This window comes from Burkholderia sp. Ac-20365, from assembly GCF_017104715.1.
In the GTDB taxonomy this organism is placed as follows: Bacteria; Pseudomonadota; Gammaproteobacteria; order Burkholderiales; family Burkholderiaceae; genus Paraburkholderia.
Genome location: NZ_JAAGPI010000053.1, coordinates 1 through 51,621, shown reverse-complemented (window position 1 = coordinate 51,621; position 51,621 = coordinate 1). Strand labels below are relative to the sequence as shown.

Genomic DNA, 51,621 nt, shown 5'->3' with positions numbered 1-51,621 from the left:
GGAAGATCCGTACCGTCTGTTCCGTTGCCATACGATCATGAACTGCGTCGACGTGTGCCCGAAGGGGCTCAACCCGACGAAGGCGATCGGCAAGATCAAGGAATTGATGGTGCGCCGGACGGTCTGAGATGGATGCATCTCACCAGTCCGACCCGTTGCGCCGCGCGCGTCTCCGCTGGCGTGCCCGGCGCGGTCTGCTGGAAAACGATCTGATTTTCGAGCGTTTTTTCAGCCGATATGAGCATGATCTCAGTGATGCGGACGTAGGCGCGCTCACGCGCCTGCTCGAACTGAGCGATAACGACCTGATGGACTTGCTGCTCGCACGCAAGGAACCGGAAGGCGACCTCGCCGACGCCGATGTCGTGCGGGTGCTGGAGATGCTGCGTAACGTGTAATTGCGGTGTAAGCCCCGCCGTTACGCAGGTGAGTTTGATCCAGGCGTGCAATTATCGAAACCCTGTTTCCATACTTCGATTGAGGATGTGCTATGACCCCGTCAGATGTTAAAGCCACGCTATCGTTCAGCGACAACTCGCCGAGCGTTGAAATGCCGATTTACAAGGGCACGATGGGCCCGGATGTGATCGACATCCGTAAGCTGTACGGTCAGACTGGCAAGTTCACGTATGACCCGGGCTTCATGTCGACGGCGTCGTGCAACTCGGCAATCACGTACATCGACGGTGACAAGGGCGAGCTGCTGTACCGCGGCTACCCGATCGACAATCTCGCGCAAAACGCGGACTTCCTCGAAACGTGCTACCTGCTGCTGAAAGGCGAACTGCCGAACGAGGCGCAGAAGGACGAGTTCGTGAAGACGGTCACGAACCACACGATGGTTCACGAGCAGATGCAGTTCTTCTTCCGTGGCTTCCGCCGCGACGCGCACCCGATGGCGATTCTGGTCGCTGCAGTCGGCGCGCTGTCGGCGTTCTACCACGACTCGCTCGACATCAATAACCCGCGTCACCGCGAAGTTTCGGCAATCCGCATGATCGCCAAGCTGCCGACGCTGGTCGCGATGGCGTACAAGTACTCGATCGGCCAGCCGTTCGTGTATCCGCAGAACAATCTGTCGTACAGCGCAAACTTCATGCGCATGATGTTCTCGAACCCGTGCGAAGAGTACCAGGTCAACGAAGTGCTGGTCCGCGCACTGGACCGCATCCTGATCCTGCACGCAGACCACGAGCAGAACGCATCGACGTCGACGGTTCGTCTGGCTGGTTCGTCGGGCGCAAATCCGTTCGCGTGTATCGCTGCGGGTATCGCATGTCTGTGGGGCCCGGCGCACGGCGGCGCGAACGAAGCTGCGCTGAACATGCTGGAAGAAATCGGCTCGGTCGACAATATTCCTGAGTTCATCAAGCAGGTGAAGGACAAGAACTCGGGCGTGAAGCTGATGGGCTTCGGTCACCGCGTCTACAAGAACTACGATCCGCGCGCGAAGCTGATGCGCGAAACGTGCTACGAAGTGCTGAACGAATTGGGCCTGCACGACGACCCGCTGTTCAAGCTCGCGATGGCGCTGGAAAAGATCGCGCTGGAAGACGAATACTTCGTGTCGCGCAAGCTGTACCCGAACGTCGACTTCTATTCGGGCATCGTGCAGCGCGCGCTGGGCATCCCGACGTCGATGTTCACGTGTATCTTCGCGATGGCACGTACGGTCGGCTGGATCGCACAGTGGAACGAAATGATCGGCGATCCCGAACAGAAGATCGGCCGTCCGCGCCAGCTGTTCATCGGCGAAACGCCGCGCGAAGCATCGCCGATCGGCAAGCGTTAAGCGCAGGGCGCGTCAGCGCTTTTCGCCTGCGTTAATCGCATCGAATGGAACACCTCAACGGTTCGCCGTTGAGGTGTTTTTTTATGCGGTTTCCAACCGATACGTGATCAGCCGCTGCCTTGCATCGAAGCGCGCTTTACGGTATTTCCTGCCCTTCCGGAACGCATTGGGCTCACCATAGGTAGTGCCGATACAGGTATCGGCACTACCACCCAACTCCATGTTTTTTATCGGTTTTCTCGATATCCAGTACTCCTGGAAAGCCAGCTGCGTGGCATAATCGACCGGACAGGAACTGCCCGTTGTCATTACTACCCCCGCATACCATGGCACAGACTCTCTACGACAAATTGTGGAACACCCACGTGGTCCACACGGAAGAAGACGGCACGACGATTCTCTATATCGACCGTCAACTGCTGCATGAAGTGACCAGCCCGCAGGCGTTCGAAGGACTGAAGATGGCGGAGCGCCCGGTGTGGCGCATCAGCGCGAACCTGGCGGTGTCGGATCACAACGTACCGACCACGGATCGCAGCCACGGCATCGCCGATCCCGTCTCGAAGCTGCAGGTCGATACGCTCGACGCGAACTGCGACGCGTTCGGTATCACGCAGTTCAAGATGAACGACATGCGTCAGGGCATTGTGCACATCATCGGGCCGGAGCAGGGCGCAACGCTGCCGGGCATGACCATCGTCTGCGGCGACTCGCACACGTCGACGCACGGCGCGTTCGGCGCGCTGGCGCACGGCATCGGCACGTCGGAAGTCGAGCACGTGCTGGCCACGCAAACGCTCTTGCAGAAGAAGAGCAAGAACATGCTGGTCAAGGTGGAAGGCCAGTTGCCGCGCGGCTGCACGGCCAAAGACATCGTGCTCGCCATCATCGGCAAGATCGGCACGGCGGGCGGCACGGGCTACGCAATCGAATTCGGCGGCTCGACCATTCGCGCACTGTCGATGGAAGGCCGCATGACCGTCTGCAACATGGCGATCGAAGCGGGCGCGCGCGCCGGCATGGTCGCCGTCGACGATACGACGGTCGAATACCTGAAAGGCCGTCCGTTCTCGCCGCAAGGCGTGGAGTGGGATCAGGCCGTCGAATACTGGAAGCAGTTCAAGTCCGACGAAGGCGCGCATTTCGATCGCGTGGTCGAACTGAATGCGGCCGAGATCGTCCCGCAAGTGACGTGGGGCACGTCGCCGGAAATGGTCACGTCCATCGACGGACGCGTGCCGGATCCGGAGAAGGAAAAGGACCCGGTCAAGCGCGACGCGATGGAACGCGCGTTGCAATACATGGCGCTCGAACCGAACGCGCCCATCGAATCGATCAAGCCGGACAAGATCTTCATCGGTTCATGCACGAACGCGCGTATCGAAGACATCCGCGCGGCCGCGTGGGTGGTGAAGAAGCTGGGCCGCCGCGTCGCGTCGAACATCCGTCTCGCGATGGTCGTGCCGGGCTCGGGTCTCGTGAAGGCGCAAGCCGAACGCGAAGGCCTCGACAAGGTCTTCACGGAAGCGGGTTTCGAATGGCGCGAGCCGGGCTGCTCGATGTGTCTCGCGATGAACGCCGACCGCCTCGAGCCGGGCGAGCGTTGCGCGTCCACGTCGAACCGCAATTTCGAAGGCCGTCAGGGCGCGGGCGGACGCACGCACCTCGTCAGCCCCGCCATGGCAGCGGCTGCCGCCATCGAAGGGCATTTCGTCGACATTCGCAAGCTGGGATAAACGTCTTATGAACATCGATCGCATCGCATTTCTGCGCCGATTCGCACTCGCGACGCTAGCCGGGTTGCTGCTCGGCCTCGCCGGTTGCAACACGGTGCATGGCTTCGGCGAAGATCTGCAGCATCTGGGCGGATCGATCAGCAACAAGGCGTCGCAGTAAGTGGATTTTGTCTCGCCGGACGGCGTGAACGACGTGAAAGCGCGTCGTCGTCCGGCTTCGAACAGGCTAAAGCGTCATGGATAAATTCATCGTACATACCGGCGTCGTGGCGCCGCTCGATCGCGAAAACGTCGACACCGACGCGATCATTCCGAAGCAGTTCCTGAAGTCGATCAAGCGTACGGGTTTCGGTCCGAACGCATTCGACGAATGGCGTTATCTCGACCACGGCGAGCCGGGTCAGGACAACTCGAAGCGTCCGCTGAACCCGGATTTCGTGCTGAACCAGCCGCGTTATCAGGGCGCGTCGGTGCTGCTCGCGCGCCAGAACTTCGGCTGCGGCAGCTCGCGCGAGCACGCGCCGTGGGCGCTGCAACAGTACGGCTTCCGCGCGATCATCGCGCCGAGCTTCGCGGATATCTTCTACAACAACTGCTTCAAGAATGGCCTGTTGCCGATCGTGCTGACGGATTCACAGGTCGACCATCTGTTCAGCGAAACATTTGCGTTCAACGGCTTCCAGCTGACGGTCGACCTCGAAAAGCAGGTCGTGCGCACGGCGGACGGCAGCGCCGAATATCCGTTTGAAGTCGCGGCGTTCCGCAAGTACTGCCTGCTGAACGGTTTCGACGATATCGGCCTCACGCTGCGTCACGCGGACAAGATTCGCCAGTACGAAGCCGAGCGCATCGCGAAGCAGCCTTGGCTCAATAACCGCCTCGTACGCTAAGACGTGCGTCCGATCCAGGCCATAGAAACCAACAAGGAATACGCATGAAGATCGCAGTGTTGCCGGGCGACGGCATTGGCAAGGAAATCGTCAAGGAAGCTGTCAAGGTTCTGAACGTGCTCGGCGAGAAGTTCGAGCTCGAAGAAGCACCGGTTGGCGGCGCGGGCTACGAAGCAGCCGGTCATCCGCTGCCGGAAGCCACGCTCAAGCTCGCGAAGGAAGCGGACGCTATCCTGTTCGGCGCGGTCGGCGACTGGAAATACGATTCGCTCGAACGTGCGCTGCGCCCGGAACAGGCCATTCTCGGCCTGCGCAAGCATCTGCAACTGTTCGCGAACTTCCGTCCGGCCATCTGCTATCCGCAACTGACGGGCGCGTCGTCGCTGAAGCCGGAAATCGTCTCGGGCCTCGACATCCTGATCGTGCGCGAACTGAACGGCGACATCTACTTCGGCTCGCCGCGCGGCGTGCGGGCAGCGCCGGACGGTCCGTTCGAAGGCGCGAAAGAAGGCTTCGACACGATGCGTTATTCGGAGCCCGAAGTGCGCCGCATCGCGCATGTCGCGTTCCAGGCAGCGCAAAAGCGCGACAAGAAGCTGACTTCCGTCGACAAGGCGAACGTGCTCGAGACGTCGCAGCTGTGGAAGGACGTGATGATCGATGTCTCGAAGGAATACGCGGACGTCGAGCTGTCGCACATGTACGTCGACAACGCGGCGATGCAACTCGTGAAGGCGCCGAAGTCGTTCGACGTGATCGTCACGGGCAACATGTTCGGCGACATTCTGTCGGATGAAGCGGCCATGCTGACAGGCTCGATCGGCATGCTGCCGTCGGCTTCGCTCGACAAGAACAACAAGGGTCTGTACGAGCCGTCGCACGGTTCGGCGCCGGACATCGCGGGCAAGGGCATTGCGAATCCGCTGGCTACGATTCTCTCCGCAGCGATGATGCTGCGCTATTCGCTGAGCAAGGCCGAGCAGGCCGACCGCATCGAAAGCGCTGTGAAAAAGGTGCTGGAACAAGGCTATCGCACCGGCGACATCCTCACGCCGGGCTGCAAGCAGGTCGGCACGGAAGCCATGGGCGACGCTGTTATCGCCGCGCTGTAATTGTTGAGCAAACACGCGTGAATCGGCTATTTCCGGGCTGATTCACGCAAATCGCGGCGCCCGCGCCGCACAAAACGGGTTTTCGTGTAGACTCATGTGATGGCGACGATTCCTCAAATCTCCTCGATTTCGACACTGCGCGGCAAAACGGCCCGCGTGGTTGCGCTCGCCATTACCATCAAAACGATTACCCCGAAAACGATCACGAAGCGCTGATCGTCCGTCGTGCCCGCCCATCTTCCCCGCGCGGTCACTGCGGGCAAAGATGCGGGGAAGTGTCCATTCGAAGGGTATGAAGTCATGAACGTAGGTCTCGTAGGTTGGCGCGGCATGGTCGGCAGCGTCCTCATGCAACGCATGCAGGAAGAACGCGATTTCGATCTGATCGAACCGGTGTTTTTCAGCACCAGCAACGCGGGCGGCAATGCGCCGTCGTTCGCCAAAAACGAGACCAAGCTCAAAGATGCTTCCAGCATCGACGACCTGAAGAAGTGCGACGCCATCATCTCCTGCCAGGGCGGCGACTACACGAACGAAGTGTTCCCGAAGCTGCGCGCAGCGGGCTGGAACGGTTACTGGATCGACGCAGCTTCGTCGCTGCGCATGAAGGATGACGCCGTCATCATTCTCGATCCCGTCAACCTCGACGTGATCAAGGACGCGCTGGTCAAGGGCCAGAAGAATTTCATCGGCGGTAACTGCACGGTCAGCCTGATGCTGATGGCGCTGGGCGGCCTGTTCCGCGAAAACCTCGTCGACTGGATGACGGCCATGACGTATCAGGCTGCATCGGGCGCGGGCGCGCAAAACATGCGCGAACTGCTGAGCCAGATGGGCACGCTCAATGGCGCAGTAAAGGACGAACTGGCCAATCCTTCGTCGGCCATTCTCGATATCGACCGCCGCGTGCTGGCCGCAATGAACAGCGACAGCATGCCGACCGACCATTTCGGCGTGCCGCTCGCCGGCTCGCTGATTCCGTGGATCGACAAGGATCTCGGCAACGGCATGTCGAAGGAAGAGTGGAAAGGCGGCGCGGAAACCAACAAGATTCTCGGCAAGCCGGCCATGGGCCAGCCGGGCTCGATTCCCGTCGACGGTCTGTGCGTGCGTATCGGCGCAATGCGCTGCCACTCGCAGGCGCTGACCATCAAGCTGAAGAAGGACGTGCCGCTCGACGAAGTGAACGGCATCCTGGCTTCGGCGAACGACTGGGTGAAGGTCGTACCGAACGAGCGCGAAGCGTCGATGCGCGATCTGTCGCCCGCCGTGGTGACGGGCACGCTGACGGTCCCCGTCGGCCGCGTGCGCAAGCTCGCGATGGGCGGCGAATATCTGTCGGCATTTACGGTCGGCGACCAACTGTTGTGGGGTGCTGCAGAGCCGCTGCGTCGTATGCTTCGCATTCTGCTCGACAAGTAAAGTAAACTAGCGCGTTAGCTGATCGACGCGTAGAAAACTTCCAAAAAGCGTCGCGTTTTTCGCGGCGCTTTTTTATTGTGCATTTCAGAATCTTGTCGCCAACACTTCTAAGCATGCGCCGCACGACCGCGCACGAAAGGTCCCGATGACGGCCCGATTCCCTCATCTTCAAGCCGCCACACGCAGCGGCTCGCAACGGATTGCGGCAGCCGTCGCGATCGTCTTTGCCAGTGCAGTTTCGATTCCGGGCGCAGCCTACGCGCAAACGGCGACGACAGGCGCCGCAAGCGCTGCTGCAGCCGCGAGCGCACCCGCGGCCGCCGCTGCAGGTGGCGCGCAATTCACGGTCCAGCCCGGGCAATCGCTGAACGACGCCGCGATCGCGATGACGCAGTCGCACGACCGCACCGTGCTCGCGCGCGCGGCGAAAGCGATCTTCGACGCAAATCCGAACGCCTTCATGGGGCACGATCAAAACCGTCTGCGGCTGGGCGCTGTGCTGAACCTGCCGGCCGTCGATGCGACGGGTGCAGCGGTTGCGTCGACAGCATCGAGTGAGGCTGCTGCCTCGGCCAGTTCCGCCTCCGCGCCCGCTGCACCGGTGGCTGGCGCGAGCGCGGCGGGTGTATCGTCGGTTGCAGCGACAGCGACGGCAGCATCTGCGCCTTCGACGCAAGGCGCCAGCGCGCCCGCCACGGCCGAAGCGACGTCTTCTCCCGCGGTCAGCGCGTTGCCCACGAGCGGCGCAGCCGCGGCATCCGGTGCGAGTGGCACGCAGTCGTACACAGGTTCCATCCAGAGCAGCGAGCCCGCCGCGACGCCGGGCACGCCTGCAACTGGCGGTGCGCAAGCCGCTTCGCAGGCGCGTCCGTCGAGCTTGCAGCAACTGCTTGCGCTGAAAAACCGCGTGCTGATGGAATTGCAGAAGCACGGCATCGGCAAGCAGCCCGCCGCGAACGATACGGGCACGACTGCGCCCGGCGCGACGCAGCCTTCGAGCGCGACGGCGGCTGGGCCTGCCCATGTCACGCCTTCGGCCACGCAGCCTGCTAACCAGCCGGCCGGCATTCCGCAGGAATATCTCGCCGGTGCCGGCATCGTCGGCGCGGCGCTGGTCGCGTTGCTGGCCGGTCTGACGATGCGTCGGCGTCGCAAGGCGGCACGCGCGCAGGAGGCTGCGAGCGAAGAAGTCACACGCGACGATGAAACGCCGCCCGTCGCACCGCTCGCCGTCGCACGACACGATGAAGCGCCTTCCGCGGTGCAAGAGCCGTTGGAAGCCAAACCGCACGACGTCGCTGAGCCTTCGTCAGCATTCGAGCACGAGCATGAGCATGAGCCTAGGCACGTGCCCGAAACGTTCGAATCCGCTTCCACCGAAGCCTCGCTCGACGCTGCCGCAGCGCTCGGCGCCGACGCGTTGCCGCACGAATCGCTCGATCCGGCACGCGAAGAAGCGCGCGCCGCCGAAGCCGCCGAGCTTGAGCAGACAGCGCGCGAACACGAACTGACACCAGACGAGCCGGCTACAGCAGGACCAGTTGCTGAAAAAGTGCACGATGAGCCGCCTGTTCACGAACCCGTCGAAGCGCATTTCGCGCAGCCGGCCGAGCCGCCAGTCGATGAGTCCGTCGCAGAGCACAAGCCCGTCGTGCTCGACCTCGACGCAACGCCTGCAATCGAGCAACAAGAGCCCACGTTCGAGCAGCCCACGGCGTCGGTTGCGCCGCCCATTCAGCTGGATCACGTGGAACCGGCCGCACAGCACGAACAGCTGATCGAGCCGCTGCCCGAACTCGTCGACAGAGTGCATGACGCCGACGACGAACCGGAGCAAGGCGCGGCAGCGTCGCTTCCGCTCGGCGCGCCGCCGCCGCTGGAACCGGCTGTGCCGGATGCCTTCCCGCGCGACGCGATGCGCGCGCTCGACAGCATCGACGACTTCGCGCTGCCGCCGCGTGGCGAGCAGTCGGCAGCGAGCGCGCCCGCTGTTATGCAGCCGGTCGTCGCGCCTGAGATCACGGCGCAGCAGGCTGTGCCGCTGCACGGGTCGGATACACCCGCTGTCGCGGATCAGATCATTGCGGGCACGGCAGGCGCTGCGGCCGTCGCCGGTCTGGGCGCGGCGCGCTTCGGCGCGTTGAAGCTCGATTTCGACCTGGAACTGCCGCCGTCTCCGTCGCAGGTCGTGCCCGCGTTCACGCCGGCAGAGATCGCGCGTATCTCCCGTAACAAACTCGATCTGGCCGTCGAGTACATCGATCTCGGCGATCTCGTCGGAGCACGCACGCTGATCAACGAAGTCATCGAGTCAAACGATGCCGACTCGCGCGCCGACGCCCGCGCATTGCTGTCGACGCTCGCGCCGCTTTCGTGATGACCCGGATCGCGCTTGGCATCCAGTACGACGGCGCTGCGTTTTGCGGCTGGCAGTCGCAGCCGCACGGTAAAACCGTGCAGGACGAGCTCGAGCGGGCGCTGCACGAATTCGCGCTGACGCCGCTGCCGACGGTCGTGGCAGGGCGCACGGATACGGGCGTCCACGGTCTCGGGCAGGTTGTGCATTTCGATACCGAACTCGACCGCGCCGAGTTTTCGTGGGTGCGCGGCACGAACGCCTTCTTGCCGTCGACGGTTGCCGTGCAATGGGCCAAGCCGATGCCGGATGACTTCCACGCGCGCTTCTCGGCTTTCGAGCGCACGTATTACTACGCGCTCTACGTGCATCCCGTGCGCTCGCCGATGCTCGCGAGCCGGGCCGGCTGGATTCACACCCCGCTCGACATCGATGCAATGCGCGAAGCGGCCGCCTGTCTGATCGGCCAGCATGATTTTTCGTCGTTCCGTTCGTCGGAATGTCAGGCCAAGACGCCCGTCAAGCACCTGTATCAGATCGATATCCGGCCGCAGGGCGACTTCATCCACTTCCGCTTTCGCGCGAACGCATTCCTGCATCACATGGTGCGCAACCTGATGGGCTGCCTCGTCGCCGTGGGCCGCGGGCGCTATCCGTCGACGTGGCTCGCCGAAGTGCTGGAAGCCCGCGATCGCAAGCTCGCGGCACCGACTTTCATGCCCGACGGGCTGTATCTCGCTCAAGTGGGCTATCCTGAACCGTTCGCCGTGCCTGCGCCGCAAGCGGGCAGCGTTCCGTGGAGCACCGTTTGGACCGACTCATGACTTCCGCCGATACCCAAGCTGCAACCGATTCATCCGCCACCGACACCGTGCCGCACCGCACCCGCATCAAGCTGTGCGGGCTCGGCAATGCCGCCGACGTCGCCCACGCTGTCGCACTTGGCGCTGACGCGATCGGCCTCGTGTTCTATCCGCCCAGCCCGCGCTCGCTGAGTATCGCGCAGGCGGTCGAAATGACACGCGTGGTGCCGCCGTTTGTTTCGGTGGTCGGTCTGTTCGTGAATCCGACGGCGGACTGGTTCAGCGAAGTCACCTGCAACGTGCCGCTGTCGATGCTGCAGTTCCACGGCGACGAAACGCCCGAGCAATGCGAAAAGCTCGCTGGCGTTGCGGGTTTGCCTTGGTTGCGCGCATTGCGGGTTTCGCCCGATACTCAACCGGCCGATTTGGTAAAATCGGCGCTTAACTATTCGGCCGCCAGTGGTCTCCTGTTCGACACGCATGTCGACGGCTACGGCGGCGGCGGGAAGGTCTTCGATTGGTCACTTATTCCAGCAGAGCTCGCGCGTCGGGCCGTTTTGAGTGGTGGGTTGAGCACGCAAAACGTTCGTGATGCGATTCATCGTGTGCGCCCGTACGCGGTCGATGTCTCGAGCGGCATCGAAGTGCCGGGCGCAAAGGGCGTGAAGGATCACGCCCGCATGGCGGCGTTCGTACGCGCAGTGCGCGAAGCGGACGCCCGGTGATTCCCAGGCCGCGCCTCGCAGCGTGCGGGTGCTGCGGCGAACTGAGAAGAGTGACGGAATATGTACAACTTACCTGATGAACGTGGCCATTTCGGCCAATATGGCGGCGTGTTCGTCGCCGAAACGCTGATGCACGCGCTCGACGAGCTGCGTGTCGCGTACGAAAAATACTCTGTTGATCCCGACTTCATCGCCGAATACGAGCGCGAACTGAAGTACTTCGTGGGTCGTCCTTCCCCTGTCTATCACGCGCAACGCTGGAGCGAACTGCTCGGCGGCGCGCAGGTTTATCTGAAGCGCGAAGACCTGAACCACACGGGCGCGCACAAGGTGAACAACGTGATCGGCCAGGCGCTGCTCGCCAAACGCATGGGCAAACCGCGCGTGATCGCCGAGACGGGCGCGGGCCAGCACGGCGTCGCCACGGCGACCATCGCGGCGCGCTTCGGCATGGAGTGCATCGTGTACATGGGCGCGGAAGACGTGCGCCGCCAGGCTGCGAACGTCTACCGGATGAAGCTGCTGGGCGCGACCGTCGTGCCCGTCGAGTCCGGTTCGCGCACGCTGAAGGACGCGCTGAACGAAGCGATGCGCGACTGGGTTACGAACGTCGAAAACACGTTCTACATCATCGGCACGGTGGCCGGTCCGCACCCGTATCCGATGATGGTGCGCGACTTCCAGCGCGTGATCGGCGACGAATGCAAGGTGCAGATGCCCGAACTGACGGGGCGTCAGCCGGACGCCGTAATTGCGTGCGTTGGCGGTGGATCGAACGCGATGGGGATCTTTTACCCGTATATCGACGATAAATCGGTGAAATTGATCGGCGTCGAAGCAGCGGGTGACGGTATCGATACAGGTCGTCATGCGGCGTCGCTGACTGGTGGCACGCCCGGCGTGCTGCACGGCAACCGCACGTATCTGCTGCAGGACGAGAACGGCCAGATCATCGAGACGCATTCGGTGTCGGCAGGTCTCGACTATCCGGGCGTCGGTCCCGAGCACGCTTGGCTGAAGGACAGCGGCCGCGCCGAATATGTCGGCATCACCGACGAAGAGGCGCTCAAGGCGTTCCACGACTGCTGCCGCATCGAAGGCATCATTCCCGCGCTCGAATCGAGCCACGCGCTCGCGTACGCGGCGAAGCTGGCGCCGACCTTGCCGAAGGACAAAATCCTTCTGGTGAACCTGTCGGGCCGGGGCGACAAGGACATGCACACGGTCGCTGAGCGATCGGGCATCCAGTTCTGAGCGCCCACGCGATGCGCGACGAGTTCGAGCAGCCGCAGCCGCCCGCACCGAGCGGCGACGCAGAAGCACGCGTCGTCGAGGCGTTGCGCGCGGGCGCTGCGCCGCTGTTGCCGGTGCCTGCCGGCATCGAACTGCTGAACCGCGATTTTCTGACCGATGCTGCGAACCTGCCGGATGGCTCGATCGATCTGATCTTGGCCGATCCGCCGTACGGTCTGGGCAAGGATTATGGCAACGATTCCGATATGCGCTCGGGCGAAGACTTTCTCGCCTGGACGCGTACCTGGCTCGATCTCGCCATTCCTAAGCTCAAGCCGTCGGGTTCGCTGTATATCTTCTGCACGTGGCAGTACGCGCCGGAAATCTTCGTGTTTCTGAAGAGCCGCCTGATGATGGTCAACGAGATCATCTGGGACCGGCGCGTGCCGAGCATGGGCGGCACGACGCGCCGTTTTACGTCAGTGCACGACAACATCGGTTATTTCGCGGTATCGAAAGACTATTATTTCGATCTCGATCCCGTCCGCATCCCGTACGATGCCGCCACGAAGAAGGCGCGTTCGCGTAAGTTGTTCGAAGGTAGCAAGTGGCTCGAGATGGGCTACAACCCGAAGGACGTCTGGTCGGTTTCGCGTCTGCACCGGCAGCACGCGGAACGCGTCGACCATCCGACCCAGAAACCGCTCGAAATCGTCGAGCGGATGGTGTTGGCGAGTTGTCCTCCGGGCGGCCGCGTGCTCGATCCCTTTATGGGAAGCGGTACGACGGCCGTCGCTTGCACCCGGCAGAAGCGCGAATTCGTCGGCTATGAGATCAATGAAAGTTACTGTGCGATAGCGCGAGAACGCGTCGGTTTAGCGGCGAATCCGCCCGAACCCGTGTCGCGCCGCAAGGCAGCTGCCGTCAACACAACGACGACGGCCTGACTGGCAACCACGCGCAGTTATCGACTTCGAGAAAATTCCATGTCCCGTATTCAATCGACGTTCGCGGCACTGGCCGCGCAGGGCAAGAAAGGTCTGATTCCGTTCATCACCGCGGGTGATCCCGATCCGGCGCGCACCGTCGAGTTCATGCACGCGCTCGCCAAGGGCGGCGCCGATGTGATCGAACTCGGCGTGCCGTTTTCGGACCCGATGGCCGACGGCCCGGTGATCCAGCAATCGTCGGAGCGCGCGCTGGCAAAAGGCGTGTCGCTCAAACACGTGCTCGCCGACGTCAAGCGGTTCCGCGAAACCAACGACACCACGCCCGTCGTCCTGATGGGCTACGCGAACCCGATCGAGCGTATGGGCGCCGACGCTTTCGCGAAGGCTGCAAAGGAAGCAGGCGTCGACGGCATCCTGGTTGTCGACTATCCGCCTGAAGAGTCGGCTAATTTCGCCGAAACGATGAAGGCGGCCGGTATCGATCCGATTTTCCTGCTCGCGCCCACGTCGACGGACGAGCGCATCGCGGAGGTTGGTAAAATCGCGTCCGGTTACGTCTACTATGTATCGCTCAAGGGTGTCACGGGCTCTGCAAATCTGGACGTTTTGAGCATCGCGGGTAAAATCCCGGCCATCAAGTCGCGCGTACCGCTGCCGGTGGGCGTCGGTTTCGGCATTCGCGACGCGCAATCCGCGCGCGCTGTGGCCGAAGTTTCCGATGCCGTCGTGATCGGCAGCCGTATCGTGCAATTGCTCGAAGAAGCAGCACCCGAGTCCGCTGCGGGCAAACTGACCGATTTCATTGCTGAAATTCGTCAGTCGCTCGACAGCATCGGCGCGACTGCCCGATAAACAACATTTTTTGTCGCGGTTAGCATGGCGGCGCGGTTTCTGCTGCGCCGCCTTTCGTATCGCGAATCCTGGAAGGAACCAACATGAGCTGGCTCGACAAACTGTTGCCGCCGAAAATCAAGCAAACCGACCCGAAAAGCCGCAAGGGCATTCCGGAAGGGCTGTGGATCAAGTGCCCGTCGTGCGAAGCGGTGCTGTACCGCAACGACGTCGAGGCGAATCTGCACGTCTGCCCGAAGTGCGACCACCATATGCGGATCGGCGCGCGTGAACGGCTCGACGGCTTGCTCGATCCGGAAGGCCGCTATGAAATCGGCCAGGAAATCCTGCCGGTCGACGCGCTGAAGTTCAAGGACAGCCGCAAGTATCCTGACCGCCTGAAAGAGGCGATGGAAGACACCGACGAAACCGACGCGATGGTCGTGATGGGCGGCGCAATCCACACGCTGCCCGTTGTGGTCGCAAACTTCGAGTTCGCGTTCATGGGCGGCTCGATGGGTTCCGTGGTCGGCGAGCGCTTCGCGCGCGGCGCGCAGAACGCGATCGAGCAGCACGTTCCGTTTATCTGCTTCACCGCTTCGGGCGGCGCGCGTATGCAGGAAAGCCTGCTGTCGCTGATGCAGATGGCCAAGACCACGGCCATGCTGACCAAGCTCGCCGAAGCCAAGCTGCCGTTCATTTCCGTGCTGACCGACCCGACCATGGGCGGCGTATCGGCGAGCTTCGCGTTCCTCGGCGACGTCGTGATCGCGGAACCGAAGGCGCTGATCGGCTTTGCGGGCCCGCGCGTGATCGAACAGACTGTGCGCGAAAAGCTGCCGGAAGGCTTCCAGCGCGCCGAATTCCTGCTGCAAAAGGGCGCGATCGACATGATCGTCGACCGTCGCAAGCTGCGCGAAGAACTCGCGCAACTGATGGCGTTGCTGACGCGCCAGCCGGCCGACGCCGTCGCCTGATGCCGTATCGGGCCGTGACCTTGAGCCACGGCCAGCAGAAAAAACCAACGCGCCGCGAGAAGTCTTCAAGCGGCGCGTTGTCATTTCTAGGATAATTCCGGTCCGCACTGCCAGTTTTTCAGATGACCACATTCCCCACTCTCGACGCGTGGCTCACGCACCTGGAATCCGCCCATCCCGTCGGTATCGACATGGGACTCGCGCGCATCAGCAAGGTACGTGACGCGTTGGACCTGAAGTTCGCGTGCCCGGTGATCACCGTCGGCGGCACGAACGGCAAGGGTTCGACCTGCGCGATCCTCGAATCGATTCTGCTGCGCGCCGGCTACACGGTGGGTTGTCACACATCGCCGCACTTGCTGACGTTCAACGAGCGCGCGCGGATCAACGGCCAGATGGCGACGGATGCCGACCTGTTGCCGCATTTCGAGGCCGTCGAGAAGGCGCGCCAGTCGCTGCCTGAGCCTGTTTCGCTGACGTATTTCGAGTTCACGACGCTGGCGATCATGCATCTGTTCGCCGAGCGCGGCCTCGATGTGGTGATTTTCGAAGTGGGGCTGGGCGGACGGCTCGACGCCGTCAACATCCTCGATACCGATTGCGCGATTATCACGAGCATCGACATCGATCACACCGACTTCCTCGGCGATACGCGCGAGAAAATCGCGTTCGAGAAGGCTGGCATTTTCCGCGCGGGCAAGCCGGCAATCTGCGCCGATCCTGTGCCGCCCCAAACGCTGATCGACCACGCGGAGAAAATTGGCGCCGAATTGTGGCTTTTTGGGCGCGATTTCCGCTACGAAGCGCAACCGGGCAACGAACGCCAGCAATGGAGCTACATCGGCCCGACGATGCGTCGTTCGGCGCTGGCTTACCCGGCGCTGCGTGGCGCCAATCAGTTGATCAATACGACAGCCGCGCTGGCGGGCCTCGAAGCGCTGCGCGACCGTTTGCCCGTGTCGGCGCAGGATATTCGCCTCGGTCTCGCCAATGTCGAACTGCCGGGACGCTTCCAGGTGCTGCCGGGCAAGCCGTCGATCGTGCTCGATGTCGGCCACAATCCGCACGCGGCCGCCGTGTTGGGTCAGAATCTCGGCAACATGGGCTATTTTCCGTACACGTACGCGGTATTTGGCTCGATGCGGGACAAGGACATTGCGGGCGTACTCGAACATCTGAAGGGCGAAATCGATCACTGGAACGTGACCGATCTGCCTACGCCGCGCGCAGCCAGCGCGGAGGAACTGGAGACGGCACTGCACGAAGCTGGTGTTATCGAAGGGCCGGATCGCAGCGTGACGCGTTTCGCGACGCCCGCAGAAGCTTTCCAGGATGCGATAAAACGAGCCTCCGACAATGATAGAATCGTGGTTTTCGGCAGTTTCTATACGGTTGCCGGCGTGATGGCGTACCGTAAATCGCAGCAACACTGAACGCGCGGGCCTCGACCAAGCCATTCATGGGTATTTTTTCGTTCGGCAAGAAAGACGACGCACCTACGCGGCGCGGCGCAAATTCCAGTTCCACTCGCGGTAGTCGTGCCGAGCGCGCTGAACGCGCGGAGCGGGTCGAACGGCGCAGCCGACGCACGGACCGTTCCGGCGATGCCGACGCGATGCTGCTGGACCCCACGCTTCCCGAAAAGCAGCGCGCACGCCGCCGCCTCGTTGGCGCGATCGCGCTGGTGATTGCAGCAGTCGTCATCCTGCCGATGGTGCTGGATTCCCACCCGAAGCCTGTCACCGACGACATTTCCATCGATATCCCGAACCGTCCTGCGCCGAAGCCGCGCGCAGCGGAAGACTCCGATACGCAAGCCGCCGTCGCGCCTGACAATCCCGCTGCGCCGGAGGCCGCAATGGCCGCCTCGGGCCTTGCGCCCGCAGCCTCAGGCTCGGCCACCACAGGCGCCGTCGCTTCGCAGCGCGACAAATCCAGCGACAGCAGCAAGAACGCACCCATCGCGATGACGCCGGCGAAGCCGCAAACGGCGCCCGCTATCGTCGCGAACAATGCGCCGGCGAAGCCGGCAGCGAAACCGCAGGCCGACACGAAGCCCGCAGCAAAACCGGAACAGAAACCCGTAGTGACAGAATCGGCGCAGACCCCCGCGTCGGGCACCGAAACCGGCACGCCCGCGGCGCCTCCTGGCAGCCGCTTTGCTGTCCAGCTCGGCTCGTTCCAGGACGACGCCAGCGCGCATGCGTGGCTGACCAAGTTGAAAGCGGCCGGAGTGCCCGTATATACGGAGCGTCGCAAGCAGGCTGACGGCACTTCCCGTACCCTGTTGCGTGCTGGTCCGTTTGCGGACCGGGCGGCGGCGTCGGCGGCAATCGCGAAGGTGCGCGAAGCTGGCTTGACGTCGGGTGCGAACAACGGCGCTGCGCAGTAATCCGGCGATGTTCACCGCGTTCGACTACGCTGTAATGGCGGTGATCGCCCTGTCGGCCATGCGCGGCACCTGGCGCGGCTTTTTGTCCGAGGTATTCGGGCTGATCGGCTGGGTGGTCGCGTTTCTGGTGGCGGCGCGTTTCGTGGGGCTGTTAGTGCCCTATGTGCCGGCGAACTGGCCGGGCGGCGCGCTGACGCAGTGGCTGATCGCGTTCGCGGCGATCGTGATCGGCGTGATGCTGGTGGCCAGCGTGGCGAATGCGCTGCTGCACCGGCTGGTGCAGGTGTCCGGCCTGGGCGGTATCGACCGCTCGCTTGGACTGATGTTCGGCCTCGTACGCGGGGTCATACTGGTGCTGGTTCTGGTCGCCCTCGGTGGCTTGACCGACCTGCCCAAACAGGAATTCTGGCGCAACGCGCTGCTGCGGCCCTACGCCGAGCAGGGCGTGCGAGAGTTGAAGCCTCTGCTTCCCGATACCCTCGCCGCCTACGTCCACGTGTAACGCGATCGTTGCACGCAAGCGGGACGAAGGCGGATGACAAGGCGGGCCGTTGGTGAAGCATGCGACCACGGCGCGCGCGGCTGCCTCCCAGGCGGACCGCACAGATCGAATTTCGTACCCTTTGAAGGACATGCCATGTGCGGCATCGTAGGCGTAGTTTCCCAGTCTCCCGTCAACCAGCTTCTGTATGACAGCCTGCTGTTGCTGCAGCACCGCGGTCAGGACGCAGCCGGTATCGCCACGGCGAACGGCAACAATTTCCACATGCACAAGGCCAACGGCATGGTGCGCGACGTGTTCCGCACGCGCAACATGCGCAGCCTGCCCGGCAATAGCGGCATTGGCCAGGTGCGTTACCCGACGGCGGGTTCTGCGTCGAGCGAAGAAGAAGCCCAGCCGTTCTACGTGAACGCGCCGTTCGGCCTCATCCTTGCGCACAACGGCAATCTGACGAACTGGCAGCAACTCAAAGACGAGATGTTCCGCGTCGATCGTCGCCACATCAACACGAATTCCGACACGGAAGTCATGCTCAACGTGTTCGCGCACGAATTGCAGCTGGCCAGTTCGGGTCTGCAACTCGATCCCGCCGCGCTGTTCAAGGCTGTGTCGGGCGTGCATCGCAGGGTGCGCGGCTCGTACGCAATCGTGTCGCTGATTTCGGGCTACGGCCTGCTCGGCTTCCGCGACCCGTTCGGTATTCGTCCGCTGTGTATCGGCAAGCTGGAAACGGCGTCGGGCACGGAATGGATGCTGGCGTCGGAATCGGTGGCGCTGGAAGGCATCGGTTTTGAATTCGTGCGCGACGTGGCGCCGGGCGAAGCGATCTTCATCGACTTCGAAGGCAACTTCCACTCGCAACAGTGCGCGCCGAACGCGAGCCTGAACCCGTGCATCTTCGAACTCGTGTATCTCGCGCGTCCGGACTCGGTGCTCGACGGCGTGCCCGTCTACAACGCGCGTCTGCGCATGGGCGACTATCTGGCCGAGAAGATCCTGCGCGAACTGCCGGAAGACGTGAAGATCGACGTCGTGATGCCGATTCCCGATTCGTCGCGCCCCGCAGCGATGCAGGTCGCCGCGAAGCTCGGCGTCGAATATCGCGAAGGCTTCTTCAAGAACCGCTACGTGGGCCGCACCTTCATCATGCCGGGCCAGGCAGTGCGCAAGAAGTCGGTGCGCCAGAAGCTGAACGCGATGGGCATCGAGTTCAAGGGCAAGAACGTGCTGATCGTCGACGATTCCATCGTGCGCGGCACGACGTCGCATGAAATCGTGCAGATGGCGCGCGATGCGGGCGCGAACAAGGTGATCTTTGCGTCGGCGGCGCCGCCCGTGAAGTTCCCGAACGTGTACGGCATCGACATGCCGACGCGCAGCGAACTCGTCGCGCACGGCCGTTCGGACGAAGAAGTGGCGCGTTTGATCGGCGCCGACTTCCTCGTGTATCAGGACGTCGATGCGCTGAAGAATGCTGTCCGCGACATCAACCCGGCGCTGAAGGAGTTCGAATCGTCGTGCTTCGACGGCAACTACATCACGGGTGACGTGACGTCGGAATACCTCGACCGCATCGAATCCGCACGTCTCGCACCGTCCGCGCAGTCGGACCGCGACGCAGCGAGCGAAGCGATCGACGGCGGTGCTGCGCGTTCGCAACTGCACCTGCAACTGTCGGTCGAGTAACGCGTCGTAAGCGCGCGAGAACCGAAGGTCTAGATCTCGCGCGCTGCGTTCGGACCCGAAAGCCCGGGCGCGGTGTTACCATCGGTTCTTGCGTCGATTTGATCTCAGCTTGCGGACGCGGGGAAACCCAAAACAGCTAAAGCGAACGGTGAGCAGCAGCACTCATCGCGCTTACAGCGTTCCCCGCACACAAAGCCCGCTTTTGCCGACGCAAAGCGGGCTTTTTTGTTGCTCTCTCGCGCGTATGCTCCAACGGCAAGTGCGCACGGCACGGAAAAACGGAACGGAACGAACATGGACGACTCTCTCAACTTCGACACACTCGCGGTCCGCTCGGGCACGTTGCGAAGCGACTTCAACGAACATTCTGAAGCGATCTTTCTGACGTCGAGTTTTGTGTTTGCGAGCGCCGCAGAAGCTGCCGACCGCTTTAAGAATTCCGAAGACTATTACACGTACTCGCGCTTCACGAATCCGACTGTGACGATGTTCCAGGAACGTCTCGCGGCGCTCGAAGGCGGCGAAGCGTGCATGGCGACGGCCTCGGGAATGAGCGCGATCATGTCGGTGGTGATGTCGGCGTTGCAGGCGGGCGATCACCTCGTCAGTTCGCAGAGCCTGTTTGGCTCGACGCTCGGCATGTTCTCGCAGATTTTCAGCAGGTTCGGCATCACGACCACGTTCGTCGATCCGACCGATCTCGACGCGTGGAAAAATGCGGTGCGTCCTGAGACGAAGATGTTCTTCCTCGAAACGCCGTCGAACCCGTTGACTGAAATCGCCGACATCGCAGCGATCAGCAAGATCGCGAAGTCCGCCAATGCGCTGTTCGTCGTCGACAACTGTTTCTGTAGCCCGGCGCTGCAGCAGCCGCTGAAACTGGGCGCCGACGTCGTGATGCATTCGGCGACCAAATTTCTCGACGGGCAAGGGCGCGTGCTGGGCGGCGCGCTGGTCGGCTCGAAGCAGTTCATCATGGAAAAGGTGTTCCCGTTCGTGCGCAGCGCGGGCCCGACGCTGTCCGCGTTCAACGCGTGGGTGTTGCTGAAGGGCATGGAAACACTGCCGCTGCGCGTCGAGCGTCAGTCGGCGAACGCGCTCGAAATCGCGCGCTGGCTCGAACAGCATCCGGCTGTGAACCGCGTGTTCTATCCGGGGCTCGAGTCGCATCCGCAGTACGAGATTGCGAAGCGTCAGCAGAAGGCGGGCGGCGCGATCGTGTCGTTCGAACTGAAGGGCAGTACGCCCGAGGAAATGCGCGCGAACGCGTGGCGTGTGATCGACGGCACGAAGATCTGCTCGATCACCGGCAATCTGGGCGATACGCGCACGACGATCACGCATCCCGCGACGACCACGCATGGCCGCGTCACGCCGGAAGCGCGCGCAGCAGCGGGCATCACGGAAGGTTTGATCCGTCTTGCCGTTGGTCTGGAGAATGCCACCGATATCCGCGACGATCTGGCGCGCGGTCTGGCCGGCTGACTAGTAAAGCAAAACGGGCGCGATACGGCGCCCGTTTTTCAATGCAGCAACGCGCGCCACTGACCCGGCGCCATCCCGAAGCGCCGCGTGAATGCGTGCGTATAGGCGCTCTGATCGCCAAAGCCCACTTCGAGCGCGACGTCCGTCAATGAGCGGCGCGGATCGGCCAGCAGCGTGACCGACGTGTCGAGCCTCAGACGCTGCAGATAGCGATGCGGCGTTTCGCCGAATGCATCGATGAACAATTGATGAAAGCGCCGCATGCCAAAGCCGCAATGCGCGGCGAGGTCTGCAATACGCAGCGGCTCGGACAGATGCGCGCGCAGCCAGGCGTCGATGCGCGCGAAATCGAGCCCCGCGCCGGGCGCAGCATCCACTGTGCCCGTGTCTTCGATGATCGCTGCGCACAAGCGTGCAGCCGCGTCCCAGTTGAAGCGCCGCCAGGCGGCATCGCCATCGATATGCCCGGTCGCGCGGCCGGCGATATGCGAAACCAGTTGCGTGAGCGACGAATCGATCGTCACCGCGCGAGCCCGGTCGAACAATCTTTGCGGCACAGCGACTGACGACGCAGGCAGATCGAGCACGAGCTGCCGGTTTTCGCCGACGCCCGCGTAGTCGTGCCGCGAGCCAGCAGGAATGAGCCACGCGGACGTGCTGTCGATTTCATTGGCGACGCCGTCCACGGCCATCACCATCGACCCATCCAGCCCGAGCACGATCTGATGGAAGTCGTGCACGTCCGACGCTTCCACCGCGCCGTAACGGCGCAGGGAAACGCTGGGCGCATCGATGACGGCGTGACTCACGACCTGCGGACCGCAAAAACGGTAAAAACGCTCAGACGTCGAGCAATTCGACTTCGAACACGAGCGTTGCATTCGGCGGAATCACGCCGCCCGCGCCGCGCACGCCATAGCCGAGTTGCGGTGGAATGGTGAGCTTGCGCACGCCGCCGACCTTCATGCCCTGCACGCCTTCGTCCCAGCCCTTGATGACCATGCCGCCGCCCAGCACGAACGCGAACGGGTCGTTGCGGTCCTTGCTCGAGTCGAACTTCTGGCCGTCCGTCAGCCAGCCGGTGTAGTGAACGCTGACGGTCTGGCCGGCCTTCGCCTCGGCGCCCGTGCCTTCCGTCAGATCTTCGTACTGGAGGCCCGAGGCCGTGGTGACTTTGGACATGCGATGCTCCTTGTAATCGTTCGAAACCGCTATTGTAGGCGTGTTGTCGTACTGTCGCGAAGATTGGCTGGACGGCCATGCCTATAATGTCCAGACCGCAACCAACGATAAACCGCCAACAAGGATGTCGATCGTGACCACGTCAACCCCGTCTCCTTCGGGCCGCAGCGAAGAGACGCCCGCCGTCACCGAACGCACCGCGCGCCGCAGCGCCGAAACGGCGCTTTTCATGCGCGATCACGTGCTGTCGCTGGTCTCGCACGACCTGCGCAGCCCGCTCAATGCCATTCATAGCTGGGCCTATGTGCTCGATCGCAAGATCGATACGAACGACGCGACCGCACAGCGTGCGCTCGAAGGCATTCGCAGCGGCGTCGAGCAGCAGGTGAAGCTGCTCGAATCGATCGTCGATACCACGCGTGCCGAGACCAAAGCGCTCGCGTTGACGCGTGCGCCGTTCGCGCTGCGTCCATTGCTCGACGAAACCATCGGCGACGTGCGCGAAGCGCTTGCGGTGCGGCGTGGTGTCACACTCGAACTCGACTCGTCGCTTGGCGCGCAGCAATTGAACGGCGACCGCGAGCGACTTGCCGCCGCGTTGTGGCTGCTCGGCACGTTCGCAGTCGAAGCGAGCGCGAGCGGCACGACGGTGAAGATCGACGCGAATGTTGATGCTTCGATGTTCCACGCTACCGTCGTCTGGCAGGCCACGCCCGCAGCGCTGACGGATACCGCGTTGCCCCACGTGCTCGAAAACTTCGCGCGTGCGCAAGCGACGCACCCGCGCGAAGCGGGCCGTATTTCGTGGGTGCTCGGGCTGTGCAAGCGCATTGCGGAAGCACACGACGGTGCATTCGAGCAGGGCGAATGGGCGGACGGCCAGCCGACCACGCTCAAGCTGCGCGTGCCGCTCGCTGGCGCATGAGCGCGCACCCGGCCTGGCCAGATGGCCAGCTCACGTGCGCGCAGCACTTTCAGATGCCTTTCGCCCTCTATACTGACGGCTTTAGTTGCCGGAGTCCTTCGCTTTGATCCAGTTCGTCGCCCTAATTGGCGCGTTGTTACTCGTTGCCCTCAACGGTTTCTTTGTTGCCGCGGAATTCGGTCTCGTCAAGCTGCGGCAGACGCGCGTCCAGACGCTTGCGGAGAAGCACGGCCTGCGCGGCAAGCTGCTCGCGAAGGTGCATGGCCGGCTGGATGCGTATCTGTCCGCGTGCCAACTGGGTATCACGCTTGCGTCGCTGGGACTTGGCTGGATTGGCGAGCCCGCGTTCGCTGAACTGCTGAACCCGGTGTTTCATCTGTTCGGCATTGAGAACGAGCAGTTGATCCACGGCATCTCGCTGTTCTTTGCGTTCTCGTGCATTTCGTTTCTGCACATCGTCGTGGGCGAACTGGCGCCGAAGTCGCTGGCCATCCGCCAGTCGGAGCATGTCTCGCTGTGGACGGCGATGCCGCTATACGGCTTCTATTGGGCGATGTACCCGGCAATCTGGGTGCTCAACTCGAGCGCGAACGCGGTACTGCGCCTCGCCGGTCTGACGGCCGATCACGGCGGCGACACGCATTACTCGACGGACGAACTGAAGCTGATCCTGCGCGGCCGCCACGCGAGCGTCGCGAATGAACTCGACGGTCCGAAGGACGCCTACTCGCAGGACGAATGGAACACGATCGCGCATTCGCTCGATTTTTCGCGCATGACCGTGTCCGACCTGATGCGGCCCGCGCACGAACTGGTGAGCTTGCGTCGCGATCTACCGTGGCGCGACAACATGCAGATCATCGCGCGCCATCGTTTCAGCCGTTATCCGTTGCTCGAAGATGGTACGGGCGAACGCGTGGCGGGGACGATCCATCTGAAGGATCTGCTGCTGGCGCGTCACGCTGGCAGCACGCTCGACGACCTGTCGCATTACGTGCGCCCCGTGCAGTACGTGAAGCCCAATATGCCTGCGCTCGAACTGTTCCGGCGCTTCCGCAAGGGCGCGCCGCATCTTGCGCTGGTCGGTCAGAAGAACGCTAAGCCGATCGGCTTCCTCACGCTCGACAATCTGCTGGGCGCACTCGTCGGCCAGATTCACGACGAGTTCCGCCAGGGCGACGCCGACTGGACGCGCATGGACGACGGCACGTTGATGGGCAAAGGCAGTTTGCCGGTGGTGTCGCTGGAGCGCGCGCTCGGTATCGATATCGACGAGGGCAGTGCTGAATCCGTTGGCGGTCTTGTGATCAACGCGCTCGCCGATCTGCCGGAAGAAGGGCAGCGCGTCGATTTCGATCGCTTCGACGTGGTCGTGAAGAAGATGAAGGGGCCGCGCATCGTGCTCGTGCGCGTTTATCCGAAGACGTACGACGATGAAGGCGGCTGAGCGTCACACCCGCGGCACCCCATCCTCCACGAGCACGGCCACAGGCATCGTCGTCAGCGCATCGCGCAGATAGAGCAAGCCGGTATCCTCGACCTTCGGCGCGGCCGGGCTCAGCCAGTCGAACAACGCGCGCCCGAACAGTTCTTCGGGCATCAGAACCGCCGTATCGTCCCACGCAATCGGATCGACGAGCGGCAGGTCGCTGTCGGCATCGAGCAAGGCCATCGACAGGCGCGTCGCGATCACCACGGCCCAGCAATTGCCCTGCCGGCGCGCGAACGCAATAGCGTGTTGCGCGTACTTGCCTTGCACCGTGAGCGGCACATAACTGCCGTTGCGCAGCAATTCGGGAATCTGCATGCGCAGCGCGAGCATGCGCTGGATGATCGCAAGCTTCACGCGGCCATCGCGCCAGCCGGCGAGATAGTCAGATGGCGGCGCTTCGGCGAGCATCGCATGACGCTGCGCGAAGTCGACGGGACGTCGGTTATCGGGATCGACGAGGCTGAAGTCCCATAGTTCGGTACCCTGATAGAGATCGGGCACGCCCGGCGATGCCAGCCGCAGCACCGTTTGCTGCAGGCTGTTCACGACACCTGCACGACCGATCCGCTTAACGAACGCGGTTAGCTCGCGCAAAAATCCATCGCGGCGCTGCGGCGCCAGAATGTCGAACAGAAACTCGCGGCAGCCATTCTCGAACGCCTCATCAGGTGCAAGCCACGTGGTGCGCAGCTTCGCTTCGCGCAGCGCCTTCAGTTGCCATTGCGCGACGCGCCCGGCGAGCGCTTTCACGCCGGCTTCGTCGTCGGGCGAAAGGCCCGGTGGCCAGCATCCCACCAACGTCTGATACAGCATCGCTTCGGCGCCGGCGTCTGGCGCCCAGTCGTCGGCGTTATCTTCCAGCGCGCGCCGGTGCGGCGTGTTCAACGTCGTCCACGCGCGCAGCGTCGCGATCCACTCATCGGCGATTTCGCTCAGCACGGCGATGCGCGCGCGCGTGTCCTCGCCGCGCTTGTGATCGTGAGTCGCCGTCGCGAGCATTGCGTGCGGGAAGCGCCGTGCGCGCTCCTGATTGCCCGCGTGAAACTGCTCGACCGTCAGCGCGAATTCGCCCGGATCCGCGCCCACTTCGCAACGCGACAGCAAACGCCCGTAGCGATAGCACGCGGTATCTTCGATCGCCTTCGCCGCGACGGGCGCCGTCAGTTGCGAGAACAGCGTCTGCACGGTGCGGCGCGCCGACGCCGTGTGATTGAACGCACCCGCGCCGCCGTTCTGCTGCGGCGCCTGTTGCGTGCCGTTGCGTCCATTGCCGGTTTCGTCCGCGCCGTTGCCGAGCCACGCATCGACGCGCGCCAGCACGCCATGATCGGCGCGCGACAGCGTCGCTTTCGCGGCATCGAGCGCGATGTCGAAGTACACGTTGTCCGCGGCGCTGCGCAGCCCGTTCTGAGGATAAATGCGATAGACGGGGAAATGCGCGGCCACCTCATTGGTGACGCGCCGGATCGTCGTGTAGGTGAAATCGCGCGTGGTGATGCTGTCGCGCGCGAGGCGATGCAGTGCGCGCGCGGCGCGGTCCAGTTCCGCAGGCAGATTCTCCGCGAGAATCTTGCGGCGCGCGGGCAGCGCTTCGTCGGCGAAGTTTGCGGGGCGGCCGCTCAGCGCGGCCCACGCATCGGCGAGCGGCGCGGCGCCGGCGGGATCGTGCAGCAGCGCGCCCGCATCGTTCATGAAGTCGTAGCCTGTCGTGCCGTCGACGGGCCAGTCATCGCGCAGCGCCTCGCCGCGTCCGAGTATTTTCTCGACGACGACATACGGCGTCGTGCCTTCGCGCAGTTCCGACAGCCGCTGCCGCAGCCGCTGCGTGTACTCGCGCGGCTCCGCCAGTCCGTCGATATGATCGATACGTACGCCGTCGATCACGCCTTCCGCATAGAGCCGGAAGATCAGCGCGTGCACGGCATCGAACACTTCGGGCCGCTCGACGCGCACGGCCGCGAGCGAGCTGATATCGAAGAAACGCCGCCAGTTCACTTCATCCGATGCCGTGCGCCACCAGGCGAGCCTGAAATGCTGCCGTTCGATCAGACGATGCAGCCGGTCGCGCGTGACGGGATCGTTCGGCGAATACGCTTCGAGCACGAACTCGATCGCCGCCGCGCCGTTCTGCCGCACGAACTCGCGCAGCGCTTCGCGGCCAACGGCCGCGCGTGGATGATCGGCGGGCTGTGTCGTGATCGACGTGAAGCGCTCGGCGAGCGCGCTCAGGTCGGCTCGATCCGCCGATTGCAGGATCGCCGCGTAGTCGATCGGACACACTGGGCATTCGTGCTCGTCGGCATAGACGATGTTGAAGCGGCCGTTGTCGGCATCGAAACGCAGCGCGATGCGGCCCGCGACCAGCTCCTCGCCATACGCCGCGCCGAGCACGGGCATCAGCACCTTGCCGCGCAGGGCAGGGTCGGGCGAGTGCCAGTCGACATCGAAATAACGCGCAAACGCGCTATGGCGGCCCCATTCGAGAATGTCCTGCCACCACGCGTTGTGTTTGCTTACGCCCATATGATTCGGCACGACATCGACGATCAGGCCCATGCCGAGTTCGTGCAGCTTGTCGGTCAGGCGTCGCAAGCCATGTTCGCCGCCGCATTCGGCGCTGACCTGGCTGTAGTCGACGGTGTCGTAGCCGTGCGTCGAGCCGGGCGTGGCTGTCGTGATCGGCGAAGCGTACAGATGGCTCACGCCGAGCGCGGCGAAATAGTCGACGTGCGCGAGCGCATCGTCGAACGTGAAGTCGCGATGGAACTGGAGTCGGAGCGTGGCGCGCGGAACAGTCATGGCGTATCGGACAACGAAGAAGCTGAGGTTGAGTCGGTGCGCGCCTGCTCGATCGCGAGCAGACGGTCGCAAAAGGTGTCGTCGGCGAACAGTTCGTCGACGGGCTGAACGACGCGGCGGCGCCAGTTCGGATGCTCGTCGATCGAACCGGGCAGGTTCGGCTGATCCGCGAGACCGAGCAGGTCTTCGAGCGGAATCGTGACGAGCGGCGATGGCGTCGCGGCGACGAACGCGAGCGCTTCGTCGACGGGTGCTTCGTCGGGCGGCGGCGGCTCGACGTCGGGCGCGGCGATGCCCGCGTGCTGGAACGCCTGCCAAAGCGCGGCGCGATCGTCGGCGCGTTCCGCCTGCGCGAGCGCCACCGGGTCGCGACCATCGGCGCGCGGCGCAGTCTGACCGACGCGATTGCGCCACACGATATCCTCGCCACGCCACCAGCCGGTGACGGTGGGCAGGTCGTGTGTGGTCGTCGTGCCGACGGCACCGTTGTCCCATTCGCCCGGCGCCATGAAGCCCTTGCCGTCGCGCGTGCGCTCGAACCACAGCACACGGATGCCTGCGAGGCCATGGTCGGTGAGCCGCTCGCGAAAGCCCGGCGGCACGGTGCCGAGATCTTCGCCGATCACGATCGCGCGATGCCGCCACGATTCGAGCGCGATCAGCCGCAGCATGTCTTCGAGCGGATAGCGCAGATACGCGCCGTTTTTCGCGGGCTCGCCTTCGGGCACGAGCCAGAGGCGCCGCAGCCCGAGTATGTGATCGATGCGGATGCCGCCCGCGCACGCGAACCCTGCGCGCAGCATGTCGATGAACGCCGAGAAGCCCTGGTTGCGCATCGCGCGCGGCGAAAACGTGGTGAGTCCCCACGACTGGCCCGCCTGATTGAACAGATCGGGCGGCGCGCCGACGGACACGCCGTGCAGCATGTCGTCGCGATACGACCACGCGTGCGAGCCCGCGCTATCGCAACCGACAGCGAGATCCGCAATCAGCCCGACGGCCATGCCCGCATCGCGCGCGGCATGCTGCGCATGCGACAGTCCTTTCGATGCAAGCCATTGCAGGAACAGATGAAACTCGACTTCATGCCGATGCTCGTTCGCGAACGCTTCGACTTCGGGGCTGCGCGGGTCTTGCAGCGCGTCGGGCCATTTGCGCCAGTAGCCTTCGCCGCCATTGAGCAACTGGAACGCATGCAGCGCCTCGAAGCGCGCATGGTCTTCGAGCGCGCGTCCGCCGCGCTCGCAAAAGCCGTGAAATTCCACTGCACGCGGCGAATCCTGCGCGCGGTCGTTTGCGCAGAAGCGCTCGAACAGCACGCGCAACACTTTGAGCTTGAGCGGCGTCGCCGTTTTCCAGTCGATCAGCGGCAGCGTTTCGAGCTGCGGCCACGTTTCCATGCCGCCTGCCGCATCGAGCGCGGCTTGCGCCGCCTGCGCGCCGAACACGGCAGCGGGATCGATATGCGTGACGTTCAGCCACAGACGCGACGACGGCGAATACGGACTGAACGATCCCGGCAGCGCGGAGAACATTGCGTGAGTCGGACTGATGGCGAGCGCATGCGCGCCGCGTTTCGCGCTTTCGATGGCGAGCGTAGAGAGCGCCGTGTAATCGCCGATACCGCCATCGCCGATTCGCCGCAAGCCATAGATCTGCGCCGCGATGCCCCACAGTGGCGGCGCTTTCGCGTCGTCGCCGTGCATCGCGCGCCATGCGTCGGCGACCGTGTAGCACTGCGCGGGCGCGACGGCGAGCGTCATCCGGTGATCGTTGAGCACGAGCGTGTGATAGCCGGGCTCGTCGATGGGCGACAGCAGCGCGGCTTCACCCTTCGGCGCCGTAAAGCGTCCGTCGATCAGCGAGCCGCTTTCCAGTTCGATCCGGTAGTGACTGCCCGATTTGATTGCGGCGGCGGGCAGCGCGATGCCGCGTCCGCATTCGACCGTCATCAGCGGCGGCAGCTTGCGGCCGGACAATTCGGCTTCGAGCGCGGCGGCGCTCTGACGGATCTGCGTAGCGTTGCCGCAAGGCAGGCCCATGCGATCGAGCAGCGCGGCGAGCGTGCTGTCGGGCACGCGCTTCCTGTTGTGATGCGCGTCTTCCCATTCGACTTCGAAGCCTGCGCGTGCGGCGAGCGTGTCGATGGAAATGCCGGGGCGTCGGGTCGTGGCCACGCGGGTTACTCCTCTTGCACGTGCTTGCGCACGTCGTGTCCGGTTGCATAGTCGCTGACATCGCCCGTCAGCCACGCGACGAATGCGTTCGACTGCAACTCACCCGCATCGATTCGATCGCGCACGCGCGGCGGCGTTTCGAAAATCACCTTGCCTGTAGGGCGTTCGGTCAGTTGCACGGTTTCAGCACCGAGATTCAGCATGATCGATAGCGTCTCGCCATCGTCCAGTTTCCAGCGCGCGACGAGCGCGTTCGCATCCTGATCGCCCGCCGCTTTGAGCACGCTTGCGCCAAGTACCTTCGCATGCCGGAGGCGCGGCGCAATCAGCTTCGCGCGTACGGCCAGCGCGGATTTGTAGAAGTGCATCCAGTCGAGCGCGTCTTTGGCTTCGGGCGTGTCGCCGTGACGCTCGGCTAGCCGCTCGGCCGGCGGCGATGACATCGCTAGCGTCTGCGGATCGTTCGGATCGGGAATCAGCGCGCGGCGCTTTTCATCTGCAAACGCGGAGAAGCGCGCGAATTCCTTGCGGCGTCCTTCGCGCACGGCGTTCGCGAGATCGCCGGTGTAATCGGTGAAGAACAGGAACGGCTGCTTCGAGCCGTACTCTTCGTCCATGAACAGCAGCGGAATCTGTGGTGACAGCAGCAGTAATCCCGTCGCGGCACGCAACGCGTCATCGGAGCACAGCGTGCGCAGACGCTCGCCCATCGCACGATTGCCGATCTGGTCGTGGTTCTGCAGGAACGCGACGAACGATGTGGGCCGCAGATGGCCGCTCGGTTGCCCGCGCGGCTTGTCGTCGTGGATCGGCGAAGGATCGCCCTGATAGCCGAAGCCGCTGCCAAGTATCCGCGCGAGCCGCTGGATTGGTTGATCGACGTAGGCGGCGTAATAGCCTTCGTGTTCGCCTGTCAGCAGCACGTGCAGCGTGTTGTGCGCGTCGTCGTTCCATTGCGCGGTGAAATGCGTGTCGAGCAGATTCGCGGTGTTGCGCTCGTTTTCCAGCACCAGATGCACGTGACGTCCGTGCTGCACATGCGCGCGCACGTGATCGGCGAAACCGCGCAGCCATTCGTCGTTATCGATAGCGTGCACGGCGTCCATGCGCAAGCCATCGAAGCGATATTCGTTGAGCCAGTAGAGCGCGTTGTCGCAGAAGAATTCGCTGACTTCGCTGCGCGCGAAATCGATTGCCGGGCCCCACGGCGTATGCGTGCCTTCGCGGAAAAACGGCTTCGCATACTGATGCAGATAGTTGCCGTCCGGGCCGAAGTGGTTGTAGACCACGTCGAGAAACACGGCGAGACCGTGGCCGTGCGCGGCGTCGATCAGCGCTTTCAGCTCGTCGGGATGTCCGTAGGCGGAATCCGGCGCATACGGCAGCACGCCGTCATAGCCCCAGTTGCGTTTGCCGGGAAAGTCGTTGAGCGGCATCAGTTCGATGGCAGTGACGCCGAGCGCGGCGATTTCGGGCAGGCGTTTCATCACGCCTGCATAGCCGCCCAGCGCGCCGACGTGCAACTCGTACAGCACCGTTTCTTCCCAGGCACGGCCGCACCAATGCGTGTGTTCCCATGTGTACGCGCGCGGATCGATGACTTCGCTCGGCCCATGCACATCCTGCGGCTGGAAGCGCGACGCCGGGTCGGGCACCATCAGCGCGCCATCGAGCTTGTAGCGATACAGCGTGCCCGCGCCGCAGCCCGCTTCCAGTTCGAACCAGCCGTTGCCGGTCGCGCTCATGTCGTGCACGCCGGACGCGTCGCCGTTTTCAATGACGACCTGCACCTTCGCGCACGACGGCGCCCACAGCCTGAAGCGCGTGCGCGGCTTCGCGCTCGCCGCGCCGAGCAGCTGCGCGCCGAACGGCAGGCAGTGCGCGTGATGATGCGCGTGAGGGTCGATCGGACGTTCATGCATGATTCTCACCATTCGTCGGCATATTGATTCGCGTGTTCATTGCGGACCTTCCGGCATGGGCTTTTCTTCCAGCGTTTCATTTCTAATCGGTCGATACTCGGGCGCGCCTGGCGATCAGCCGGATTGCTCCGGATCGGGCATCGACGTGCCGGGGTCCGGCGGCAATGCCGTCAGGAGACGCGGGCCGTACTGCGCGCCCGCACGCCAGCTGGCCTGCCAGTCCGCATCGCCCGTGGGCTGCGCCGCCAGCACCACCATGCTATGCGCGGCGACTTCCAGATCGGGCGCGGCGAGCGGCGCGGGCGGCGCTTCCGGGTTCGCCGTATCGAGCAGCACATGCCATTCCAGGTGCGGCGGCGGCGGTGTGAAACGCAGCGCCGTACCCGAAGCGTTCAACATCATCAACAATACTTCCGTTTCTCCGTTCAGTCCTGCGCCCGCGCGCCGCAGCGTGAAGGCGCGGCCTTCGGGATCCTGCCAGGCTTCGATGGTCAGCGCCTCGCCGTGCTCGTCGAACCAGCCGACGTCGAAGAGGCCCGGCAGCACTTCGCGATCGCCAAACAGAAAGCGGTTTTCGCGCAGCAGCGGATGCTGTTTTCGCAACGCGATGATCCGCGCGAAGAACATAGTCATTTTGCGCCCGTGTGGGAGTGCAGCACGTTCCCAATCTACCCAGGAAATTTCGTTATCCTGGCAATAGGCGTTGTTGTTGCCGCGCTGGGTGCGGCCCATTTCGTCGCCGGCGAGCATCATCGGGGTGCCGAGCGCGATGAACAGCGTGGCGATCAGCGAACGCGACGCGCGTTCGCGTGTTTCGGCGATGGCGGGCTCGTCGGTTGGACCTTCGATGCCCCAGTTCGAGCTGTAATTCTCGTTGTGGCCGTCGTTGTTGTTCTCGCCGTTGATCTCATTGTGCTTTTGCGAGTACGCGACGAGATCGGAAAGCGTGAAGCCGTCGTGCGACGTGACGAAATTGATCGATGCCGTCGGTTTGCGAAAACGCCGGTTGAACAGATCCGCCGATCCCGTCAGCCGCGCGGCCAGATCGGGCCGCATGCCCGCGTCGCCGCGCCAGAAGCGGCGCACGGAATCGCGAAAACGGTCGTTCCATTCGCTGACGCCAGGCGGATGATTGCCGAGCTGATAGCCGCCGGGGCCGATATCCCAAGGCTCGGAAATCAGCTTGCGTTGCGAAAGAATCGGGTCTTGCCGGAGCGCGTCGAAGAAGCCCGAGCCGGGATCGAAGCCCGAATGCTCGCGTCCGAGCGTGACGCCGAGATCGAAACGGAAGCCATCGATATTGAACGCCGTCGACCAGTAGCGCAGTGAATCCATCACCATTTGCAGCACGCGCGGATGGGGCAGATTGAGCGTGTTGCCGCAGCCCGTGTCGTTGATGTGATGGCGCTCATCGCCTGGAATCAGGCGGTAATAGCTAGCGTTATCGAGTCCGCGCCACGACACGGTGGGGCCCATCTCATTGCCTTCGCACGTGTGGTTATAGACGACGTCGAGTATCACCTCGATTCCTGCCGCGTGCAGTTGACGGACGGCGATGCGCATTTCATCGAGCCGGTGTGAGGACAGATACGACGGCTCCGGTGCAAAGAATGCAGCGGTGTTGTAGCCCCAGTAGTTGCGCAGCCCGCGCTCGACGAGAAAGCGGTCGTTGAGAAATGCGTGCACCGGCAGCAGCTCCACGGCGGTGACGCCGAGCTTCTGCAGATGCTCGATGAATTCCGGCGACGCGAGCGCGGCGAAGGTACCGCGTTCGGGCGCGCGCAGGTCTTTGCGCAGCATGGATGCACCGCGCACGTGGGTTTCGTAGATGACGGTTTCGCTCCACGGCACGTTGGGGCGTGTGTCGTGGGACCAGTCGAAGGCTTCGTCGACGACGACGCATTTCGGCATGGCGGGCGCCGAGTCGCGTCTGTCGATGGACAGGTCCATTCTGTTCGAGTGAACGCGGTAGCTGAACAGCGCGTCGGACCACCGGAACTGGCCGATGAGTTTTCTGGCGTACGGATCCAGCAATAGTTTGTGTGGGTTGAAGCGATGTCCGTGTTGAGGTTGGTATGGGCCGTGGGCGCGGAAAGCGTAGACGGTGCCAGGATGCGCATGCGGCAGGTAGCCGTGCCATACCTCGTCAGTGCATTCTGGCAGCGCGTAACGCTTCAGTTCCTTTCTGCCTGTCGGCTCGAAGAGGCAGAGTTCGATGCGTTGCGCGTTCGCGGAGAAGACTGCGAAGTTCACGCCTAAGCCGTCCCAGCTCGAGCCTAATGGGTAGGGGTTGCCGGGCAACAGTCGGTCTGGTAGCACGTGTGGCATGGCAAGAGTTCCAGTTTGTTTTTTGGTTTTACCTTCGGTGCGTTTTTTTGTCTGCGACGTTAGTGGTTTGGGTTTCGCTTTTGCTTTCGCTGGCATCCGCGATGTGTTTTGCCTTGTTCACGCGTTGCCCCTGTGCGGGGCGGCACTTACTTTCTTTGCCGCGGCAAAGAAAGTAAGCAAAGAAAGCCGCTCACACCGCCAGCTCTTGACGTTTGCCCACGGGCCCCCAACGGCCCCGTCCTGTCCGCGACAGCATTCTTCTCCATGCCCGCTGCCAACGCTTCGATTGGCTCATCACCCGCTTCACGCTCCCGCGTTGCTACGCGCGCAATCGCATTGCCCAGCTTCTATAGTGGCAAACTGTGTGTAGGCTTGTGCGTCGTACATGCGCTCACTTCGGACAAAAATCAAAAAGCAAGATCGGCGTTTCTTGTAAGAGCGCCGACGCGTGCAGCGCTACGACCTACACACAGTTTGCCACCTGGGCGGCCGTAACCATTCATTGCCGCATGCTGCACCGGAGGTGGCTGGAGCAGGTGAGGCGGTTATTCGAAACCTTGGCAACGGGCAATTAACAGAGCAGTTGTCGTCTGAAGCATAAGAACCGTTGGGGGCCCTCAGGCAAAAACAAGTGCTGGCGGTGTTAGCCCGCTTTCTTTGCTTACTTTCTTTGCGGCGGCAAAGAAAGTAAGTGCCGCCCCGCACAGGGGCAACGCTTGAAGCAGGCAAGACAAATCGCGGATGCCAGCGCAAACAAAAGGGCAACGCCTGAACCAGGCAAGACACCACGCGGATGCCAGCACAAACAAAAGCAACCCACCCCAACGTCGCAAGACAAAAAGCCAAACCTCAATCTGCCCTCACAACAACAGTCCCCAACGGCGGCAGCACTAAAGAAGCCGAATGCGGCCTCCCATGCGCCGCCACCTCATCGGTATAAATCACACCACCGTTTCCAACATTAGACCCACCATAAACCCCAGCATCGCTATTCAGAATCTCAACCCACCGCCCCGCCCTGGGCATCCCGATCCGATAACCATGCCGTGGCACCGGCGTAAAGTTGCAAACAGTCACCACCTCACGTCCCGCACCATCCACACGCCGCCAGGCAAACACCGAATTCCCGCTGTCGTCACCAATAATCCACTCAAACCCACCCGGCTCCGTATCGAGCCGATGCAATGCCGGTTCCTCGCGATACAGCCGGTTCAGATCACGCACAAGCCTCTGCACCCCATGATGCAATTCGTCGTCGAGCAAGTGCCAGTGCGGCGATCCATCATGATCGAACTCAGCCATCTGCCCGAACTCGCCGCCCATAAACATCAGCTTCTTCCCAGGATGCGTCCACATAAAAGCCAGATACGCGCGCAGATTCGCAAACTTCTGCCAACGGTCGCCGGGCATCTTGCCTAACAGCGATCCCTTGCCATGCACGACTTCATCGTGCGAAAGCGGCAACACGAATTTCTCCGAGTACGCATACACCATCGCGAACGTCATGTTGTGGTGATGCCAGCGTCGATTTATCGGGTCTTCGTGCATGTAATGCAGGGTGTCGTGCATCCAGCCCATGTTCCACTTGAACTGAAAACCGAGCCCGCCATCCTCGGTGCGCGCCGTCACGCCCGGCCATGCCGTCGATTCTTCCGCTATCGTGATCGCACCATGCACATCCGGCATGTGCTGCACTTCGTGATTCAGGCGCTTCAAAAACGCAATCGATTCGAGATTCTCGCGCCCGCCATAAATGTTCGGCACCCACTCGCCCGCCGCGCGCGAATAGTCGCGATACAGCATCGACGCCACGGCATCCACCCGCAAGCCATCGATGTGATAACGCTTCAGCCACGCCAGCGCCGATGCAATCAGGAACGCGCTCACCTCGTTGCGGCCGAGGTTGTAGATCATCGTGTTCCAGTCCTGGTGATAGCCCTCGCGCGGATCGGCATGCTCATATAAAGGTGTGCCGTCGAACTCGATCAGCCCGTGCGCATCGTTCGGAAAGTGCGCGGGCACCCAGTCGAGGATCACGCCGAGTCCCGCTTCGTGCGCGCGATTCACGAAATGCGCGAACTGCTCCGGCGTGCCGAAGCGCGCGGACGGCGCGAATTGCGACAGCGGCTGATAGCCCCACGATCCGCCGAACGGATGCTCGGCAATCGGCATGAACTCGATATGCGTGAAGCCCATTTCCTTCGCATACGGAATCAGGCGGTCCGCCAGTTCGGCCCAGTTCAAGCCGCGATGTCCTTCCTCAGCGATACGCAGCCACGACTCCGCATGCACCTCGTAGATCGAGATCGCGGATTGCGATGTCTGCTTTCCCGCGCGCGTCTGCATCCAGTCGCCGTCGGTCCACGGAAAACGCTCGACCTCATCGACATGCGCGACGATCGACGCCGTCGCGGGCGGCTTCTCCGTCTGCATCGCGCAAGGGTCGGCCTTCAGGGGCAGCGGATGGCCGTCGCGCGTCAGCATCTCGTACTTGTAGCGCGTGCCCGCGCCGATGCGCGGCACGAACAGTTCCCACACGCCCGCCTGATGACGCATCCGCATCGGATGCCGACGGCCGTCCCATGAATTGAAGTCGCCCACCACCGACACGCGCCGCGCATTCGGCGCCCACACAGCGAAGCGCACGCCCGGCACGCCATCCACGGTGTATGGCCGCGAGCCGAGGCATTCGAGCACCGCATACGGATCGCCCCACGCGACGCGCTGCAACGGTTCATCGCCGAGTACCGGGCCGAATGAATACGTGTCCTCGATTTCCTGAACGGACCCATGCCAGTCGATCCGCAAGCGATACGGCACGGCTTCGCTGACGGGCCCCGCGAACAGGCCACCCGGATGCAGTTGCTCCAGTTCGCCGAGCAGTTTGCCGCTGTCGCGCGCAATCACCGACACGCGCGCCGCGTTCGGCAGCATCACGCGTACGACGGGACCGGCGCTCGTCTCATGCATGCCGAGTTGCGAAAACGGATCGTGATGACGTGCATCGACGAGCGCATCCAGGTCCCCGCGATAGAGACCCGCTGCCTCAAGTTGAACGTTGTGGTGCTCACTCATAATCACCCTCTGATGCTGCAGGAGGCGCCGAAGCAGCCGCGGGCGAATGGGGCGCCGCGCCCGTGTCGCCGAGCAGGCGGCTCGTCAGCGCCGCGAGCCCGCGCACCGGCAAGCCGAGCCATGTCGGCCGGTTGGCTGCTTCATAGCGGATTTCATAGGCCGCCTTCTCGATCAGGAACAGATCGAGCAACGCCTGTTCGTTTTCCGGCGAGACGAGCGGCTGCGCGGCCGCTTGCGTCGCCGCGCGATACTCGCCGAGGAATGCTTCGGCGGCGGCGGCGCGGAAGCGCTCGAACAGCGCGCGTTTGCGGTCGGCCGTCATTTGCGGCGCGGCTTCCATCGTCGACTGCGCGGCGGCGCTCGCATACGACAGCGAACGCAGCAGGCCCGCGACATCGCGCAGCGGACTCGACTTCGCACGCCGCTCTTCGAGTTCGCGCGCCGGTTCGCCTTCGAAGTCGATCAGGAACGCGTCGCCTTGCGCGACCAGCACCTGGCCCAGATGGAAGTCGCCATGAATGCGCGTGCGCAGCGCATGCGCGTCGGGCTTCACCAGCTTCGAGACGGCTTCGACCAGCTTGTCCTTGCGATCGAGAATGCTGTGCCCGAGCAGCGCGGCATCGTCGCCGAGATGATCGACGTTCTTTTCGAGCAGTTCGAGCGCGGTGGCAAGCAGCTTCTGCGTGCCGTCGATCCACGCCTGCACCTGCTTGCTATCGGCAGGTTCGGGGTTGAACGCCGGGTTGTCCGAAGGCGTCGAGAGCGCGACATGCAGCTCGCCCAGCCGCTTGCCGATGATGCCCATATACGACGCGTAGCCTTCGATCGCTTCTTCCTCGTTCACGCGATCCTGGTTCGCCTGGTTCTCGTTGTTCGCGCCATCGCCGACCAGCGCGAGTTCGTCGATCGAGCGGCGCAGCGTATCGAGCGCCCAGTTCCACGCGTCGCCCTGGTTATCGACGAAGCCTTGCAGGATGCACAGCGTATGCGGCACGTTCTCGGGATCGACGCGCACCACTTCGCCATACAGCGGCGCGGTGTTCGCGTAGCCAAGCTGCGTCAGATAGCGGCTCATTTCGGCTTCGGGGTGCATGCCCTTCAGCAGACGCCGCACGAGCTTCAGCACGACCTTGTCCGCGATCACGAGCGAACTGTTGCTTTGTTCGGCTGCGAGCCAGCGCACTTCCGGCTGATCGCCGAGATCGAGTTCGTCGAAACGATCGGTCGGAATGAAATGAATCGTGCTCTTTTGCACAGTTGGCACGGCCGCGCGCTCGTGCAGCTTTCGCAGCGTGCCATAAGCGAATTGCGGCAACGCGAACGCATCCGTCAGATGGCCAACGGTGCGCCCACGACGCACGCGGGCGAGTGCGAGTTGCATGAAGAGCGGCGTGGTCGTGTCGGCGCCCCATGTGATCGCGAGCGGCAGCACATAACGTTCGGTGTGGTTGCCGACGTCCGCTTCAATTTCCGTGAACGCGAAGCCGGCTTCGGGAATCGTCGTCAGCGCGGCGAGACGCACGGCGTGCATCTTCTGATCCTTCGATGCAAACCAGCGGCGGCGTCCCAGCCACGACGGCAGCACTTCCGATTCGAGCAGCCGCACATTCTCCGGCGTCGGGCCGCCTTGGCCTTCGCGAATCACAATGGTGACGAAATCGGGCAGCGGCTCGGACGGCGCCTGGCTCCATGTCGGACGGCCGCCGCCTTCGCAAAGCAGGAACCACAAGAAGCCATACGGCGGGAACGTCAGCAGATACGTGAGTTGCCCGATGCGCGGAAACACCGAGTCCGCCGTCATTTCAATCGGCACCGCGCCGTTGAATTCGGACAGATCGAGTTCGACCGCCTGCGGTGCGCGCGACAGGTTCGCCACACACAGAATAGGCGCCTCGCCCGGCAGCTCGCGCAGATACGCAAGAATCTTGCGATTGCTCGGCTTCAGGAAGCGGATCGTGCCGCGTCCGAACGCGTGCTTTGCGCGGCGCGTCGCAAGCATGCGGCGCGTCCAGTTGAGCAGCGAGTGCGGGTCGCGCGTTTGCGCTTCGACATTCACGGCATCGAAGCCGTACAGCGCGCCCATCACGGGCGGTAGCACAAGCTGTTCAGGATCGGCGCGCGAGAAACCGCCGTTCCTGTCCGACGACCATTGCATTGGCGTGCGCACGCCGTCGCGATCGCCGAGGTGAATGTTGTCGCCCATGCCCAACTCGTCGCCGTAGTAGATCACCGGCGTGCCCGGCATCGACAGCAGCAGCGAATTGATCAGTTCGATGCGGCGGCGGTCGCGCTCCATCAGCGGCGCGAGCCGGCGGCGAATGCCCAGGTTCAAACGCGCGCGCCGGTCGCTCGCGTACGTATTCCACAGGTAGTCGCGCTCGGAGTCCGTGACCATTTCGAGCGTCAGTTCATCGTGATTGCGCAGGAAAATCGCCCATTGATTCGACGGCGCGAGATCCGGCGTCTGCTTCATGATGTCGGTGATCGGGAAGCGGTCTTCGGTCGCGATCGACATGTAGATGCGCGGCATCAGCGGGAAGTGGAACGCCATATGGCATTCGTCTTCGTTGCCGAAGTATTCCTGCACGTCTTCCGGCCACTGGTTCGCTTCGGCGAGCAGCATCCGGTTCGGATACTCGGCGTCGATGGCGGCGCGTATCTTCTTCAGGATTGCATGCGTTTCCGGCAGGTTCTCGTTGTTCGTGCCTTCGCGTTCGACGAGATAGGGCACGGCATCCAGCCGCAGACCGTCGATACCCATGTCGAGCCAGAAGCGCATCACCTGCAGCACTTCGCGCATCACGGCAGGGTTGTCGAAGTTCAGATCAGGCTGGTGCGAATAGAAGCGGTGCCAGTAGTATTGCCCCGCAACGGGATCGTGCGTCCAGTTCGATGGTTCCGTGTCGATGAAGATGATGCGCGTCTTCTCGTACTTCTTGTCCGTGTCGGACCACACGTAGTAGTTGCGATGATTCGAGCCGGGCTTCGCGCGGCGCGCGCGCTGGAACCACGGGTGCTGATCCGACGTATGGTTGATGACGAGTTCGGTAATCACGCGCAGGCCGCGCGCGTGCGCTTCCTGAATGAAGCGTTTGACGTCGGCGAGCGACCCGTAGTCCGGGTGGACGCTGCGATAGTCCGCGATGTCGTAGCCATCGTCGCGGCGCGGTGACGGATAGAACGGCAACAGCCAGATCGCGCTCACGCCGAGTTCCGCGATGTAGTCGAGCTTCGCGATCAGGCCGGGGAAATCGCCCACACCGTCGTTGTTCGCATCGAAGAACGACTTGATGTGCACCTGATAGATGATCGCGTCCTTGTACCAGAGCGGATCATCGGACAACGTCGACGTCTTGCCGCGGCGCGATGTGCGCGGCTTCGACGGCGCGGCCTCGGCTGTCGGGTCGGTGAAATGCGCCTGCGACGTGCTTTCGGCGGGATCGTCACGTTTCATATCGCACCTTCGTTGAAAGTGGTTTCCTGAGCGGCCCGATGCGCGTCGGCTTCATCGGGCACGGGCTCGCGCGGCAGGCCGCCCGCGGGCGCAATGCGCCAGATCGCGAAGGGCCGCGTGCCGGGATCGAGCCGCACGTGTTGCCATCTGCCTTGCCATTGAAACCGCTCGCCTGTCATCTGGTCGATCACGTCGATGGTTCCGTGATCGGGCAGTCCCCAGCGGTTGAACGTTCCCCACGACAGCTCGATATCCGCGCCCTGCTCGTTGTACGGATCGAGATTGATCGCGACGACGATCACGTTGTCGCGCGCATCCGTGGCCTTCTCGAAGAACAGAATGCTCTCGTTGTGCGCGGGCAGGAACGTGAGATTCAGATGCGAGTGCAGCGCCGGGTTCGTGCGGCGAATACGGTTCAGCTCGGTGATCTCGCGCACGATATTGCCGGGCCGGTTCCAGTCCCACGCGCGGATCTGATACTTCTCCGAATCCAGATACTCTTCGCTGTTCGGCAGCGCTGCCGCTTCGCAGAGTTCGAAGCCGCTATACACGCCCCACAGGCCTGAGAGCATCGTGGCAAGCGCGGCACGGATCAGAAAGCCCGGACGTCCCTGCGCCTGCAGATGCCGCGGGTTGATATCCGGCGTATTGACGAAGAAGTTCGGCCGGAAAGATTCGCGCAGATCGGTCTGCGTGAGTTGCGTCAGATACTCGGTGAAATCGCGCTTCGATTCGCGCCATGTGAAGTACGTGTACGACTGCGAGAAACCGAGCTTCGCAAGACGCGCCATCACACGCGGACGCGTGAACGCTTCCGCAAGGAAGATCACGTCGGGATGCCGTGCACGCACGTCGTTGATCATCCACTCCCAGAACGGGAAGGGCTTCGTGTGCGGATTGTCGACGCGGAAAATGCGCACGCCCGCGTCGATCCAGAACAGGATCACGTCACGCAGCGAAAGCCACAACTCGGGTTTCGCGTCGCGCGCGTAGAAGTCCGGGTTCACGATGTCCTGATACTTCTTCGGCGGATTCTCCGCGTAGCGCAGCGTGCCGTCGGGACGCCAGGCGAACCACGTCGGATGCTGCCTGAGCCACGGGTGATCGGGCGAACATTGAATCGCGAAATCGAGCGCGATTTCGAGGCCGTGATCGTGCGCGGCGGCGAGCATGCGCTTGAAGTCGTCGAGCGTGCCGAGCTGCGGATGCACCGCATCGTGGCCGCCCGCTTCGCCGCCGATCGCATAGGGACTGCCTACATCATCCGGGCCGGGCGTCAGCGTGTTGTTGCGGCCTTTACGGTTGGCCACGCCGATAGGGTGAATCGGCGGGAAGTACAGCACGTCGAAACCCATGTCGCGGATGCGCGGCAATTTGCCGATCACGTCGTCGAAGTTGCCGTGACGATGTTCGTCGTCGCTCATCGAGCGCGGGAATATCTCGTACCAGCTGGCAAAGCGCGCGCCCGCGCGTTCCGAGTCGATGCGATACACGATCGGGTCGCGCGACAAGCCCGGACGATGACGCGCGGCGGCGAACGCTGTGGCCGTAGTCGGCGCGAGCACGATCGCGAGGCGTTCGCCCGTATCGGCCTTCATGAACTCCTTGACGATCGTTTCGAGCTGCTGCCGCTCCGAACCTTCGACCGTTTCGGTTTCGGCCAGCGCGAGCGCGAACAGATGCTTCGCCTCTTCGACTTCGAGATCGACGGATTGCTCGGCCTTCAGCTTCTTCTGCATGTGATCGACGAGCGACGCGAAATCGTCGCGCCAGGCGATCACCGTGTATTCGTGACGTCCGACCCGTTCGAGCGGAATGCGCGCTTCCCAGATGTCGTTGCCGGCGGGCTGCGCGGGCGTCATCGGCGTTTCGTGCCAGGCGGTTTCGTCGGCGGCGCGCCAGATCACGGCGGCGGCGATCTTGTCGTGCCCTTCGGCGAACACCGCCGCTGTGATGTGCACGCGCTCGCCGACGATACGCTTGGCAGGAAAGCGCCCGTGATCGACGGCAGGCGACACGCTTTCGATCGCCACACGCGAGGCCGCAATCGCATCGAGCACGCTCTTGTGGCCTGAAGTCTTGCTCTTCTCTTTGTCGATGGGCGGCGCGAGCACGACGGGTTTTTCGGCAACCGCCCGGAACAGCCGGCACGCGCCCGGCGCGAGCGTGAATGCCGCGAGCGGCTGCGGCGCGCCGCGCGAGTCCGTGCCGAGCGGCACGAAACGCGTGAAGCTGCCCGGCACGCCGTCGAGAAAGCGCGTAGGGTCGACGCGCACGGGCGTACCCAGTTCAGGATTGATTGCGATCATCACGGCTTCACCGGCGTCGCGCAGATCGTGTTCGTCGCCGCGCAGCAGGATGGCGGCGTGCGTGTCCGGGCCGTAGAGCGAGCGCAGTTCGCCATTCGTTTGCAACGACCATGTATCGCGCGCAATCGCGTTCGCGTGACGCACGCGCTCGGACAGATCGAAGCGCGCGCCGTTGCGCAGGTCCGCGTAATGGTCGGCGTTACCGAGCGTGTGCGAGATCGGCTCGGCGATGCCATATTCGAAGCCCATCGGCATCATCCAGCCGGTGCCCGTCGATACAGCCGTGAACAACGCACGCCGATACGCACGCTCGACGATCGCGGAATCGTGCACTTGTTCCAGGTCTGCCGCGAGGCGCGTGCCGTATGGCGCTTCGGGAAACGCGACGGGCGAGCCGATGCGCATCAGCATCGCGTGTTCGTCGAGCATCCACGGCGCGCGGAAGTCCCACCAGCGCGACGACGTGAACACGGCGTCGAAGCCCACCTGTTCGAGTGCGACAACGTCCGCGCGATTGAGTCCTGGCGTCGCGGCGAGAAAGCGCGTCGACGGATGGCGCGACGCGCGCACGGCATCCTGCAGCCGCCGCCAGCCAAACACCGGCACGCGATGCGGCGAATCGAATCGGAATCCGCCGATGCCCGTATCCGCGAGCGCATCGAGCGTATTCGCCCACCAGTCGAGCAGCGGCGCGGCCACGTGCTCGTTGTCGAAGTTCGCATACGCGACGTTGTCTTCATGACGCGCATGCCGCGGATCGAGCCGCGCTTCTTCGGGCTCGAACGGATGAAACCAGTCGCGATGCTCGCGATACAGCTGGCCATCGGCGGCGGCGCGGTCGATCACGAGATCTACGAGCAAGGTCAGTCCATGCTGGCCCGCTATTTCCGTGAGACGCTGCAGCACTTCGTGCGCGCTCTGCCCAGCGCCGAGCGCGGGATGCAACCGCGCATGATCGCTGACGATCTGCGCGTGCCCGGCCTGGCCCGGCTGGAACAGCCCGCCGATCAGCACATGATCGAAACCGAGCTGCGCGGCATGCTCGAACTGCGCGGGCCACGCTTCCAGCCGTCCGACGAGGGGAGAATGAACGAAGTAAATCCGCGGCGCATAGGCGTGAGGAGCTTCCATCGGTCGTTTCCAGATTTCGTCCTGCTTTGCGGCGTGGATGCACCCTGGTGCGATCACGACCGCCTATTAGGCTTCAGAGCCGGATGCCGCGCGATGCGTCCTGCGACGGCGCGTACTGCTCAATGTAGTGCATTGATCGACATGCGGCGCGTCAGTTCAATGAGATGTCGACGGCGCTTCATGCCACTGGTCCAGCAACCAGACGACAGGCGGTTATTCAGCAAGCGCTATGCCAGAAAGCAGTACAGCAAAAGAACGGCTGAAACGGAGAGATGCGTGCAACGACGGCGGGCGTTGCCTGATGCGGCACGATCAGACGGATGCGGGCGCAGCGTCGTTCATACGAATGGCGCTGCGAAACGGGAGGAAGACGTGTAATTCGGGTGTGTCGCCAGGCGGCCGTTACATGGCATGTTGCCATACTCGCGTGTGCACCACAGCAAAGCGCGCGAGTTACGCGGTGCACTGCACGTACGTTACGAACCTAGCAGACCTGCCGCCATATTGATGCATAGCCCGAGCACGGCGAGATTGAAGTAGAACGACAGCACCGATTGCGCGAGTGCCGCGCGGCGTACCTCGCGTGAGCGCAGCACGACGTCCGATGTCTGCGAAGCGACCGCGATCGTGAACGAGAAATACAGGAAGTCCCAATAGTTCGGGTCGAGCTTGTGATCGGGAAACTTCAACGCGGTTTCCGGTGTATCCGCTGCGAAGTGCATGCGCGCATAGTGCAGCGTGAAGATGGTCGGTATCAGGAACCATGCGCCGATCAGCGTGACGCCCGTGACGATGTAGTGCGACACGCCCGTGCTGCCTTTCGACTGTGCCAGTTCCAGCACGATGGCGGCCACGCTCGCGACCGTCGCAAGGCAGACGATGGCGAGCACGACGCCCGCGTTCTCGTCCTCGCGCTGCGCGATCTCGCGCACGCGGTCATGATCGGCGCGCGCCATCTCGAACCACATCAGCGCGAGATACGTCCACACGGCGACATCCCATGAGACGAGCACGCGAATCATCGGGCGCATGTGCGCGCCTGCCAGCAGCACGGCGATCACGATGCCCAGTACGAGGCCCGCTACCATGCGCGGGCGATTGCGCAATACCTGCGGATAGACGCTCATGGGCGCGCGCTCCTGACAGCGAGGTGTGACAAGGGTATGTCGCGAAGCGACTGCGAAGGTTGCGGCGATTCTACGTGGGTGTGGGTATGCGGCATGATTTGTCGAAACGGGTACCGGGACGTTATAGTTTTCCCGCAGTTTTGCTCAGTGGCCTTGCATGCGGCTTTCATCCGTCGTTGCGTTCTCGCGCGCAGCGGCCGGTGTGCGTGCAACGACGGCAGTTTTCGTGCCGCGCGCCCGATCATCAGAGACCGCGAGACAGCGGCGCAAGACCAGTTTTGGGGCGGACGCCCGGCGTGCCTGCATGGTTCGGCCAATAGCCGGACGCGGCGCGCGCCGGTCGAATACAAACATCATCTGGATCCCCCATGACAGATGTTGATCGACACGCTGCGCGTACCGATGCCGCGCTCGTCCGCATGGCCGCTCGCAAGGCGGCGCGGGCGGCGGCCATCGACGCAGCGCCAGCCAGCGTGCCATCGGGCGACGCGCGCTCGCCGCGCCGCCGTGCGTGGCTGCTCGGCGCGTTCGCTTCGGCTGCCGGCCTTGCGTTTGCGTCGGCGGCACGTTATGGCGCGGTGCCCGGCATCGCGTCAGCCTTTGCCGACACGCTGCCGCCCGCAGGCGGCGGAATCGATGCCTTCCTCGCGCTGTCCGGCAGGCTCACGGGACATACCAGCTTCGACCCGGTGCACGGCAAGCGCGCGTATGACGCACTGTCGCGCGCGGACAGCCAGTTCGCGCAGAACGTCGCCGCGCTCAACACGTGGCTGCATACGCATGGCGGCGTGCCGTCCGATATCGTCACGCAGGCCTTGCAGGCCGAGCAGCCGCATCTCGCGAATACCGTCAGCGCGATCACGCGCGCCTGGTATCTCGGGCTCGTCGGCGATATGCCCAATGTGCAGGTGATTGCGTACGAGCGCGCACTGATGTTCGAACCGGTCAAGGACATCCTGACCATACCGTCGTACTGTCGCGATGTGCCGTTCTACTGGACACACAAGCCAACCGATGCGTAAGCCGCCGCGCAGGTGACAGTGCTTTCGAAAGCACCCGGGCGCGGACATAAGCCAGCAGACAAATAAGAGGGCACCGAAGAGGCAAGCATGGCAAACGCACATTCCGCCGACGTCGTCGTAGTCGGTTCGGGCGTGGCGGGCAGTCTCGTCGCGCACCAGATGGCGCTCGCAGGCGCCTCGGTGATCCTGCTCGAAGCCGGGCCGCGCCTGCAGCGCGGGCAGATCGTCGAGAACTTCCGCAATTCGCCCGCGAAAGCGGACTTCGCGACGCCTTATCCGTCTACGCCTTATGCGCCGCATCCGCAGTACACGCCTGCCAACAGCTATCTGATCCAGAAGGGGGACTATCCGTACAACTCGCAGTATCTGCGGCTCGTCGGCGGCACGACCTGGCATTGGGCCGCCGCGACGTGGCGCCTGCTGCCGTCGGACTTTCAACTGAAGAAGCTGTACGGCGTGGGCCGCGACTGGCCTTATCCGTATGAAACGCTCGAGCCGTGGTACTACGCGGCCGAAGTGCAACTGGGCGTGTCCGGTCCCGATGCTTCCGTCGATCTCGGTTCGCCGCGCTCGAAGCCTTATCCGATGGCGGCGCTGCCGTTGTCGTACATGGATCAGCGCTTCTCCACGGTGCTCAACGCGAACGGCTTCAAGGTCGTGCCTGAGCCCGTCGCGCGCAACAGCCGTCCGTATGACGCGCGTCCGACCTGCTGCGGCAACAACAACTGCATGCCGATCTGCCCGATTGGCGCGATGTACAACGGCATCGTGCATGTCGACAAGGCCGGACGCGCGGGCGCGAAGCTGATCGCGCAGGCGGTCGTCTACCGGATCGAGGCCGACAACAAGGGCCTCGTCACGGCCGTTCACTACAAGGATCCGAACGGCAACAGCACGCGCGTGACGGGCAAGCTGTTCGTGCTTGCGGCCAACGGCATCGAGACGCCGAAGCTGATGCTGATGTCGACGTCAGATCAATTCCCGCATGGCGTCGGCAACAGCTCCGATCAGGTCGGTCGAAACCTGATGGACCATCCCGGCACGGGCGTCTCGTTTCTCGCCAACGAATCGCTGTGGCCGGGACGCGGGCCGATGGAGATGACGTCGGTGGTGAACTTCCGCGACGGCGCGTTCCGCTCGGAGTACGCGGCGAAGAAGCTGCATGTGTCGAACGGCGTGCCGACGATGGCGATCACCGCAGCGCTGCTCAAAAGCGGGCTGACGGGCGCCGAGATCGACCGGCAGATTCGCGGCCGCGCCGCGCGCATGGTCACCATCAACAGCTTTCACGAACATCTGCCCGAACCGCAGAACCGCATCGTGCCTTCCGCCGATCACAAGGATTCGCTCGGCATCGCACAGCCTGAAATCTATTACTCGATCAACGATTACGTGAAAAAAAGCGCCGCACACACGCATGAGCTTTACGCGCAGATCGCCGGACTGTTCGGCGGCACCGAGATTGCGTTCGACGATACCTTCGCGCCGAACAACCACATCATGGGCACGACGATCATGGGCAGCCATGCCGCCGATTCCGTCGTCGATGCCGACTGCCGCACGCACGATCACCCGAATCTGTTTATCGCCAGCAGCGGTGTGATGCCGGGCGCGGCGTCGGTGAACTGCACGCTGACGATCGCGGCGCTGTCGCTGAAGCTCGCCGACAAGCTCAAGCGCGAAATCTGACATGCACATGAAACGATCCGACCGACACGGCGGCAATCTCGATGCGACCGTTTTCTCGGCGAGCCGGCGCGCGGCGCTCAAAAGCCGCCGGCGCGTGTGGAAAATGGCGGCGCTGGCGGCGGCGTTCTCGCTGTTCGCGCTGTATCTCGCGTGGCTCGAGGCGTATGACGCCGAGCCGCATCACAACGACGAATCGCCGCTTGGCGAGGCCGTCGCGCAGGCGAGTGCTCCCGCGAACGGCGTGGCGGGCCCGGGCCCCGATCTCGTCAGGCGCGGCGAGTATCTGGCACGCGCGGGCGATTGCATCGCCTGCCATACGTCGGACAAGGGCCGCCCGTTTGCGGGCGGTCTCGCGATCAGCACGCCGTTCGGCACGATCTTTACGCCGAACATCACGCCCGACCCCGACACGGGCATCGGCCGCTGGACGGACGCCGATTTTCTGCGCGCGATGCACGAAGGCATCCGCAAGGACGGGCAGCGGCTCTATCCGGCGTTCCCGTATGTCGAGTACACGAAGGTCACCGATCAGGACGTGCAGGCTATTCGCGCGTATCTGAACACGGTCGTGCCCGTGCGCTACACGCCGCCGCCGAACGACCTGCGCTTTCCGTTCAACCAGCGCTGGCTGATGATCTTCTGGAACCTGTTCAACTTCGACGAGGGCCGCTTCGTGCCCAACCCGAAGCAGAGCGCCGAATGGAATCGCGGCGCGTATCTGGTCGAAGGGCTCGCGCATTGCGGCGAATGCCATACGCCGCGCAACTTCACGCAGGGCCTCAAGACCAGCGAACGCCTGTCGGGCGCGATCCAGGCCGGCTGGCACGCGTACAACATCACGCCGCACAAGACGAGCGGGATCGGCGAGTGGTCGGATCAGGAGATCGTTGACTATCTGTCGACGGGCATCGCGCAAGGGCGCGCGAATGCAGCCGGGCCGATGGCCGACGTCGTATCGGACAGCACCCAGTATCTGAACCGCGAAGACCTGCGCTCGATTGCGACGTATCTGCACTCGCTCAAGCCCGTCGATCGCGGCGAGCCGCGTGCACGCGCCGCATGGGGTTCGCCCGCGAGCGACGCTATAGCTTTACGCGGCGTGCGCATGGACGGCGTGAACGGCGCGCAGCTGTTCCTCGCGAACTGCGCGAGCTGCCATCACTGGACGGGCGAAGGCGTCGGCGCGAGTGCGCCGGGCGCGTATCCGTCGCTGATACATAACAGCGTCGCGGGCGCCGGCGACGCGAACAATCTGACGATGGTGATCCTGCACGGCGTGCGCCGCACGACGAAAGACGCCGACGTGCTGATGCCCGCGTTCGACGGCGAACTGAGCGATGCGCAGATCGCCGCGCTCACGAACTATGTGACGAAGCAGTTCGGCAATCCGCAATCGACGGTGAGTGTGGAGGACGTAGGGCGGCTGCGCGCGATACCGCAGTGAGCGTGGTGCCCGTGTTTGCATAGCGTATCTGCGAAAGGTTCGCAGAAATGCATGCGCCACGCATGCAAATCGCTGCGACGAGCGCGAATCTTGCTGGGGAAAGGCGTACGAACGCGAGTTGCCGCGCATACAAGGCTTGCGCGCTGGCACTATTATGGTGTCATGGATGCCACTCTTGTCACTGTCGTCGAACATCATCCCGCCAACCATGCAGGACGCGACTTCGTCGTCGGCGATCTGCACGGCTGTGTCGATGCGTTGCGCTTCCTGTTGCGCGAGGTCGAGTTCGATCCGACGCGCGACCGGCTGTTTTCCGTCGGCGATCTCGTCGATCGCGGCTCGCAATCGGAAGAGGCGTTGGCGCTGCTCGACAAACCCTGGTTCCATGCCGTGCTCGGCAATCACGAAGACACGTTGTGTGCCGTGGCCGAAGGCAAGCTGAAGAAGCAGTGGTGGTATGGAATCGGCGGGCTGTGGAGCGCGCATGTGTCGATCGAAAGGCTGCGCGCGTATTCGCAACGTCTGCGCGCGCTGCCGCTCGTGCGCGTGATCGGCTCGGGTAGAGAGCGCTTCAACGTGCTGCACGCGGAGTTTCTCGGCACGGACGCCGAACTCGACGCCGACAATTTTTCCGACGAAGTTCGACAGCAATTGCTGTGGGGCCGCGCCCTCGCGATGGGTTCGGCCGATCCGATGCGCCAGCTCGGACTGTCGCTGACCTACTGCGGCCATACGCCCGTGCGCGAGGTGCAGCAGATCGGCGCGCAGGTGTTCGTCGATACGGGCGCCTTCGGTCCCGGCGGCAAGCTGACGATCGTCGAGGCGCGCACGACGAAGCGCTGGTCGGTGACGAACGACCTGGCGCGCTCGGTCGGCGCGTCGGCGCTGGCTTTGCCCTGAAGCGCCAGCGCCTTTATCCCACCTGATTCAGTTCGAAGACGATATCGACGGCGCTGCCGTTCCAGTTGTATTCCAGATACGCCGCGTGATGGCAGTCGCGCAGCAGCGTCGTCTTGAACGCGGCGAGACATTCGCCGCCTGCATCCCTTACCGACGGATACACGATGCCAGGCGCGCCCGCTTCGCGCGCGGCGCGGCCGAGCGCCTGGCCGGGCGTGTAGTCGTTCGGCGACAGCACGGACGGATCGACGGCATCCGCGCCGCAAAGATCCACCACGTCGCCGTGTGCGATCACCGTGTAGAGGCGCATCTGCTGGCGCATCGGCGGCTCCTGCGTGGCGGCCAGAAAGAGGCCCGAGTGATAGCGCGTTTCGGCGATGGCGGTTTCGCGTGAACGGGCGCAATAGAACACGCCATAAGTGCCGTCCGAGAAGCGGCTGCCTTGAGGATTCAGATGCGTGAGCGCCGCCATGATCGGCCCATAGCCCGGGCCGAAGCGCCGTTCTTCGCGCGGCACGAGATCGAGATCGCCGACTTCGGTGCGCACGCGGTCGTTAGTCATCGCTTCGAGCGCGTAGAGCGCCTCGAAGTCTTCCGGCGACGCAACGCGGTCGAACAGATTGACAGCGGGAAAGCGCGTGGGAATCACGCGGAACGCGGGTGTCCAGGCGAGATCGGCTACTCGCCAGCGGTCTTGCCATTGTGGTTCAGTCACGCCCAGCCGCCTCGCATTGCATCGAGATACTGGCGCACGGCCACGAGATCGCTGATGTTGCCCGCCAGCATACGGTCGAGCGCGCGGCGGCCGCCGAACGGCGGCGCACTGTTGGGGCGCTTGATCCACGTGTCGGCGGCGGCGGGTTGCGGCAGCAGGATTTGCAGCGCCTTATAGATGCCGAGCAGCAGCGACAGCCGCTCCAGCGTATCGCGGCCGAGACGTGCGGATTGCGGGGTCTTTTTCCACTGGAAGAACGTCGAGCGGCCCGGCGAGCCGAGCAAAACGATCTGCTCTTCAGTGCTCAATTCCCAGTCGCTGGCGATGTTGAAGAATGCGCGCAGGCCGGCGGCGGACATGTCCGCCGCGGAAGGCTCGGCGGGCGGTCGTCGCAGCGGTCGTTCAGCGCTCGAATAGTGGGCGGCGGAAGACATGATCGGAGTCCTGAGTTGAACTTTTTTCACATATTAGTCTATATGTGGATTAATGCAAGTACGCCTGTATAATCCGCGCCTGGGTTTTTATGCAGGGAGACGGCGGTGCTGCTGCGTTCGAAGTTGTGGGTGACGGTTGGTTTGCTGTGCGTGTCGATGGCGGCACGCGCCGAGTACAAGGAAGTGTGGAATCCGCCGGAGGCTTCGCAAAAGGTTCGGCACGTCGGGCATGCGAAGCCGGTTGCAGTGGGCGCCGCGAAGAAGGGCAATCACACGAAGCCCGCGCCGCATGTGAAGCCCGTTGCTTCGTCCGGCACGAAACCGAAGGCCAAAGCGGCGCATGTGGCTGCAGCCGTCAAATCGCCGCCCGCGGCTGCTCATGCGAAACACGTCGAAGCGGCCGCGAAGCCTCGCCAGGCGGCGCAGAGCAACGCGCCGCAAGCCGTCGGCGCCCAGCCGCCGCGCGAGCTTCCGCCCATCCTCCACTGATTCCCGCTAGCGCTTCACTGCGCGATCAACCCGTTCGTGACGAGCTTCAACGATTCGATCGAACGCGGATCGCGCACGCGTGAATGCAATGTGACGCGCGATTCCGGCAGCGGCA

At 63.4% G+C, this 51,621-nt stretch carries 38 protein-coding genes and 2 pseudogenes; 27 read left to right on the top strand and 13 right to left on the bottom strand.

Translation table 11 applies throughout. From position 1 onward, the window contains the following. The 20 genes and pseudogenes from sdhB to G3O01_RS41340 all read left to right on the top strand — a co-directional run. Positions 1-127 (top strand): annotated as a pseudogene (sdhB, locus tag G3O01_RS41435) (succinate dehydrogenase iron-sulfur subunit); the annotation flags it as partial. Position 128: 1 nt separating this feature from the next. Next, positions 129-398, top strand: coding sequence for a succinate dehydrogenase assembly factor 2 (locus tag G3O01_RS41430; RefSeq protein ID WP_205813272.1), 270 nt, complete (start codon positions 129-131; stop codon positions 396-398). A 92-nt stretch (positions 399-490) separates the two neighbouring features. After that, complete coding sequence (gene gltA, locus G3O01_RS41425) at positions 491-1,792, top strand: citrate synthase (protein WP_205813271.1); 1,302 nt, start codon at positions 491-493, stop codon at positions 1,790-1,792. Positions 1,793-2,118: 326 nt separating this feature from the next. Further along, positions 2,119-3,528, top strand: a complete 1,410-nt coding sequence (gene leuC / locus G3O01_RS41420) for a 3-isopropylmalate dehydratase large subunit (protein WP_205813270.1) — start codon at positions 2,119-2,121, stop codon at positions 3,526-3,528. A gap of 7 nt (positions 3,529-3,535) precedes the next feature. Further along, positions 3,536-3,688 (top strand): entericidin A/B family lipoprotein, encoded by a 153-nt coding sequence (locus G3O01_RS41415; protein WP_205813269.1) that lies wholly within the window; start codon positions 3,536-3,538, stop codon positions 3,686-3,688. Between the two features lie 76 nt (positions 3,689-3,764). Further along, positions 3,765-4,418 (top strand): 3-isopropylmalate dehydratase small subunit, encoded by a 654-nt coding sequence (gene leuD / locus G3O01_RS41410; RefSeq protein WP_205813268.1) that lies wholly within the window; start codon positions 3,765-3,767, stop codon positions 4,416-4,418. A gap of 44 nt (positions 4,419-4,462) precedes the next feature. After that, on the top strand, positions 4,463-5,530 hold the full coding sequence (leuB, locus tag G3O01_RS41405) for a 3-isopropylmalate dehydrogenase (RefSeq protein WP_205813267.1): 1,068 nt from the start codon (positions 4,463-4,465) through the stop codon (positions 5,528-5,530). Positions 5,531-5,830: 300 nt separating this feature from the next. Beyond that, positions 5,831-6,952, top strand: coding sequence for an aspartate-semialdehyde dehydrogenase (asd, locus tag G3O01_RS41400; protein WP_205813266.1), 1,122 nt, complete (start codon positions 5,831-5,833; stop codon positions 6,950-6,952). Between the two features lie 145 nt (positions 6,953-7,097). After that, a complete protein-coding gene (locus G3O01_RS41395; RefSeq protein ID WP_205813265.1) occupies positions 7,098-9,329 on the top strand; it encodes a FimV/HubP family polar landmark protein in 2,232 nt (743 codons plus the stop codon). Further along, positions 9,329-10,132, top strand: coding sequence for a tRNA pseudouridine(38-40) synthase TruA (gene truA, locus G3O01_RS41390; RefSeq protein WP_205813273.1), 804 nt, complete (start codon positions 9,329-9,331; stop codon positions 10,130-10,132). Before G3O01_RS41395 ends, truA begins: the two co-directional genes overlap by 1 nt. After that, entirely contained in the window at positions 10,129-10,836 is a 708-nt protein-coding gene (locus G3O01_RS41385; protein WP_205813264.1) for a phosphoribosylanthranilate isomerase, read from the top strand. The genes truA and G3O01_RS41385 overlap by 4 nt, the downstream gene beginning before the upstream one ends. A 60-nt stretch (positions 10,837-10,896) precedes the next feature. Then, a complete protein-coding gene (gene trpB / locus G3O01_RS41380) occupies positions 10,897-12,090 on the top strand; it encodes a tryptophan synthase subunit beta (RefSeq protein WP_205813263.1) in 1,194 nt (397 codons plus the stop codon). 11 nt (positions 12,091-12,101) lie between these two features. Further along, positions 12,102-13,016: a site-specific DNA-methyltransferase gene (locus tag G3O01_RS41375; protein ID WP_205813262.1), complete on the top strand. Its 915-nt coding sequence runs from the start codon at positions 12,102-12,104 to the stop codon at positions 13,014-13,016. A gap of 39 nt (positions 13,017-13,055) precedes the next feature. After that, on the top strand, positions 13,056-13,871 hold the full coding sequence (trpA, locus tag G3O01_RS41370) for a tryptophan synthase subunit alpha (protein ID WP_205813261.1): 816 nt from the start codon (positions 13,056-13,058) through the stop codon (positions 13,869-13,871). 83 nt (positions 13,872-13,954) lie between these two features. Beyond that, a complete protein-coding gene (gene accD / locus G3O01_RS41365; RefSeq protein WP_109480339.1) occupies positions 13,955-14,827 on the top strand; it encodes an acetyl-CoA carboxylase, carboxyltransferase subunit beta in 873 nt (290 codons plus the stop codon). Positions 14,828-14,949: 122 nt separating this feature from the next. Continuing rightward, a complete protein-coding gene (gene folC / locus G3O01_RS41360) occupies positions 14,950-16,260 on the top strand; it encodes a bifunctional tetrahydrofolate synthase/dihydrofolate synthase (RefSeq protein ID WP_205813260.1) in 1,311 nt (436 codons plus the stop codon). Positions 16,261-16,286: 26 nt separating this feature from the next. Then, positions 16,287-17,219 carry an SPOR domain-containing protein gene (locus G3O01_RS41355; RefSeq protein ID WP_205813259.1) on the top strand — a complete coding sequence of 311 codons (933 nt, stop codon included), beginning with the start codon at positions 16,287-16,289 and terminating at the stop codon, positions 17,217-17,219. 7 nt (positions 17,220-17,226) lie between these two features. Then, entirely contained in the window at positions 17,227-17,721 is a 495-nt protein-coding gene (locus G3O01_RS41350; protein WP_205813258.1) for a CvpA family protein, read from the top strand. Between the two features lie 135 nt (positions 17,722-17,856). Next, the gene (gene purF / locus G3O01_RS41345; protein ID WP_205813257.1) at positions 17,857-19,407 is read left to right on the top strand and encodes an amidophosphoribosyltransferase; all 1,551 of its coding nucleotides are present in this window, start codon (positions 17,857-17,859) and stop codon (positions 19,405-19,407) included. Between the two features lie 294 nt (positions 19,408-19,701). Continuing rightward, positions 19,702-20,892, top strand: a complete 1,191-nt coding sequence (locus tag G3O01_RS41340) for an O-succinylhomoserine sulfhydrylase (RefSeq protein WP_205813256.1) — start codon at positions 19,702-19,704, stop codon at positions 20,890-20,892. A gap of 38 nt (positions 20,893-20,930) precedes the next feature. Here the strand turns inward: G3O01_RS41340 and G3O01_RS41335 are convergent, their stop codons facing one another. Both G3O01_RS41335 and G3O01_RS41330 read right to left on the bottom strand, forming a co-directional pair. Next, on the bottom strand, positions 20,931-21,701 hold the full coding sequence (locus G3O01_RS41335) for an AraC family transcriptional regulator (protein WP_205813255.1): 771 nt from the start codon (positions 21,699-21,701) through the stop codon (positions 20,931-20,933). Between the two features lie 31 nt (positions 21,702-21,732). Then, the gene (locus G3O01_RS41330) at positions 21,733-22,074 is read right to left on the bottom strand and encodes an FKBP-type peptidyl-prolyl cis-trans isomerase (protein ID WP_205813254.1); all 342 of its coding nucleotides are present in this window, start codon (positions 22,072-22,074) and stop codon (positions 21,733-21,735) included. A gap of 124 nt (positions 22,075-22,198) precedes the next feature. Here G3O01_RS41330 and G3O01_RS41325 point away from each other — a divergent pair, with 124 nt between their 5' ends. Both G3O01_RS41325 and G3O01_RS41320 read left to right on the top strand, forming a co-directional pair. Continuing rightward, positions 22,199-22,999, top strand: coding sequence for a HAMP domain-containing sensor histidine kinase (locus tag G3O01_RS41325; RefSeq protein ID WP_205813253.1), 801 nt, complete (start codon positions 22,199-22,201; stop codon positions 22,997-22,999). 103 nt (positions 23,000-23,102) lie between these two features. Next, on the top strand, positions 23,103-24,446 hold the full coding sequence (locus G3O01_RS41320) for a hemolysin family protein (protein WP_205813252.1): 1,344 nt from the start codon (positions 23,103-23,105) through the stop codon (positions 24,444-24,446). A 3-nt stretch (positions 24,447-24,449) separates the two neighbouring features. Here G3O01_RS41320 and treY read toward each other — a convergent pair whose 3' ends face one another. From treY to G3O01_RS41280, 8 genes are all read right to left on the bottom strand, one after another. Further along, a complete protein-coding gene (gene treY, locus G3O01_RS41315) occupies positions 24,450-27,290 on the bottom strand; it encodes a malto-oligosyltrehalose synthase (protein WP_205813251.1) in 2,841 nt (946 codons plus the stop codon). Further along, positions 27,287-29,467, bottom strand: coding sequence for a 4-alpha-glucanotransferase (gene malQ / locus G3O01_RS41310; protein ID WP_205813250.1), 2,181 nt, complete (start codon positions 29,465-29,467; stop codon positions 27,287-27,289). Before malQ ends, treY begins: the two co-directional genes overlap by 4 nt. Positions 29,468-29,472: 5 nt before the next feature. After that, positions 29,473-31,389 (bottom strand): malto-oligosyltrehalose trehalohydrolase, encoded by a 1,917-nt coding sequence (treZ, locus tag G3O01_RS41305; RefSeq protein WP_205813249.1) that lies wholly within the window; start codon positions 31,387-31,389, stop codon positions 29,473-29,475. 114 nt (positions 31,390-31,503) lie between these two features. Continuing rightward, complete coding sequence (glgX, locus tag G3O01_RS41300) at positions 31,504-33,717, bottom strand: glycogen debranching protein GlgX (RefSeq protein WP_205813248.1); 2,214 nt, start codon at positions 33,715-33,717, stop codon at positions 31,504-31,506. 849 nt (positions 33,718-34,566) lie between these two features. Then, positions 34,567-36,792 carry a 1,4-alpha-glucan branching protein GlgB gene (glgB, locus tag G3O01_RS41295; protein WP_205813247.1) on the bottom strand — a complete coding sequence of 742 codons (2,226 nt, stop codon included), beginning with the start codon at positions 36,790-36,792 and terminating at the stop codon, positions 34,567-34,569. Then, positions 36,785-40,246, bottom strand: a complete 3,462-nt coding sequence (gene treS, locus G3O01_RS41290) for a maltose alpha-D-glucosyltransferase (RefSeq protein WP_205813246.1) — start codon at positions 40,244-40,246, stop codon at positions 36,785-36,787. The genes glgB and treS overlap by 8 nt, the downstream gene beginning before the upstream one ends. Further along, positions 40,243-43,686, bottom strand: a complete 3,444-nt coding sequence (locus G3O01_RS41285) for a maltotransferase domain-containing protein (protein WP_205813245.1) — start codon at positions 43,684-43,686, stop codon at positions 40,243-40,245. The genes treS and G3O01_RS41285 overlap by 4 nt, the downstream gene beginning before the upstream one ends. A 476-nt stretch (positions 43,687-44,162) precedes the next feature. Beyond that, entirely contained in the window at positions 44,163-44,813 is a 651-nt protein-coding gene (locus G3O01_RS41280) for a DUF1345 domain-containing protein (RefSeq protein WP_205813244.1), read from the bottom strand. Positions 44,814-45,181: 368 nt separating this feature from the next. Here G3O01_RS41280 and G3O01_RS41275 point away from each other — a divergent pair, with 368 nt between their 5' ends. The 4 genes from G3O01_RS41275 (at position 45,182) to G3O01_RS41260 (ending at position 49,868) form a co-directional block, all read left to right on the top strand. Next, positions 45,182-45,835: a sugar dehydrogenase complex small subunit gene (locus G3O01_RS41275; protein WP_205813243.1), complete on the top strand. Its 654-nt coding sequence runs from the start codon at positions 45,182-45,184 to the stop codon at positions 45,833-45,835. Between the two features lie 87 nt (positions 45,836-45,922). Further along, complete coding sequence (locus G3O01_RS41270; protein ID WP_205813242.1) at positions 45,923-47,524, top strand: GMC family oxidoreductase; 1,602 nt, start codon at positions 45,923-45,925, stop codon at positions 47,522-47,524. 7 nt (positions 47,525-47,531) lie between these two features. Next, positions 47,532-48,968, top strand: coding sequence for a cytochrome c (locus G3O01_RS41265; RefSeq protein ID WP_205813241.1), 1,437 nt, complete (start codon positions 47,532-47,534; stop codon positions 48,966-48,968). 162 nt (positions 48,969-49,130) lie between these two features. Then, positions 49,131-49,868, top strand: a complete 738-nt coding sequence (locus G3O01_RS41260) for a metallophosphoesterase (RefSeq protein ID WP_205813240.1) — start codon at positions 49,131-49,133, stop codon at positions 49,866-49,868. A 13-nt stretch (positions 49,869-49,881) separates the two neighbouring features. Here the strand turns inward: G3O01_RS41260 and G3O01_RS41255 are convergent, their stop codons facing one another. Continuing rightward, positions 49,882-50,583 carry an RES family NAD+ phosphorylase gene (locus G3O01_RS41255; RefSeq protein ID WP_205813239.1) on the bottom strand — a complete coding sequence of 234 codons (702 nt, stop codon included), beginning with the start codon at positions 50,581-50,583 and terminating at the stop codon, positions 49,882-49,884. After that, positions 50,580-51,017: an MbcA/ParS/Xre antitoxin family protein gene (locus G3O01_RS41250; RefSeq protein WP_205813238.1), complete on the bottom strand. Its 438-nt coding sequence runs from the start codon at positions 51,015-51,017 to the stop codon at positions 50,580-50,582. The genes G3O01_RS41255 and G3O01_RS41250 overlap by 4 nt, the downstream gene beginning before the upstream one ends. A gap of 105 nt (positions 51,018-51,122) precedes the next feature. Between G3O01_RS41250 and G3O01_RS41245 the strand changes: the two genes are divergently transcribed. Further along, entirely contained in the window at positions 51,123-51,506 is a 384-nt protein-coding gene (locus G3O01_RS41245) for a hypothetical protein (protein ID WP_205813237.1), read from the top strand. A 14-nt stretch (positions 51,507-51,520) separates the two neighbouring features. Here the strand turns inward: G3O01_RS41245 and G3O01_RS45470 are convergent. Continuing rightward, a pseudogene (locus G3O01_RS45470) lies at positions 51,521-51,621 on the bottom strand (LysR family transcriptional regulator); the annotation flags it as partial.

Excerpts from the sequence above, each read along its gene's own strand:
- G3O01_RS41430 (WP_205813272.1), top strand. The coding sequence starts at position 129 with ATGGATGCATCTCACCAGTCCGACCCGTTGCGCCGCGCGCGTCTCCGC.
- gltA (WP_205813271.1), top strand. The coding sequence starts at position 491 with ATGACCCCGTCAGATGTTAAAGCCACGCTATCGTTCAGCGACAACTCG.
- leuC (WP_205813270.1), top strand. The coding sequence starts at position 2,119 with ATGGCACAGACTCTCTACGACAAATTGTGGAACACCCACGTGGTCCAC.
- G3O01_RS41415 (WP_205813269.1), top strand. The coding sequence starts at position 3,536 with ATGAACATCGATCGCATCGCATTTCTGCGCCGATTCGCACTCGCGACG.
- leuD (WP_205813268.1), top strand. The coding sequence starts at position 3,765 with ATGGATAAATTCATCGTACATACCGGCGTCGTGGCGCCGCTCGATCGC.
- leuB (WP_205813267.1), top strand. The coding sequence starts at position 4,463 with ATGAAGATCGCAGTGTTGCCGGGCGACGGCATTGGCAAGGAAATCGTC.
- asd (WP_205813266.1), top strand. The coding sequence starts at position 5,831 with ATGAACGTAGGTCTCGTAGGTTGGCGCGGCATGGTCGGCAGCGTCCTC.
- G3O01_RS41395 (WP_205813265.1), top strand. The coding sequence starts at position 7,098 with ATGACGGCCCGATTCCCTCATCTTCAAGCCGCCACACGCAGCGGCTCG.
- truA (WP_205813273.1), top strand. The coding sequence starts at position 9,329 with ATGACCCGGATCGCGCTTGGCATCCAGTACGACGGCGCTGCGTTTTGC.
- G3O01_RS41385 (WP_205813264.1), top strand. The coding sequence starts at position 10,129 with ATGACTTCCGCCGATACCCAAGCTGCAACCGATTCATCCGCCACCGAC.
- trpB (WP_205813263.1), top strand. The coding sequence starts at position 10,897 with ATGTACAACTTACCTGATGAACGTGGCCATTTCGGCCAATATGGCGGC.
- G3O01_RS41375 (WP_205813262.1), top strand. The coding sequence starts at position 12,102 with ATGCGCGACGAGTTCGAGCAGCCGCAGCCGCCCGCACCGAGCGGCGAC.
- trpA (WP_205813261.1), top strand. The coding sequence starts at position 13,056 with ATGTCCCGTATTCAATCGACGTTCGCGGCACTGGCCGCGCAGGGCAAG.
- accD (WP_109480339.1), top strand. The coding sequence starts at position 13,955 with ATGAGCTGGCTCGACAAACTGTTGCCGCCGAAAATCAAGCAAACCGAC.
- folC (WP_205813260.1), top strand. The coding sequence starts at position 14,950 with ATGACCACATTCCCCACTCTCGACGCGTGGCTCACGCACCTGGAATCC.
- G3O01_RS41355 (WP_205813259.1), top strand. The coding sequence starts at position 16,287 with ATGGGTATTTTTTCGTTCGGCAAGAAAGACGACGCACCTACGCGGCGC.
- G3O01_RS41350 (WP_205813258.1), top strand. The coding sequence starts at position 17,227 with ATGTTCACCGCGTTCGACTACGCTGTAATGGCGGTGATCGCCCTGTCG.
- purF (WP_205813257.1), top strand. The coding sequence starts at position 17,857 with ATGTGCGGCATCGTAGGCGTAGTTTCCCAGTCTCCCGTCAACCAGCTT.
- G3O01_RS41340 (WP_205813256.1), top strand. The coding sequence starts at position 19,702 with ATGGACGACTCTCTCAACTTCGACACACTCGCGGTCCGCTCGGGCACG.
- G3O01_RS41330 (WP_205813254.1), bottom strand. The coding sequence starts at position 22,074 with ATGTCCAAAGTCACCACGGCCTCGGGCCTCCAGTACGAAGATCTGACG.
- G3O01_RS41325 (WP_205813253.1), top strand. The coding sequence starts at position 22,199 with ATGTCGATCGTGACCACGTCAACCCCGTCTCCTTCGGGCCGCAGCGAA.
- treY (WP_205813251.1), bottom strand. The coding sequence starts at position 27,290 with ATGACTGTTCCGCGCGCCACGCTCCGACTCCAGTTCCATCGCGACTTC.
- treZ (WP_205813249.1), bottom strand. The coding sequence starts at position 31,389 with ATGCATGAACGTCCGATCGACCCTCACGCGCATCATCACGCGCACTGC.
- glgX (WP_205813248.1), bottom strand. The coding sequence starts at position 33,717 with ATGCCACACGTGCTACCAGACCGACTGTTGCCCGGCAACCCCTACCCA.
- glgB (WP_205813247.1), bottom strand. The coding sequence starts at position 36,792 with ATGAGTGAGCACCACAACGTTCAACTTGAGGCAGCGGGTCTCTATCGC.
- treS (WP_205813246.1), bottom strand. The coding sequence starts at position 40,246 with ATGAAACGTGACGATCCCGCCGAAAGCACGTCGCAGGCGCATTTCACC.
- G3O01_RS41285 (WP_205813245.1), bottom strand. The coding sequence starts at position 43,686 with ATGGAAGCTCCTCACGCCTATGCGCCGCGGATTTACTTCGTTCATTCT.
- G3O01_RS41280 (WP_205813244.1), bottom strand. The coding sequence starts at position 44,813 with ATGAGCGTCTATCCGCAGGTATTGCGCAATCGCCCGCGCATGGTAGCG.
- G3O01_RS41275 (WP_205813243.1), top strand. The coding sequence starts at position 45,182 with ATGACAGATGTTGATCGACACGCTGCGCGTACCGATGCCGCGCTCGTC.
- G3O01_RS41270 (WP_205813242.1), top strand. The coding sequence starts at position 45,923 with ATGGCAAACGCACATTCCGCCGACGTCGTCGTAGTCGGTTCGGGCGTG.
- G3O01_RS41265 (WP_205813241.1), top strand. The coding sequence starts at position 47,532 with ATGAAACGATCCGACCGACACGGCGGCAATCTCGATGCGACCGTTTTC.
- G3O01_RS41260 (WP_205813240.1), top strand. The coding sequence starts at position 49,131 with ATGGATGCCACTCTTGTCACTGTCGTCGAACATCATCCCGCCAACCAT.
- G3O01_RS41250 (WP_205813238.1), bottom strand. The coding sequence starts at position 51,017 with ATGTCTTCCGCCGCCCACTATTCGAGCGCTGAACGACCGCTGCGACGA.